The following is a 56,648-nucleotide window of genomic DNA, read 5'->3' on the forward strand; positions in this document are numbered from 1 at the left end:
GCGGAGGCCGAGGTCATGACGGCTTCGGTGCGCAGGGGGTTGATCTCGGAGACGGCGCCGACGAGCGTGGTCTTGCCGACACCGAAGCCGCCCGCCACGACGATCTTCGCCGACGTCGTGGCCCGGGCGGGTCCGTTAGAGCTTGCGAAGTCCACTGAGGACCCTTTCGAGCAGCGTGACATCGGGCGTTCCGCCCGACTCGCCCGCGGCGGCGGGCTGGTGGATGGCGACGAGGCCGGCCTCGGCCAGGTCGGCCACGAGGATGCGGGCCACACCGAGCGGCACGCCGGCCAGTGCGGAGATCTCCGCGATGGACTTGACCTCACGGCAGAGGTTCACGATCCGGGCGTGCTCCGGCAGCAGGCCGCCGGTCCGCTCGGCCGAGCCGGTGGTCGAGATCAGGGCCTCGATGGCGAGCTGGTACCTGGGCCGGGTGCGGCCGCCGGTCATCGCGTACGGGCGGACCAGCGGCTGCTGCTCGTAGCCGTCGGACTGCTGCCCGCCGTAGCCGCTGCCGTACCCGTTGCCGTACGAGCCGGCGGGTGTCGAGGGCGGGGTCATGGGTCCTCCTTGTGCTGCAGCCTTGGGCAGCCGGTTCCAGCTGGGGCGGTGCCAGCTGAGGCGGGATCAGCTGCCTGAGGGTAGCTGAGGGTGAGACGCCGGGACCGGTCGGGTCGGACCCGGCGGCGGGTGGGACGGTGGATGAATCCCGTTCGGAGCCAGGTCAGTGCAGGAGACTGCCCTGGAGTTCCGCGCGGAGTGCGGGGGTGAGGACGGCGCCGGCGCGGTCGACGAGCAGGGCCATTTCGTAGCCGACGAGGCCGATGTCGGAGTCGGGGGAGGCGAGTACGGCGAGGGCGGAGCCGTCGCTGATGGCCATGAGGAAGAGGAAGCCCCGTTCCATCTCGACGACGGTCTGGTTGACCTCGCCGCCCTCGAAGATCCGGCTGGCGCCGGAGGTGAGGGAGGTGAGGCCGGAGGCGACGGCTGCGAGCTGGTCGGCGCGGTCGCGGGGGAAGCCCTCGGACATGCACAGCAGGAGGCCGTCGGCGGAGACCACCACGGTGTGGGACACCCCGGGGGTGTTGTCCACGAAATTGGTGATCAGCCAGTTCAGGTTCTGTGCGGCCTGGCTCATCTGATTCAACTCAACGCTCCTGGTGATCTGCGCCGTTGCCGTCGGTCCGGCCACCGAAACTATCGAATCCGGGCTGCTGGGCACCATGCTGGAAGCCCGGCGGGTTGGACTGTTCGGCCCCGGCCCGGCGGCCCTGCTGGATGCCGCGGCGCAGGTTGGTCAGCCGGCCGCGGACCTCCTCGGGGGCCCGGGAGACCTGCGGACCGGTCAGCGGCGAGGCCTCGGCGGTGCCGGAGACCAGGTTGGCCTGCGGGGTCCGCCGGGGGAGACCGGACATGGTCACACCGCTGGTGGAGGGCTCGCGGATCTGCTCGGCGCGGCGCCAGCGCTCGTCGTTCGCGGACGGGCGCCACGGGGCGTCGCCGGGGCCCGGCTGCTCGGGCTGCTGCTGAGCCTGCGGGGCCTGGGCCTGCGGGGCCTGTGGCTCCGACGGCTGGGCGTCCGGCGCGGAGGTGCCGGGTCGACGCGGCTGGTACGGCCGCGGCCGCGCCTGCTGCTGGCCGGCCTCGGCCGGACGGCCCTCCTGCGGGTGCCACGGCTGGCCGGTCGCGCCCTCGGACGGGCCGGTCGGCAGGGCCATCGGCTCCGGACGGGCCTGCTCCTGGCGCACCGGCTCCGGGCGGGCCTGCTCCTGCCGGACCGGCTCCGGGCGCGCCGGGTTCGACACGCTCGGCAGCACCGGCTCCACCAGGCCGAGGCCCAGCGGGTCACGCGGGTCGATCTGGCTGGCCTCGAAGCGCGGCCTGGCGAACTGCTGGGTGCTCTCCATCGGCGACGACTCGGCCGGCGGCAGCGGCTGGGCCTGCTGCTGCGGGGGCAGCTGCGGCTGACGGTCGCGTTGCGGCGCGTCCGGGCCGGGGCGCTGGGGGCGGCGCGGACCCTGCGGACCCTGGGGACCCTGAGGGCCCTGGGGACCCTGGGGACCCTGAGGGCCCTGCGGACCGGGCTGGCCGGGGCCGCCCTGGCCCTGCGGGGCCGGCCGACGCTGCGGCAGGCCGTCCTGCGGACGGTTGCCGGGGCGGGCACCCTGCTGCTGCGGTCCGCCCGGTCGGCCCGGCCGACCGTGCTGCGGCTGCTCGCCGGTCCGGGGGCCCGGACCGCCGTCGAACTCGCCACCCGGGCGCGGCCGTTCCTGGCCGGGGCGGCCCGGAGCGGGCTGCTGCTGGCCACGGCGGGGCAGGCCGCCGAGGCCGCCCTGGGCCGGGCCGGGCCGGTTCGGGCCGCCGCGCTGCGGCAGGCCGCCCGGCGGGGACTGCTGCGGCTGCTGGCCCGGCTGGCCCGGACCCTGGGGCTGGGGCCGCTGGCCCGGCTGGCCCGGCCGGCCCTGCTGCTTCGGGCCCTGCTGCTTCGGCTGGGTCGGACCCTGCTGGCCCGGCTGGCCCGGCTGGGCCGGTATCTCGCGCAGCGACTGGCCGGCCTGGCGGGTCGGCAGACCGCCGGCCCGGCCGCCGGGCGCGGCCGGCGCACCCGCGCCGGTCGGGGCACCGGGGCCGGTCGGAGCGGCCGGGCCGCCCTGGCCGAGCTGCGGGCGGCCACCCTGCGGGGCGCCGCCGGCCGGGCCCTGACCGAGCGCGGCCGGGCCGCCCTGGCCGGGCGGCACCTGGCGCTGCTGGCGCGGCGTCGGGGTGACCCCGCGCTGCTGCTTGGCCTGCGCCGGACCGGTCCGGGCGGCGCCGCGGCGGTCGGCGGAGTTGGTGACGTCCACCGGGAGCATGACGAGTGCGGTGGTGCCGCCGGAGTCGCTGGGGCGCAGCTGGATGCGGATGCCGTGTCGCAGGGACAGGCGGCCGACCACGAACAGGCCCATGCGGCGGGAGACCGAGACGTCCACCGTCGGCGGGTTGGCGAGGCGCTCGTTGATCTCGGCGAGGTCGTCCGGGCTCAGGCCGATGCCGGTGTCGTGGATCTCGACCAGGACGCGGCCGTCCGGCAGCGCGTGGCCGGTGACCCGGACGCGGGTCTGCGGGCTGGAGAACGAGGTGGCGTTCTCCAGCAGCTCGGCGAGCAGGTGGACGAGGTCGTTGACGACGCGGCCGGCGACCTCGGCCGACGGCACGGCGGCGAGCTCGATGCGCTCGTACTGCTCCACCTCGGAGGCGGCGGCGCGGAGCACGTCGACCAGCGGGACGGGCCTGGTCCAGCGGCGGCCCGGGTCCTCACCGGCGAGGACCAGGAGGTTTTCGCCGTTGCGGCGCATACGGGTCGCGAGGTGGTCCAGCTTGAAGAGGTTGGCCAGCTGGTCCGGGTCGGCCTCGCGGCTCTCCAGCTCGGAGATGAGCGACAGCTGGCGCTGGATGAGGCCCTGGCTGCGGCGCGAGAGGTTGGTGAACATCGCGTTGATGTTGCCGCGCAGGAGGGCCTGCTCGGCGGCGAGGCGGACGGCCTCGCTGTGCACCATGTCGAAGGCGTGCGCCACGTGGCCGATCTCGTCGGTGGAGTCGACGGCCACCGGTTCGACCGTGGTGTCGACGTCGTGCGGGTCGCTCTCGGAGAGGGTCTTGACCAGCTCGGGCAGGCGGCGCTCGGCGACGTCCTCGGCCGCGGCCTGCAGGCGGGTCAGCGAGCGCACCATCGAGCGGGCGATCAGACCGGCGCCACCGAGGGCGACGAGCAGCACCAGGGCGACGGCGGCACCGATGATGATGGCCTCGGTGTCGGTCTGGGACTGCAGGTCCTGGGCCTTGCCGTCGAGGTCCTCGATGAGCTTGGACTCGATCCGGCGCTCGGCGGTGATCTTGGCGCTGGCCTTCTCGTACCAGTCCTTGTAGGTCACCGGGTCGGTCTGGTGGATGCCGCTCTGCTGGAGGATCGAGCGCGCGTAGCGGTCGGCGTCGGCGACCACCGAGTTGTAGCTGAGCTGGCCGCGCAGGTTGTCCAGGTCGTGCGCGGTGTAGATGTTGTTGAAGCTGGTGAGCGCGTTGTCGTAGGAGGCGCGCAGGCGGATGCCGAAGGACTCGTCGCTCGCGCTGAGGTCGGGGCCCTTGGGGTTGGCGAGTGCGGCGCTGATCAGGGCGCGCTGCTGCGAGGTGGCGTCCTTGGCCAGCGAGAACTGCTGGAGCGCGCGGGTCGCGACGACCAGGTCCTTGTTGTTCGAGGCGAGCGCGATGTCCTGGCTGATGGACAGCAGGTCGCGGATGATCACGTCGTAGGCGGTGATCGTCGACTGGATGTTCTGGTTGTTCTGGTACGGCGTGTTGCGCGCGTCCGAGATCGAGTTCAGGTCCTTGCGGATCTGGAAGAGCAGCGCCTTGCCGCCGGAGAGTTCGAGGTTCTCGAACTTGTCCGAGGACGCGGTGAAGGTGCGGCTGAGGTCGTCGGTGTCCTTGCGGGCGGTGACGATGTCGTCGTCGAGCGGGGCGTTGGGGCGCGCGGTGATCGGGCCCGCGCTGATGTCCCGTTCCTTCTGCAGGGCGTCCGCGAGGTTGGTCGCCTTCTTGGCGAGGTCGGACAGGTTGGCCATCTGGGCGAGTTGCTGCGAGGCCTGCATCGAGGTCTGGATCCGCAGGCCACCGAGGACCAGGGAGACCAGGACGGGGAGGGCGAGCAGGGCGATCAGACGGGTGCGGATGCGCCAGTTGCGCATCGCGAGCCGGCTCAGACCGGTGGCCCGCCGCCTGGTCAGGGTCGTCCGGAGCTTGTCCCGGGTGGACTTGCGCTCCTGGCCGTCGTCCTCCGGGAGGCCGGGGCCCTCGGGCGTCACCGGCTCGGCCGGGCCTCCAAGGGCCGCCGCCTGCTGGGGGGCTGCCACAGGCTCAGGCGACTCCGGGTTACCCGCGGCGCCGCTACCCCTTTTGAAACGTCCCTGCACTGGCGTCGCAACCTCTGGACCGGGCGTCCCGCCGCGTCGCCGCGGACCGGACGGTGTCGAGTTTCCTTCCGCTACCCGGCCGGTCCGGGTGAGCGGGTCGCCGGGGTGGACTTCTCCCTACCCACGGTCCGTGGCATTCCAGCACAGCCGGGGAATCCCAACAAGGGCCGCCAGGACACGCCGGGCGGCGCTACCGACCGCGTGCGCGACCTCACGGACTGTGCAGCATTCGGACCGGAATACCGCCTTTTTCGGACACTTGCCGGATACATGCCAACCCGACCCGAGATCGAAAAGAGTCACAGACCTTCCGGAATGCCCGTTATCGGAGATATGCCGGTAAATTCCGTTGCGGCGATATGTCGGATATCTGCGATTCTCTCGTGAATTTGTGAGCAAAATCACAGTCTAATGTGTAGCTTTGGTCACGGCCTCTGTGGAATGAGATCTCGTAACCTGGCTGTCTCCGGAGCACGGCCCCGATCAGCCTGCCCAGAACCCCTCCGAATCATTCGGAATCACACAGGTCGGTGCCGATCCGTTCGCGATCCGCCGGCCGCGACCACGAGGTGCTCTCGATGTCCCAGGCGAAGAAGGCCACCAAGTCCACGCTGCCCAGCCGCTCCACGGCGAACCCGCGCCGGACGACGCTGGCCTCGGTCGCGGACTTCAGCGCGATCCCGGGCGCCCGCAAGTCCGAGGACGTCGTCACCTACGCCACCGAGCTGCCGGCCAGCACCGCCAACCCGCGCCGCACCCAGCTGATGGTCGCCCCGGTGGCCGCCGTCCCGCAGGACTGACCCGACCGCGCTGCGACAGGGCGCCACGGCCGCGCAGCAAGGGCGGCCGCGGCGCCCTGCGGCGTTCCCGGGCCCCGTCCGCGGCGTCCGGCCCAACCGCGCTGAACAGGGGCAAAGCGGTCAGCCGGGGCCCCACGCGATAGCCTGGACGACGATTGACGGGGCCGCGCCCACCGTGGGCGGGGCGCCCACCAGCGCCCGGGCGCGCCCCGGGCGGTCGACGAAGCGAGGGGTAGCCCAGCCGTGCGCATTGCCAGGTTTTCCGTCCGGGAGGGGAGCCCTGCCGCCGGCAGCGTCTCCTTCGGCGTGGTCGAGGGCGACCCGTCCCAGCCCGACTCGCTGGTCGTCCACGCGCTGGCCGGCCACCCGTTCGGCCAGCCCCAGCCCACCGGCGAGAGTTACCGGTTCCAGGACGTCCGGCTGCTCAGCCCGATGCTCCCCAACAAGATCGTGGCGGTCGGCCGCAACTACGCGGCGCACGCGGCCGAGCTGGGCAACGACGTCCCGGACGTCCCGCTCACCTTCTTCAAGCCGTCCACCTCGGTGATCGGCCCGACCGAGAACATCGCGTACCCGCCGTTCTCCTCGGACGTCCAGCACGAGGCCGAACTCGCCGTGGTGATCGGCAGGATGTGCCGCGAGGTGCCGCTGGACCGGGTGCCCGAGGTGATCCTCGGCTACACCTGCGCCAACGACGTCACCGCCCGGGACGTGCAGAAGCGGGAAGGCCAGTGGGCCCGGGCCAAGGGCTTCGACACCTCCTGCCCGCTGGGCCCGTGGATCGAGACCGACCTGGACCCGGCCGACCTCGCCGTCACCTGCACGGTCAACGGCGAGCTCCGGCAGGCGGGCCGCACCTCCCAGCTGGTCCGTTCGGTCGCCGAGCTGGTCGTCCACATCTCCGAGGCCATGACGTTGCTGCCCGGCGACGTCATCCTCACCGGCACGCCCGCAGGGGTGGGCCCGCTCAACGTCGGCGACGAGGTCGCCGTCTCCATCGAAGGCATCGGCACTCTCACCAACAAGGTGATCAAGCGTGGCTAACACTGACCCGGCCGTCCGGGTTCGCTTCTGTCCGTCCCCGACCGGGAACCCCCACGTGGGCCTGGTCCGCACGGCCCTCTTCAACTGGGCCTACGCCCGCCACAACGGCGGCACGCTGGTCTTCCGGATCGAGGACACCGACTCGGCCCGCGACTCCGAGGAGTCGTACGGCCAGCTGCTCGACGCCATGCGCTGGCTCGGCTTCGACTGGGACGAGGGCCCGGAGGTCGGCGGCCCGCACGAGCCGTACCGCCAGTCCCAGCGGATGGACATCTACGCCGACGTCGCCCGCCGCCTGCACGAGGCCGGCCACGCCTACCACTGCTACTGCAGCACCGAGGAGCTGGACGCCCGCCGCGAGGCCGCCCGCGCGGCCGGCAAGCCCTCCGGCTACGACGGCCACTGCCGCGAGCTGACGGACGAGCAGGTCGCCGTCTACAAGCTGGAGAAGCGCGAGCCGATCCTGCGCTTCCGGATGCCCGACCGCACCATCAGCTTCGACGACCTGGTGCGCGGCACGCTCACCTTCGAGCCGGAGAACGTGCCCGACTACGGCATCGTCCGGGCCAACGGCGCCCCGCTGTACACCCTGGTCAACCCGGTGGACGACGCCCTGATGGGCATCACCCACGTGCTGCGCGGCGAGGACCTGCTCTCCTCCACCCCGCGACAGGTCGCGCTGTACGCCGCGCTCGCCGAGATCGGCGTCGGCGACGGCACCACCCCGCGCTTCGGCCACCTGCCGTACGTGATGGGGGAGGGCAACAAGAAGCTCTCCAAGCGCGACCCGCAGGCCTCGCTCAACCTGTACCGCGAGCGCGGCTTCATCCCCGAGGGCCTGCTCAACTACCTGTCCCTGCTGGGCTGGTCGCTCGCCGACGACCGTGACCTCTTCAGCATCGACGAGATGGTCGCCGCCTTCGACATCGCCAAGGTGAACGCCAACCCGGCCCGCTTCGACCTGAAGAAGTGCGAGGCGATCAACGCCGAGCACGTCCGCAAGCTGGCCCCGGAGGACTTCGTCCGCCGCCTGGTGCCGTACCTGCAGGCCCCCGGCCTGCTGCCGGCCGAGCCGACCGCCGAGCAGCTGGACCTGCTCGCCAAGATCGCGCCGCTCACCCAGGAGCGGATGGTCGTGCTGAGCGAGATCGTGAACATGGCCGGCTTCCTGTTCGTCGACCCGGCCGACTTCACCGTCGACCCGGACGACGCCGCCAAGGCCCTGACCGCGGACGCCCGCCCGGTGCTGGAGGCCAGCATCAAGGCGCTGGAGGCGCTCGCGGACTTCAGCCCGGAGCCGATCCAGGCCGCGCTGCGCGAGGCGCTGGTGGACGGGCTGGGCATCAAGCCCAAGTTCGCGTTCACGCCGCTGCGGGTGGCCGTCACCGGCCGCCGGGTCTCGCCGCCGCTGTTCGAGTCGATGGAGCTGCTCGGGCGCCCCGAGACGCTGCGCCGGCTGAACTCCGCCCTGGACGCCCTGCCGGTCGCCTGAGCGGGTCGCCGAGCAGGCCGCGGGCCCGGCCTCGTGCCGGGCCCGCGGCGTACCCGGACGTCACCGGACGGCCGCCCGGCCGCTGCCTGGGGTTATCGATTTTGGAGCCGGGGCAGACGTCGGGTAATGTTCTTTCTGCGCCGCCCGGGAGGGAACGAGCGAGGGAGCGAAACCCCCGCCGGTCCGAACGAGGGGCGCAACGCCTGAGAGGATCCCGACAGGGGTTCAACTCTGGTGGGGTATGGTGTAATTGGCAGCACGAGTGATTCTGGTTCATTTAGTCTAGGTTCGAGTCCTGGTACCCCAGCGCAGTACAAGCAGTACAACAACAGATCAAGCCCCCGTTGTGTAGCGGCCTAGCACGCTGCCCTCTCACGGCAGTAGCGCCGGTTCGAATCCGGTCGGGGGTACTGATCCCGCAAGGGATCACCTGGAAAGCCCCCGTTGTGTAGCGGCCTAGCACGCTGCCCTCTCACGGCAGTAGCGCCGGTTCGAATCCGGTCGGGGGTACTGATCCCGCAAGGGATCGCCAGTAAGCCCCCGTTGTGTAGCGGCCTAGCACGCTGCCCTCTCACGGCAGTAGCGCCGGTTCGAATCCGGTCGGGGGTACTTCAGAGCAGGAAGCCGGTGGGTGACTCCCATCGGCCCTTGCTTTGTGTTGGGGTATGGTGTAATTGGCAGCACGAGTGATTCTGGTTCACTTAGTCTAGGTTCGAGTCCTGGTACCCCAGCCAGAAATTCAAGGCCCCGGTTCCCGGGGTCTTTTTTGCATTTCCCGGTGGAATCGGCGCGGGCCGGCCGGAAATACCCGAGGGGCCCCGTCCGGTCGGACGGGGCCCCTCTCGGTGCTGCGGGATCGATCAGCCGCGGCGCAGGGCCTCGGTGAGCCGGTTCGCGGCCTCGATGATGGCCTGGGCGTGCAGCCGGCCCGGGTGACGGGTCAGGCGCTCGATCGGGCCGGAGACGGAGACGGCGGCCACCACCCGGTTGGAGGGGCCGCGCACGGGCGCGGAGACGGACGCGACGCCCGGCTCCCGCTCGCCGATCGACTGGGCCCAGCCGCGCCGCCGGACGCCACTCAGTGCGGTGGCGGTGAAGCGGGCGCCCTGGAGGCCGCGGTGCAGCCGCTCGGGCTCCTCCCAGGCCAGCAGGACCTGGGCGGCCGAGCCGGCCTTCATCGGCAGGGTGCTGCCGACCGGGACGGTGTCCCGCAGACCGGAGAGCCGCTCGGCGGCGGCGACGCAGATCCGCATCTCGCCCTGACGGCGGTAGAGCTGTGCGCTCTCGCCGGTGACGTCGCGCAGGTGGGTCAGGACCGGGCCCGCGGTGGCGAGCAGCCGGTCCTCGCCCGCCGCGGCGGAGAGTTCGGAGAGCCGGGGGCCGAGGATGAAGCGCCCCTGCATGTCCCTGGTGACGAGACGGTGGTGTTCGAGTGCGACGGCGAGTCGGTGGGCCGTGGGGCGCGCCAGACCGGTGGCGGCGACCAGCCCCGCCAACGTGGCGGGGCCCGACTCCAGTGCGCTGAGCACCAGAGCGGCCTTGTCGAGAACGCCGACGCCGCTAGAGTTGTCCATGCCCTAAGACTGCAGTCTCATTCCGCGAGACGCAAGTTCAATCTTCGGCGAAAAGCGCCACTCTGGAAGCAGCAGCCCGGGAGACATCCAGGATCGGACCTCAACAGAGTGTCCGCATCGTGGACAGCGATCCGGCGTGCAGGTCGTGCGGACGTGCCCGGCACAGGGCGGCGGAAGCTTCGACCTCGACGACACGAGAAGGCCGGCAACGCGGCCGGCTGGAGGGAATCCGATGGGACGGACACTCGCAGAGAAGGTCTGGGACGACCACGTCGTGCGGCGCGCGGAGGGAGAGCCCGATCTGCTCTTCATCGACCTGCACCTGCTCCACGAGGTGACCAGCCCGCAGGCCTTCGACGGGCTGCGGTTGGCGGGGCGCCCGGTGCGCCGCACCGATCTGACGATCGCCACCGAGGACCACAACACGCCCACCCTGGACATCGACAAGCCGATCGCCGACCCGGTGTCCAAGGTGCAGCTGGAGACGCTGCGCCGCAACGCCGCCGAGTTCGGCGTCCGGATCCACTCGCTCGGCGACGTCGAGCAGGGCGTCGTGCACGTGGTCGGCCCGCAGCTGGGCCTGACCCAGCCCGGCATGACCGTGGTCTGCGGCGACTCCCACACCTCGACCCACGGCGCCTTCGGCGCACTGGCGTTCGGCATCGGCACCAGCCAGGTCGAGCACGTGCTGGCGACCCAGACGCTGCCGCTGGCGCCGTTCCGGACCATGGCCGTCACGGTCGAGGGCGAACTGCCGCAGGGCGTCACGGCCAAGGACCTGATCCTCGCCGTCATCACCAAGATCGGCACCGGCGGCGGCCAGGGCTACGTCCTGGAGTACCGCGGTTCGGCGATCCGTGGCCTGTCCATGGAGGCCCGGATGACCATCTGCAACATGTCCATCGAGGCCGGCGCCCGGGCGGGCATGATCGCCCCGGACGAGACCACCTTCGCCTACCTCAAGGACCGTCCGCACGCCCCGCAGGGCGAGGACTGGGACGCCGCCGTCGCGTACTGGCGGACCCTGGGCACCGACGAGGACGCGGTCTTCGACCACGAGATCTTCATCGACGCGGCCGAGCTGACCCCGTTCGTCACCTGGGGCACCAACCCCGGCCAGGGCGCCCCGTTGGGCGCCAACGTGCCGGACCCGGCCTCCTTCGCCGACCCGCAGGAGCGCGCGTCCGCCGAGAACGCCCTCGCCTACATGGGCCTGGAGGCCGGCACCCCGCTGCGCGAGGTCAAGGTCGACGCCGTCTTCGTCGGCTCCTGCACCAACGGCCGGATCGAGGACCTGCGCGCCGCCGCCGCCGTCGTGGAGGGCCGCCGGATCGCTGACGGCGTGCGGATGCTGGTCGTCCCCGGCTCGGTCCGGGTCTCCCTGCAGGCCGTGGAGGAGGGTCTGGACAAGGTGTTCACCGCGGCGGGCGCCGAATGGCGCCACGCGGGCTGCTCGATGTGCCTGGGCATGAACCCCGACCAGCTCGCCCCCGGCGAGCGCTGCGCCTCCACCTCGAACCGCAACTTCGAGGGCCGGCAGGGCAAGGGCGGCCGCACCCACCTGGTCTCCCCGCAGGTCGCCGCCGCGACCGCCGTCCTGGGCCGTCTGGCCGCACCGTCCGACCTGACCAGCACCGTGGCTGTGGAGGCCTGAGAACCATGGAGAAGTTCACCACCCACACCGGCCGGGCCGTTCCGCTGCGGCGCTCGAACGTGGACACCGACCAGATCATCCCGGCCCACTGGCTCAAGAAGGTCACCCGTTCCGGTTTCGAGGGCGGGCTGTTCGAGGCCTGGCGCAAGGACGAGTCGTTCATCCTCAACCGGCCCGAGCGGCAGGGCGCCACGGTCCTGGTGGCCGGCCCCGAGTTCGGCACCGGCTCCTCGCGCGAGCACGCCGTCTGGGCGCTGCAGAACTACGGCTTCCACGCGGTCATCTCGTCCCGCTTCGCCGACATCTTCCGTGGGAATTCCCTGAAGAACGGACTGCTGACGGTCGTCCTGCCGCAGGAGACCGTGGAACGGCTCTGGGCGCTCACCGAGAGTGACCCTTCGGTCGAGATCACCGTTGACCTGGAGGCCCGCGAAGTGCGTGCCGAAGGCATCACGGCCTCCTTCGAACTGGACGACAACGTCCGGTGGCGGCTGCTCAACGGGCTGGACGACATCAGCATCACACTGCGGAACGAGGCCGACATCGCGGCCTTCGAAGCGACCCGCCCGGCCTTCAAGCCCCGTACTCTGCCGGTTGCCTGAGATCCCTTCAGAACAAGCATTCTGACGATCCGCCGGATGGCCCGGCTCCCCTTCGGGGGGGCCGGGCCATCCGGCGTTCCGGAGCACGAGTTAGCGGCGCGGCCCACCCCGGATTGCCCATTTGGCTTTGCCCGAGAGGGCCCCGCGCAAGTACAACTGCGGGTAGATGGCACAATCAGTACATGCACCGGCACCATGAACCTCCGTACGCGGGCGGCGAACCCGCGGCTCCGGAGTCCGTGGGCCGGGGAGCCGAACGCCGAATTGACGATCGGCCGGACGTCACCTCCGCACCAGCTGAGGGGCCGGACGACCAGGAAGTCGCAGCGCTCTACGCGCTTGTGGCCGAGCGGTTGAAGCAAGCTCACGCCCGCGTGCATGCGCTGAACGTGTCTGCCGATGCAAAGACCGCTCTCTCCCGTCAACTCCTCATCGTCACCGAGACCGCCAAGCGCGATCTTCCGGAGGCGGCAAGGCGGTTGAGTCGCTTTGTACATGACCTCGACGAGGGGCGCCCGCCCGTCGACTGAGGTCGCCGACGCGCAAATCCATTGCGACACTAGGGTGATTCGCGCGTTTGGTAATTGAAAGTCCGCAGATACATACCTAACGTGCGAAAAGAACGGATGGAATCATCCGGCGCCCGTTTCCGAAGGGGAAGACGTGAACAAGGCTCAGCTTGTCGAAGCGGTGGCCGAGCAGCTGGGCGGTCGCAAGGCTGCCGCAGAGGCCGTCGACGCAGTGCTCGACACCATGGTCCGTGCCGTTGTGGCCGGTGACCGGGTTTCGGTCACCGGTTTCGGCACCTTCGAGAAGGTGGAGCGCTCCGCGCGCTTCGCCCGCAACCCGCAGACCGGCGAGAAGGTCAAGGTCAAGAAGACCTCGGTGCCCCGCTTCCGTCCCGGCCAGGGCTTCAAGGACCTGGTCAGCGGCAGCAAGAAGCTGCCGAAGGAAGGCCCCTCGGTGAAGAAGGCCCCCAAGGGCTCCCTCACCCCGGGCAAGAGCGGCGTCGCCGCCACCCCGGCCGCCAAGCGTGCCGCCACCAAGCGTGCCGCCACGGCCGCCGCCGCCGCTCCGGCCGCCAAGAAGGCCGCCGCCAAGAAGGCGACCACCACGGCTGCCGCCAAGAAGACCACGGCCACCGCCGCGAAGAAGGCGACCGCCACCAAGACGGCCGCCGCCGCCAAGAAGGCGACCACCACCGCCGCCGCGAAGAAGACCACCGCGACCGCGACCAAGAAGACGGCCGCCGCCGCCAAGAAGGCGACCACCACCGCCGCCGCGAAGAAGACCACCGCGACCGCCAAGAAGGCGACCGCCACGGCCAAGAAGACGGCTCCGGCGAAGAAGACCGCCACCCGCAAGACCACCGCGCGCAAGACCTCTGCCAAGTAGTCCCGCGCAGCGGTCCTCGGACGGCCTTCGGCAAAGAGCCGCGGCACCCCCCTCCGTGAATTGCGGAGACCGGGTCGCCGCGGCTCTTTCGATTTCCGGGCGCTTAGTCAACATTCGACGGCGGACGGCGGCCACGGCGCGGGTACGCGGAGGCGGGCGTGCGGAAGGCGGGCAGGACCGACGGGCAGGACCAGCGGGGGAGGGTCAGCCCTCGGCCGGGTCGGGGAAGGTCTGCAGCGTCACGAAGACCACCCGGCGGGCCTCGCCGGAGCCCTCGGTGCGGATCCGCACCCGCTGGCCGGGCCGCAGCAGCCGCAGACCGCCGGCGTCGAAGGCGGCCGCGTCGAACGGCACCGGGGTCCCGTCGTCGAGCAGCACGGAGCCGGCCCGGGTGGCGGGGTCGAAGGTGAACGCGGTGGCCTGCATGCCAGCAGCATAGCGAGCGGTCCGTAGCGGCCGGGCGCCGTTCCGCGGGGTGCCGGTCAGCCCCGTCCCAGGCGGGCGAACAGGGTGCTGGTGTACGGGCCGAGGCCGAGCACCGCGGCCTCGCCGAGGTCCGCGCCGGTGTCGACGTCCCGGCGCACCGACTCCACGTCCGCCAGGCGCAGTTCGAGCGCCCCGCCGGCCGCGTGCCGGGCCCGCGAGCCGTCCCCGAAGGCGGGGGCGAGCGGGCGGCCGGGGGTGCAGGCGAGCAGTGTGGTGCCTAGGCCGGGGGAGTCCGGCAGGAAGGCCCGGCCGGCCGGCGGTACCGCGCCCAGCACCCGGGCCAGTTCGACCGGGCGCAGGGCCGGCAGATCCGCCGAGAGGGCGGCCAGCGGCGAGTGCGGGGCGAGCGACCGGGCGGCCGAGGCGCCGTGTGCCAGCGCCTCGTTGAGGCCCCCGCCGGGTTCGTCGGCGACCACGACCGCGCCCAGCGCCGCCAGCCGGTCGCCGGCCGACGCGTCCCGGGTGACCACCAGGACGCGGGCGACGCCCGGGGTGGCCAGCGCGGCGGTGACGGTGTCCAGCGCGAAGGACAGCGCGAGGTCCGCCCGGTGCGGCCCGGCGTACGGGGCCAGTCGGCTCTTCGCGAGGGCGAGCGGCTTGAGCGGCAGCACCAGCGACCAGTCGGCGGTGGGTGCGGGGGGCGCGACGGGCCCGCTGGGGCGTACGGTGTCCTGGGTCATCGGCGTCATTGTGTCGCCGGTCCCGGAGCCCTCGCCAGGCCGTCCGAACTGTGCGGACGTGCGTTTGATCACGCCTGCCGGGCGGGTTGGCGCGGTCGCTCGACAGCCGGTGAGCAGCCGGGCGACACTGTTCCGCGCCCGTGACCCGGGCACCGGTCGGGTACCGGTGCGCGGCGCCGGGAGGCTATGACGCGGCACCCCACGTGCCGCATGGGATGAGGAGGACCTGGGGTGGCCCGCCGCTCGTACGCCAAGTTCGGCAACGCCGACTACGGCATCTGGTACCGCTTCGCGGCCGTGCTGGTGAAGCCGGTGACGACCGCCCTGGTGAAGCCCGACTGGCGGGGCTGGGAGCACCTTCCGACGGAAGGCGGCTTCATCGCCGCGGTGAATCACAATTCGATCATCGACCCGGTGATCTACGCGCACTGGCAGTACAACAGTGGCCGTCCGCCGCGGATTCTCGGCAAGTCCTCGCTGTTCTCGATTCCCTTCATCGGATTCATGCTGCGTAAGACCGGTCAGATTCCGGTCTTCCGCGAGTCCACCGACGCCGCGCAGGCGTTCCGGGCCGCGATCGACGCGATCAACGACGGCCAGTGCGTGCAGTTCTACCCGGAGGGCACGCTCACCCGGGACCCGGACCTGTGGCCGATGACCGGCAAGAGCGGGGTCGCCCGGGTCGCGCTGATGACCGGCGCGCCGGTCGTCCCGGTCGCGCACTGGGGAGCGCACGAGATCATCCCGCCGTACGGCCGGCCCGGTTACGGCCGGGGCAAGTTCAACCTCTTCCCGCGCCACAAGGTCACGGTGGCCGCCGGGCCCCCGGTGGACCTGAGCCGCTACCAGGGCCAGGAGCTCACCGCCCAGGTGCTCAACGACGCGACCGAGGACATCATGAAGGCGATCACCGCGGTGCTGGCCGGCATCCGCGGCGAGGAGCCGCCCGCCGAGCGCTACGACATGCGCAAGGCGGCCCGGAGCCGGGCCGCCGCGGCCGCCGCCGAACGCCGGCGCGCCAAGGGCGGCAACGACGAGGAGGTCGGCCGGTGACCCGCTGCGCCGTGATGGGGACCGGTTCCTGGGGCACCGCCTTCGCGATGGTGCTGGCCGACGCCGGCAGCGAGGTGGTCCTGTGGGCCCGCCGCCAGGAACTCGTCGACGCCATCAACACCACGCACGAGAACCCGGACTACCTGCCGGGCGTACGGCTGCCGGGCTCCGTCCGGGCCACCACCGACGCCGCCGAGGCGCTGGCCGGCGCCGACTTCGCGGTCCTGGTGGTGCCCTCGCAGACGCTGCGCGACAACCTGGCCGCCTGGACGCCGCTGATCGAGCCGCAGACCGTGCTGGTGAGCCTGATGAAGGGCATCGAACTCGGCACCGCCAAGCGGATGAGCGAGGTGATCGACGAGGTCACCAAGGTCGGCCCGGAGCGCGTCGCGGTGGTCAGCGGGCCCAACCTGGCCCGGGAGATCGCCAACCGGCAGCCCGCCGCCAGCGTGGTCGCCTGCGCGGACGAGGCGGTCGCCAAGCGGCTCCAGGCGGCCTGCCACACGCCGTACTTCCGCCCGTACACCAACACCGACGTGGTGGGCTGCGAGCTCGGCGGCGCGGTCAAGAACGTGATCGGCCTGGCGGTCGGCATGGCGGCCGGCATGGGCCTCGGCGACAACACCAAGGCGACCCTGATCACCCGTGGGCTGGCCGAGACCACCCGGCTCGGCGAGGTGCTCGGCGCCGACCCGCACACCTTCGCCGGGCTCGCCGGGATGGGCGACCTGGTCGCCACCTGCTCCTCGCCGCTGTCGCGCAACAACACCTTCGGCATGAACCTGGGCCGGGGCATGTCGCTCGCGGAGACCATCGCGGCCACCCGGCAGACCGCGGAGGGCGTCAAGTCCTGCGAGTCGGTGCTCGACCTGGCCCGGCGCAACGGGGTCGACATGCCGATCGTCGAGGCGGTGGTGGACGTCGTGCACAACGGCCGGCCGACGCAGGAGGCGCTGCAGGCCCTGATGTCCCGTTCGGCCAAGGCCGAACGGCGCTGAGGCGGTGCGTCCGGGGCGGCTGACACCCCGGAAACACGTCGCACGGTAGTCTCAAACCCGATATGAGCATCGAACAGTCCTCCCCGAACCCGTCCGCTGCGAAGCCGCGCGTCGCGCTGGTCTTCGGCGGACGCAGCTCCGAACACGGCGTCTCGGTGGTCACCGCCGGCAGTGTGCTCAAGGCGATCGACCGCGAGAAGTACGAGGTGCTCCCGATCGGGATCACCCCCGAGGGCCGCTGGGCGCTGGTCAGCGACGAGCCGGCCCGGATGGCCATCACCGACGGCCGGATGCCGGACGTCCCGGGTGTCGCCGAGTCCGTGGACGGGCAGGTCGCGCTGCCGGTCGCCCCGGGCGACCGGGAAGTGGTCCTGAGCGAGCCGGGAAGCGCCCCCAAGGCCCTCGGCGAGGTCGACGTGGTGTTCCCGCTGCTGCACGGCCCCTGGGGCGAGGACGGCACCCTGCAGGGCCTGCTGGAGCTGTCCGGCGTGCCGTACGTCGGCAACGGCGTGCTCTCCAGCGCGGTCGGCATGGACAAGGAGTTCACCAAGCGGATCCTGGCCTCGCACGGCCTGGGCGTCGGCCGGTACACCATCGTGCGGCCGCGCGACTGGGAGACCGAGGACGGCCGCGCCGCGGTGCGCGAGCGGGCCGCCGAACTCGGCCTGCCGCTGTTCGTGAAGCCCTGCCGGGCCGGCTCCAGCATGGGCATCACCAAGGTCAAGGACCTGGCCGACCTCGACACCGCGATCGAGGAGGCCCGCCGGCACGACCCCAAGCTGATCATCGAGGCCGGCGTGACCGGCCGCGAGATCGAGTGCGGCGTGCTGGAGTTCGAGGACGGCCCGCGGGCCAGCCTCCCGGCCGAGGTGCTGGTCGGCGACGGCTTCGACTTCTACGACTTCGAGGCCAAGTACATCGACTCCTCCGAGGTGCAGATCCCGGCGAAGCTCGACGACGAGCAGACCGCCGAGATCCGCCGCCAGGCGGTGGCCGCGTTCGAGGCGCTCGGCTGCGAGGGCCTGGCCCGGGTGGACTTCTTCCTGCTGGAGGACGGCACCTGGATGGTCAACGAGATCAACACGATGCCCGGCTTCACCCCGATCTCGGCCTACCCGAAGATGTGGGAGGCCACCGGGCTGTCCTACCCGGAGCTGATCGACCGGCTGCTCCGGACGGCGCTGAGCCGCTCGACCGGCCTGCGGTAGCGGGTCCGGCGCCGGCTGTCTTCGACGGCAGCGGTCCCGACGGCAGGGGCTTCGACGACGGAGGGCGGGCCGGGGGCTACCCGGCCCGCCCTCGCGGCGTCTCCCGGCCGTCAGCCCGGGATGGTGGCCTTCACCGCGCCGGTGAGGGCGGCGGCCGGGTCGAACGGGTTGGCCGCGGCCCCGGCCGGGACGGTCACCTCGACGTAGGCGGCGCGCATGGTCGTCACGAAGCGGTAGCCGCCGTCGCTGAGCTTCTGCGACCACCAGGTGACGTCGTCCACGGTCGGCGACCAGTCCTTGGCGTGCTCGCCGTCCAGCGCCTCCGGGCGGTCGACGCCGCAGCGCAGCACCGTGCGGGGCGTGCTGTCCCACGCGGCGACGTACGGCGAGGCGGGCGACGGGTCCTTGCGGGCGTGCCCGAGCAGCTCCTGCGGCAGGGCCGCCGCCAGCGCCCGGCAGTACCCGGCCGCCTTGCCGCCCGGCTGCGGGGCCGCGACCCGGTCGTCGGCGGAGCCCCAACTGCCGAGCAGCACCACGACCGTGCAGGTCAGCGCGAGCGGCAGGGCCAGCCAGCGGATCGGGGCCGGCAGGGCCGCCAGGGCCCTGGGGACGCGGAGTTCGATAGCCACCCACCGATGGTATGCGGGCCCTACAGGTGGACCACCGGACAGGTGAGGGTACGGGTGATGCCCTCGACCTGCTGGACCCTGGCCACCACCAGGCGGCCCAGGTCGTCCACGGTGTCGGCCTCGGCCCGGACGATCACGTCGTACGGGCCGGTGACGTCCTCGGCCCGGAGGACGCCGGGAATCTCGGAGATCGACTGGGCCACTGCGGTGGCCTTGCCGACCTCGGTCTGGATCAGGATGTATGCCTGTACCACGGGGACCTCCGGCGGCCGGTTACGGGGATCGCCGCCGTGATCGCCCGGTCAGGCGTCGGGGTGGGAACGGGCTCACCGGCAGTCTGATCACCACGCTACCCCGGGGTGGGCCGGGGAGGGGAGACCCCGGGCCCTCCGAAGGGCGTACGCTGCGCGCGGGGGCGCGACGGGGACGAGTTCAGATGGAAACGCGAGAGGACGGCAGATGCAGGGGACCGTGGGCGAGCTCGGCGAGTTCGGTCTCATCAGGGAGCTGACCGCCCGGGTGCCGCTCACCGACGCGGTGGACCTCGGCCCGGGTGACGACGCCGCGGTGGTGAAGGCGCCGGACGGCCGGGTGGTGGCCACCACGGACGTCCTGATCGAGAACCGGCACTTCCGTCGGGACTGGTCCACCGCCTACGACGTGGGCCGCAAGGCCGCCGCCCAGAACCTCGCCGACGTGGCCGCGATGGGTGCGGTGCCGACCGCGATACTGCTCGGCCTGGTCGCCCCCGCCGACCTGCCCACCACCTGGGCCACCGAGCTGATGGACGGGCTGCGCGACGAGTGCCAGGTGGCCGGGGCGACGGTGGTCGGCGGCGACGTGGTGCGCGGCGACACCGTCACGCTGGCCATCACGGCGCTCGGGGACCTCCAGGGGCGCGCGCCGGTGACGCGCTCCGGCGCGCAGGTCGGCGACGTGATCGCGGTGACCGGCTGGCTCGGCTGGTCGGCCGCCGGACTGACCGTGCTGCAGCGCGGCTTCCGCTCCCCGCGCGCCTTCGTCGAGGCGCACCGCCGGCCCGAGCCGCCGTACCACGCGGGCCCGGCCGGCGCGGAGTTGGGCGCGACCTCGATGATCGACGTGAGTGACGGGCTGGTCGCCGACCTCGGCCACGTGGCCCGGGCCAGCGAGGTGGACATCGACCTGAAGGCCGCCGACTTCGACGTCCCGGCGCAGATGGCCGACATCGGGCAGGCGGTCGGGGTGGACCCGCTGGTGTGGGTGCTGTCCGGCGGCGAGGACCACGCGATCGTGGCGACCTTCCCGCGCGGGGTCCAACTCCCGGCCCGCTGGCGGGTGGTGGGCGAGGTGACCGGCCGCCCCCGGGGCAGCCGCAGCGGCCGGGTGACGGTGGACGGCGCGCCCTGGGACCGGGTCGGCGGCTGGGACCACTTCGCCGAGTGAGGGCCGGCCCCGCCGATTGTCGTACGGCGCACGGCGGATGACGCCCGGACGACGGTGCGGCGCGTGACGCTCCCGACGTGCGGCGCACGGCTTCGCGGGCCCGTTGTGCGTAGGCTGGCGACGACCGAGCCCGCCCGCCGTCCGGTGCGGGTGGTCTGAACCACTGCGAGCGGGAGCGCACCAGCCATGCGTATCGGTGTACTGACCAGCGGCGGCGACTGCCCCGGCCTCAACGCGGTGATCCGCTCCGTGGTGCACCGGGGAACGGACGTGCACGGCGACGAGATCGTCGGGATCCTGGACGGCTTCCTCGGCCTGATCGAGGGCCGCACCCGGCCGGTCTCGCACGACGACGTCACCGGCCTGCTCACCCTCGGCGGTACCGTCCTGGGCTCCGCCCGGGTGCAGCGCGAGCGGATCGCCTGGGCGGTGGAGAACGCCAAGACGCTGGCCCGGGACATCGGCATCGACGCGCTGATCGCGATCGGCGGCGAGGGGACGCTGACCGCCGCCAGGCTGTTCAGCGACGCCGGGCTTCCGGTGGTCGGGGTGCCCAAGACCATCGACAACGACATCGACGCCACCGACGTCACCTTCGGCTTCGACACCGCGGTGCACGTCGCGACCGAGGCGATCGACCGGCTCAAGACCACCGCCGAGTCCCACCAGCGCGTCATGGTGGTCGAGTTGATGGGCCGTCACACCGGCTGGATCACCCTCACCGCGGGCATGGCCGGCGGCGCGCACGGCATCCTCATCCCGGAGAAGCCCTTCGACATCGAGGCGGTGGCCCGGATGGTCGAGGACCGCTTCGACCGCGGCAAGAAGTTCGCCATCATCGCCGTCGCCGAGGGCGCCGCCCCGCTGCCGGGCACCATGCGCTTCGACCACGGCGACGTCGACCAGTACGGCCACCGGACCTTCGGCGGGATCGGCAACCGGCTCGCCCACGAGCTGGAGAACCTGCTCGGCAAGGAGGCCCGCCCGGTCATCCTCGGCCACACCCAGCGCGGCGGCACCCCGACCGCCCGGGACCGCGTGCTCGCCACCCGCTTCGGCTGGCACGCCGTCGAGGCCGTCCACCAGGGCGCGTTCGGCCACTTCACCGCGCTGCGCCGGACCGAGATCGAACTGGTGCCGATCGCCGACGCGGTGACCAGGCTGAAGACGGTGCCGGAGGACCGCTGGGTGGAGTCCGAGGCCGTGCTCTGAACCACCGCAGGTAGGTTGACCCCATGGTCCACCCGTCTCCCACCCCCGCCCCCGGCCGGCCCGTCCCGCCCGGCCCCTCGTCCGCCCCGCCGCGGGTGCTCACGATCGCCGGCTCCGACTCCGGCGGCGGCGCCGGCATCCAGGCCGACCTCAAGGCGATGCTCGCCCTCGGCGTCCACGGCATGAGCGTGATCACCGCCGTCACCGCGCAGAACTCGCTAGGTGTCCAGGGCTACTGGGAACTGCCCGCCGAGGCCGTCCGGGCGCAGTTCCGCAGTGTGGTCGACGACATCGGGGTGCAGGCCGTGAAGACCGGCATGCTCGCGTCGATCGAACTGGTCGAGACCGTCTCCGACCTGCTCGCCGGAGTGTCCGCCCCGGTGGTCGTCGACCCGGTCGGCGTCTCCAAGCACGGGGACGCCCTGCTGGCCGCCGAGGCCGTCGTTACCGTCCGCGAGCGGCTGCTGCCGGTCGCCACCCTGGCCACCCCCAACCTGCACGAGGTGACGCAACTCACCGGCCGGACGGTCGAGAACGAGGGGCAGATGCTGGACGCCGCCAAGGCGCTGCTCGACCTCGGGCCGCGCTGGGCGCTGGTCAAGGGCGGCCACCTGGAGGGCGAGGCCGCCGACCTGCTCTACGGCGGGCCCGGCGAGGTGCACTGGTACCGGGCGCCGCGCTACGACAACCGGCACACCCACGGCACCGGTTGCACCCTGGCCAGCGCGATCGCGGCCGGGCTGGCCAAGGGCGAGTCGCTGCCGGAGGCGGTCGGCTCGGCCAAGGAGTACGTCACCGGCGCGATCGCCGGGGGCTTCGCGCTCGGTGCCGGGATCGGCCCGGTCGACCACGCCTGGCGCTGGCGCTGACCCGGACGGTGGGCGGGTCAGCGGGCCCGCCCACCCGCGGGAACTCCCGGGAGCGGAGGGAACGCCCCGGCCGGAGAACGAGAACAGTGAAGCCGGTTCATCCGAGGATGAACCGGCTTCACTGGAGGACCGGCATGCCGGTCTGCGCGTCAGCGCGAGACCTTACCGGCCTTGATGCACGAGGTGCAGACGTTGAGCCGCTTCGGCGTCCGCCCAATCACAGCGCGCACCGTCTGAATGTTGGGGTTCCAACGACGGGGGGTACGGCGGTGCGAGTGGGAGATGCTGTTGCCGAAGCCCGGCCCCTTGCCGCAGACGTCGCAGTTGGCAGCCACAGGAGTCACTCCAAGACTTCAGATCATTTACGTTCGACAACCCCGCTGGACCAGCGGAGCACTCGCGTGAACCGGACCGGGCCGAAGGGTGAGCCCGGATTGTTCCAGGCAACCGGAAGAGCATACAACGCTTGCTCCGGTTCAACGAAACTACCATGACCGGCCGGGTGATCGCTCCGGTCGCCGGTCCCGGTGACCCTCCCCGGCCCCCGATAACCTGCCGGTATCACCCCTCGCCGTTCATTCTCAGGCCATCGCGGCGTCCCATCCGGAGGAGACCTGGTGCTGCACACGCTCGACGCCCCGGCCGTGCGCACCTGGTGCCAGCTCGCCCTGCGCGCGCTCGGCCAGGCCCGCGAGGAGATCGACGCGCTCAACGTCTATCCCGTCCCGGACGGCGACACCGGCACCAACCTCTACCTGACCGTCGAGTCCGCCGCCGCCGAGGTGGAGAGCCGCTTCGCCGACCCCGCCGCCGAGCCGGCCCCCGGCCTGGCCGACACGATCCGGGCGATGGCCCGCGGCGCGCTGGTCGGCGCCCGCGGCAACTCCGGCGTGATCCTCGCCCAGTGGCTGCGCGGCACCGCCGAGATGCTCGCCGAGGGCGGCGGCGCCGACCAGCTGCGGGCCGCCCTGCAGCGGGCCGCCGACTCCGCCTACCAGGCCGTCGCGGAGCCCGTCGAGGGCACCCTGCTGACCGTCGCCAGGGTCGCCGCCCGGGAGGCCGTCCGGGCCGGGGACGGGCTCGCGCAGGTCGCCGACACCGCCTACCGGGCCGCCCGGGACGCGCTGCGGCACACCCCCGAACAACTCGCCGTGCTGGCCGAGAACGGGGTGGTGGACGCCGGCGGGCGCGGGCTGGTCGCCGTCCTCGGCGCGCTCGCCGACGCCGTCGCCGGCCAGCAGCCGATGGGCCCGGTCGCGCTGCGCGGCGACCTCCGGGCCGTCGAGAGCTGCGAGGTGCACGTCCGGCCGCCCGGCCCCGGCCACCCCGCCTTCGAGGTCATCTACCTGCTCGACGCACCCGACGAGGCCCTGCCCGCGCTGCGCGGGCGGCTCGGCGCGCTCGGCGACTCGCTGGTGATCGGCGGCGGCGACGGCCTGTGGAACGTGCACGTCCACGTGGACGACGCGGGCGCCGCCGTGGAGGCCGGGGTCGAGGCCGGGCGCCCGCACCAGATCCGGATCACGCACTTCGCCGAGGCCGCCGCCCGGGCCGGCCGCGCCGCCGAGCGCGGCGAACGCGAGGAGCGGGCCCGCGCGGTGCTCTCCGTGGTGTCCGGCGGGGGCCTGGCCGAACTGTGCGAGCAGGCCGGCGCCGTCGCCCTGCACGCCGACCCGGACCGCCCGCCGGCCAGCGCCGAACTCGCCGCGGCCGTCCGCCGCTCGGCCGCCCGCGAGGTCGTCCTGCTGCTCAACGACCCCGAGCTGCGCGCCGCCGCCGGGGCCGCCGCCGACCAGCTGCGCGAGGAGGGCGTACGGATCGCCGTGCTGCCCACCCGCTCGCCGGTGCAGGGACTGGCGGCGCTCGCGGTGCACGAGGGCGGCCGCCGCTTCGACGAGGACGTGGTCGCCATGACCTCCGCGGCCGGTGCCACCCGGTACGCCGAACTCGCCGTGGCCGAGGGGGAGTCCTGGACGATGGCCGGGGTCTGCCAGGCCGGCGACGTGCTCGGCCTGATCGACGGCGACGTCGCGGTGATCGGCGCCGGACTGGCCGAGGTCGGGGCGAGCGTGCTGGACCGGATGCTCGGCGCGGGCGGCGAGCTCGTCACCCTGGTCCTCGGCGAGGGCGCCGACGAGGCGCTCGCCGACCGCCTGGTGGCGCACGCCCGGCACCGGCGGCCCGAGGTCGACGCGGTGGTCTTCCACGGCGGCCAGGAGTCCGCGCCGCTGCTCATCGGGGTGGAGTGAGCCGACCGGCGCGAGGCCCGGATTGTCGGTCCCGTGGTGTAAACAGGGGGCTGATGGGCGCTCTCGACGAACCACTGACCAAGCTCGTCGGCGACCGCACCGCCAAGGTGCTCGCCGACAGCCTCAAGCTGCGCACGGTCGGGGACCTGCTGCACCACTACCCGCGCCGCTACGTCGAACGCGGCCAGCTCACCAGCCTGGACGAGCTGGAGATCGACGAGCACGTCACCGTGCTGGCGCGGATCGAGAAGGTCACCCTGATCCCGTTCCGCGGCCGCAAGGGCGACCGGCTGGAGGTCGTCGTCACCGACGGCCGCAGCCGGCTCTCACTGGTGTTCTTCAACCAGGGCTGGCGGCAGAAGGAGCTCAGGGCCGGCGCCCAGGGTCTGTTCGCGGGCAAGGTCGGGGTCTTCAACCGCAGCCGCCAACTGGTCTCGCCGGACTACCAACTGCTCGACGAGGAGGCCGGGTCGGACGCCGCCCGGCAGTTCGCCGGCCGGCTCATCCCGGTCTACGGCGCCAGCGCGCAGATGCCCAGCTGGAAGCTGTCGATCTGCATCGAGACGGCCCTCACCAAGCACCTGGGCGACGTCGGCGAACCGCTGCCCGCCGAGCTGCGCGAGCGGCACGAGCTGATCCCGCTGCCCGAGGCGCTGGAGCTGATCCACCGCCCGCGCAGCCAGGCCGACCGCGAGCGCGCCCAGAGCCGGCTGCGCTGGGACGAGGCCTTCGTCCTCCAGGTCGCCCTGGCCCAGCGCCGGGCCGCCGAGTCCGCGCTGCCCGCCGTCCCGCGCCGGGCCCGCGAGGGCGGCCTGCTGGACGCCTTCGACGCCCGGCTGCCGTTCACCCTCACCGAGGGCCAGCAGAAGGTGTCCGCCGAGATCGCGGCCGACCTGGCGAGCGAGCACCCGATGCACCGGCTGCTCCAGGGCGAGGTCGGCTCCGGCAAGACGCTCGTCGCGCTGCGCGCCATGCTCGCCGTGGTCGACGCGGGGGGGCAGGCCGTGCTGCTCGCACCCACCGAGGTGCTGGCCCAGCAGCACCACCGCTCGATCGTCGAGATGATGGGCGACCTGGCGGAGGGCGGTCTGCTCGGCGGCTCCGAGCTCGGCACCCGGGTGGTGCTGCTGACCGGCTCGATGGGTGTCCCGGCGCGCCGCCAGGCGCTGCTCGACATGGCCTGCGGCGACGCGGGCATCGCGATCGGCACCCACGCGCTGATCGAGGACAAGGTCCAGTTCCAGGACCTCGGCTTGGTGGTGGTCGACGAGCAGCACCGCTTCGGCGTCGAACAGCGGGACGCGCTGCGCGCCAAGGGCGAGCAGCCGCCGCACCTGCTGGTGATGACCGCCACCCCGATCCCGCGCACCGTCGCGATGACCGTCTTCGGGGACCTGGAGACCTCCGTCCTCGACCAGCTGCCGGCCGGCCGCTCGCCGATCTCCACCCACGTCGTCCCCGCGCTGGAGAAGCCCAACTTCCTCACCCGGGCCTGGGAACGCGTCCGCGAGGAGGTCACCAAGGGCCACCAGGCGTACGTGGTCTGCCCCCGGATCGGGGACGAGGAGCCCGCCGCCGAGCCGAGGAAGAAGCGCCGGGCGGGCGAGGAGGACCTGGAGGACGTCGCTCCCGACGCCGGCGCCGGGAGCGACGAACGGCGGCCCCCGCTCTCGGTGGTGGAGACGGCCGAGAAGCTGGTCACGGGCCCGCTGAGCGGCCTGCGGGTGGAGATCCTGCACGGCCGGCTGGCCCCGGAGGCCAAGGACGAGGTGATGCGCCGGTTCACGGCCGGCGAGGTCGACGTCCTGGTCGCCACCACCGTCATCGAGGTCGGCGTCAACGTCCCCAACTCCACCGCGATGGTCATCATGGACGCCGACCGTTTCGGCGTCTCCCAGCTCCACCAGCTGCGCGGCCGGGTCGGCCGCGGCAGCGCCGCGGGCCTGTGCCTGCTGGTCAGCGACATGCCCGCGGGCAGCGCGGCCCGGGCTCGGCTGGACGCGGTGGCCGGCACCCTGGACGGCTTCGAGCTGTCCCGGATCGACCTCGAACAGCGCCGCGAGGGCGACGTGCTGGGCCAGGCGCAGTCCGGGGTGAAGTCCTCGCTCAAGGTGCTCTCGGTGCTGGAGGACGAGGAGGTCATCCTCACCGCCCGGACGGAGGCCACCCGGCTGGTCGCCGAGGACCGGGAGCTGGCCGCCCACCCGGAGCTGCGCACCGCGCTGGAGAGCCTGCTCGACGAGGACCGCGCGGCCTACATGGAGAAGGGCTGAGCGGGCCGCCGCGGCCCCGGAATTGTCAGACCCCCGCGAGAGAATGAAGGTGTTCAGGGCGCACCCCCAAGGTGCGTACCTGGCACGACACTTGGGGGTCCTGCCATGGCATTCCGTCATCTCAACGAGCTCCCGCTGGGCGACAAGGTCTTCCGGATCGAACTCGCCAGCGACGACGACCGCGAGGTCACCCTCACCCTGACCGGCTGGCGCGAGGGGGCGGCCGCCCAGCCGCTCGCCTCGGGCAAGCTCCGCCTGCCGGTCGAGGACGTCGCCTCGCTGCGGATCGCGCTCAACCGCGCGCTGCGGGCGCTGGCGATCGTCGCCGATGTCTCCGAGCCCATCCCCGACCGCGACGTGCTGCGCGAGCTGTACCCCGGCCACGGTGCCCCCTGGGTGCCGCAGCACGAGGAGGAGCTGGTCCGGCGCTTCCACGACGGCGAGACCGTCGCCCGGATCGCCGCCCGCTTCGGCCGTACGCCCGACTCCGTCCGCACCAAGCTGCGCGAGCTCGGGCACGACCCGCGCCGCCCCGAGTTCTGCCCGCCCGACGGCTGCCTGTCCTGGTCCCGCTACGCCTCGCCCGCGCTGCTCGGCGCGGCCGTCCCGGCCCAGTCGGCGGGCTCCGAGGCCAGCTGAGCGGGTAGCGGCCGTGGCCCCGCCGACCGGCTCGGCGGGGCCACGGCCGCTGCTCCTCCGCCCGCCTCCGGGGCGCCCCCGGACCTCGGGGCGGGATAGCGTGGTGCGGCAGCGACGAAAGGACCTTCCACCACCATGACCCGCGTGATCGCCGGGCTGGCCGGCGGCCGCCGGCTGGCCGTACCGCCAGGCCGGGGCACCCGTCCGACCTCCGACAAGGCCCGCGAGGCGATGTTCTCCACCCTGGAGGCGCTGCGCGGCACCCTGCACGGGGCCCGGATGCTCGACCTGTTCGGCGGATCGGGCGCGGTCGGTCTGGAGGCGCTGTCGCGCGGTGCCGGACACGTCCTGCTGGTCGAGGCGGACGGCCAGGCGGCGCGGGTGATCCGGGAGAACGTCCGCACGATCGGCCTGCCGGGCGTGGAGGTGCGGGCCGCTAAGGCGGAGAAGGTGATCGCGGGCCCGCCCCCGCAGACCCCGTACGACCTGGTCTTCCTCGATCCGCCGTACGCCGTGACGGACGAGGAGCTGCGCGAGATGCTGATCACACTCCTGGCCGGGGGCTGGCTCGCGGCGGACGCACTCGTCACCGTGGAGCGCAGCACCCGTGGCGGCGAGTTCGGCTGGCCCGAGGGCTTCGAGGTGCTGCGCTCGCGCCGCTACGGCGAGGGCACGCTCTGGTACGGTCGCGCCGCCGCCGAGGCCAGCCAGCACGAGTAGCGGGCCGAGGCCCGCAGCAGCCATCACCCCACGAGGGAGCACACACGCCATGCGCCGCGCCGTCTGTCCCGGTTCGTTCGACCCGATCACCAACGGTCACCTCGACATCATCGGGCGGGCCTCGAAGCTGTACGACGTGGTCCATGTCGCGATCCTGATCAACCGGAACAAGCAGGGCATGTTCACCGTCGAGGAGCGGATCGGCCTGATCGAGGAGGTCACCGCGGACTTCGGAAACGTGGTGGTCGAGTCGTACCACGGCCTGCTGGTGGACTTCTGCCGGGAGCGCGGGATCCCCGCGATCATCAAGGGCCTGCGCGCGGTCAGCGACTTCGACTACGAGCTGCAGATGGCCCAGATGAACCACGGCCTGACCGGCGTGGAGACGCTGTTCGTGCCGACCTCCCCGACCTACAGCTTCCTCTCCTCGACGCTGGTCAAGGAGGTCGCCTCGTACGGCGGGGACGTCTCCCACCTGCTGCCGGAGACAGTGCACCGGCGGCTGGTCGAGCGGATCGCGGAGCGCAGGGCCCAGCAGTAACCGGAGCGCGAGGGGCGCCGGCCGGCGCCGGGCAGCCGTCCGTTTCTGCCGGTTCGTCATGGCTTGTCCGGTGTCCGGTCAGCCGGTCGGGCTCTGGCGTTGTGACCTCGCCGCGCGGTGGCCGTACAGTCTGTATTCCTGCCCTGCGGTGAGGTTCGCCGCGTCGGGCCTGCCTCCGCCGGACCGTCGGCGGCACACGGAAAGACGAAGCCCCGTGGACGTGCAGAACAAGGTCGACGAGATCGTCGCGGCGGTCGAGAACGCCCGTTCGATGCCGATGTCGGCCTCCTGCGTGGTGAACCGGGCCGAGCTCATCGGCCTGCTCAACGACCTCAAGGCGGCGCTGCCCGCCGAACTCGCCCAGGCGCAGTCGGTGATGGCCGACCACGAGCAGGTGGTGGCCGGCGCCCAGGCCGAGGCGGACCGGATCATCCAGGGCGCGCACGCCGAGCGGGGCTCGCTGATCTCCGACACCGAGGTGGTCCGCCGGGCCCAGGCCGAGGCCGACCGGATCCTCGCCGAGGCCCGCGCCGAGGTCGAGACCAAGCGCGCCGAGGCCGACGACTACGTGGACAGCAAGCTCGCCAACTTCGAGGTCGTGCTGACCAAGACGCTGGGCTCGGTCGGCCGCGGCCGGACTAAGTTGCGCGGCGACTCCAGCGTCTTCGAGACCGAGCACGAGGGCGAGCCGGACGGCGAGGAGTTCCAGCCGCAGCGGATCAGCCCCAGCCCCGAGGTCGACGAGTACGTCGATGTGAAGCTCGCCACGCTGGAGAACGTCCTCGGCGCCACCCTGGAAGCGGTCGGCAAGGGCCGGGACAAGCTGCTCGGCAAGCGGTCGATCGACGAGCTGGGCGCCTACCTGGCCGCCGCCGACGAGGCGCAGCAGGCCAAGGAGCGGGCCGAGGCGGTGGCCGCGGGCTTCGCCCACGACGCCGACGGCGACGACATCGCCTGGTACCGCGAGGACGTCCCGCAGCAGCAGACCTGGCCGGAGCAGACCCCGGCCGCGGCGGGCTGGCAGGCCCCCGGCACCGACCAGTACGCGGCGGCCCAGCAGCAGGGCGGGCAGTACGCCGAGGTGTACGGCGGCGGCTACGACCCGGCCGGCCAGGGCGACCCGTACGGGACCCAGTGGGGGTACCAGCAGCAGGGTGCCGCGGACGGCTACCCGCAGCAGCCGGACTACGCGGGCCAGCAGCACGGGGGCTACGACTACCAGCAGCAGCAGCAACAGCAGCAGCAACCGGGCTACGGCGCGCAGCAGTACGACGCCTACACCTACCCGCAGCAGCCCGCGGCCCAGCCGGCCGTGGCGCAGCAGCAGGGCCTGGACGAGACCAGCTTCTTCGACACCAGCATGATCGACATGACCAAGCTCCGGGAGCTGGGCGGCCGCTGAGCCGGGCCCGCGCGGCCCCGTCGGGCGTCCCTGACGGGGCCGAAGTTGGGCCTGGGGGGAGACTCCGGTAGGCTGACCACTCCGGCCTTTTCGTGTCGGACTGTCGGCTTGCCCGCGCGCCACCGGCGTGAAGGCGCCGCACATCGATGTTTCCCATGGAAGTCAGGACACCTTGAACCGCCTCGACCACCGCGACCCCCTCGTGTTCGACACGCACGAGCTGGGACGTCGCCCGGGCTCGCTGCGCAAGGTGTCCCGCACTCTGGAGGCCCCCGAGGGCCTGGGGATCATCGACGTGATCGGTGTGCCGGAGAAGAGCGAACTCCATCTGGAGCTCCGCCTGGAGTCCGTGGTCGAGGGCGTGCTGGTGACCGGCACCGCCGAGGCCCGGATCGAGGGCGAGTGCGCCCGGTGCCTGGAGCCCGTCGAGGACGACATCGACGTCGACTTCCAGGAGCTGTACTACTACCCGGAGTCCGACGAGCGTCACCGCGCCCGGACCACCGGGACCGAGGACCTCGACGAGGACTCGGAAGAAGAGACTTACCGCCTGGAGGGCGACTTCTTCGACCTCCAGCCGGTGCTGCGTGACGCGGTGGTGCTCGCACTGCCGCTGCAGCCGGTGTGCCAGGAAGACTGCCTGGGCCTGTGCTCCGAGTGCGGAGCGCGCCTGAGCGACGACCCGACGCACCACCACGACGCCGCCGACCCCAGGTGGGCGGCTCTGCAGGGACTCTCCGCCGCCCCCGGCGACGAGGGTGACGGGATCAAGAACAGCGACACCCGTGAGGGTCTCGCCGAGAACCAGGAGAAGTAGCCGTGGCTGTTCCGAAGCGGAAGATGTCGCGCAGCAACACGCGCCACCGCCGTTCCAACTGGAAGGCCGTCGTTCCGGCCCTCGTGGCGTGCGACCGCTGCCACGAGCCGAAGCTGGGCCACATCGCGTGCCCGAGCTGCGGCACGTACAACCGTCGCCAGGTCCTCTCGGTCTGATCGGCGGGGTGCACGGATCGATGTCGGACGGTAGCTCCACCCGCAAGGCGTCCGCCGCCCCGAAGGGTTCCTCTTCGGGCGGTGGCAGGGCCGGTGGGCCGGCTTCGACCGAATACGACGTCCTGGAAGGGCGCCTCGGGTACACGCTCGAGCGCGCCCTTCTGGTGCGTGCCCTGACCCACCGCTCGTACGCGTACGAGAACGGGGGTCTGCCCACCAACGAGCGCCTGGAGTTCCTCGGCGACTCGGTGCTGGGCCTGGTGGTGACCGACACCCTCTACCGCGTCCACCCGGACGTCCCGGAGGGCACGCTCGCCAAGCTGCGCGCCGCAGTGGTCAACTCCCGCGCGCTCGCGGACGTCGGCCGGGGCCTGGACCTCGGCGAGTTCATCCGGCTCGGCAAGGGCGAGGAGGGCACCGGCGGCCGCGACAAGTCGTCGATCCTCGCCGACACCGTCGAGGCCGTGATCGGGGCCGTCTACCTGGACCAGGGTCTGGACGCGGCCACCGAGTTCGTCCACCGGCTGTTCGACCCGCTGATCGAGGAGTCCTCTCAGCTGGGCGCCGGCCTGGACTGGAAGACCAGCCTGCAGGAGCTCACCGCCTCGGTGGGCATCGGGGTGCCCGAGTACGTGGTCATGGAGTCCGGTCCGGACCACGAGAAGACCTTCACCGCGGCGGCCCGGGTGGCCGGCGAGGACTTCGGCAGCGGCGTCGGCCGCTCGAAGAAGGAGGCCGAGCAGAAGGCCGCCGAGAGCGCTTGGCGGGCGATCAAGGAGAAGTACGCCGACCGGCTGCCCGCCGGGGCGCAGTAGTCTTCCTCCTGCCGATCACTTTCGCAGGAGGCCTGTTCCCGTGCCCGAACTTCCCGAGGTCGAGGTCGTCCGCCGTGGTCTGGCGGACTGGGTCGCCGGGCGGACCGTCGCCGACGTCCAGGTGCTGCACCCGCGTGCGGTGCGCCGCCAGCCCGCCGGCGCGGCCGACTTCACCGCCCGGCTGACCGGCACCACCCTGGGCACCGCGCAGCGGCGCGGCAAGTACCTGTGGGTGCCGCTGGCGGGGACCGGCACAGGCTTCTCGCTGATCGGCCACCTCGGGATGAGCGGCCAACTCCTCGTCCAGGACCCGTCGGTTCCCGACGAGACGCACCTGCGGGTACGGCTGCGGTTCGCCGACGGCGGGCGCGAGCTGCGCTTCGTCGACCAGCGGACCTTCGGCGGCCTCGCGGTCGAGGAGGCCGAGGACGGCGACCCGGAGGGTACCCCGCTCTCCATCGCGCACATCGCCCGCGACCCGCTCGACCCGCGTTTCGACGACGCCGCCTTCACGGTCGCGCTGCGGGCCAAGCGCACCACCGTGAAGCGGGCGCTGCTCGACCAGACGCTGATCAGCGGGGTCGGCAACATCTACGCCGACGAGGCGCTCTGGCGCTCCCGGCTGCACTACGACCGCCCGACCGCGACGCTCACCCGCCCGCAGAGCGCCGAACTGCTGGCCAACGCCCGCGAGGTGATGACGGCCGCGCTCGCCGTCGGCGGCACCAGCTTCGACAGCCTGTACGTCAACGTGAACGGCGAGAGCGGGTACTTCTCCCGGGACCTCGACGCGTACGGCCGCGAGCACGAGCCCTGCCGCCGCTGCGGGACCCCGATCCGGCGGGCCGCCTGGATGAACCGTTCCAGCTACTTCTGCCCCCGCTGCCAGCGCGTGCCACGGGCCCGCAGCGGGGGCTAAGACCGACCGGCACATGGTGGGCGGCGTCGCGACGCCCAGGCTGTCGCCTGGACGGCTTCTCCTCAGTCGCCGCAGCTCCGCTGCTACTCCCTCGTCGGCACCGCCCAGACTCGGCCCGGACGCCGCTCCTTCATCCACCCACCATGTGCCGGTCGGTCTGAGCCGGCTCAGTGCTTGGCGAGTTCCGGTTGGTCGGCGGCCGCCTCGCCGGGGGCGCCGTGGGTGTCCTGGCCGAAGTAGGCGACCCCGACCGCGGACACCACCGCGAGCAGGAAGCCGACCACGCCGAGCCAGCCCAGGCCGGACTTGGAGGAGTCGCCGAGCCAGAGCACGCCGATCGCGCCGGGCAGCACCGTCTCGCCGACCACCAGCGCGGCCGTCGCGCCGTTCACCGAGCCGATCTGCAGCGCCACCGTGTGCACGTACATGCCGCCGAGGCCGCCGACCAGGATCGCGTACAGGGCCGGGTCGGAGAGCAGCTTGGCGAGGTCGAACGGGTCGATGCCGTTCAGGATGCGCACGCCGACGCCCAGCGCGCCGAAGCCGAGGCCGGAGAGCAGACCGGCGACGATCGCGCCCTTGGAACCCATCCGCCGCACCAGCAGGCTGCCGCCGACCAGCAGCACGGTGGTGACCACCAGCAGCCACCAGTGGAAGGCCATCTCGGCGTGGTGGCCGCCCTCGGGCCCGGCCGAGACGGCCAGCAGCACCAGCGCCGAGCAGAGCACGCCGATCGAGGCCCACTCCAACTGCTTGAGCCGGATGCCGAGCAGCTTGATGCTCAGCACCGCGGTGATCACCAGGTTGGCGCTGATGATGGTCTGGGAGAGGAACAGCGGCAGCAGTCGCGCGGCCAGCGCGCCCAGCCCGAAACCGATCAGGTCGAGCACCGTACCGAGGATGAACTCCCAGGTGACGGCGGCCTTCGCGGTCGAGGACAGGCTCGGCCCGCCGTGCTCGGTGGTGCCGGTGGTGGCGCCCTTGGCGGCCTCCTCACGTGCGGAGCGGCGGGATCCGACGGCCTGGAGGACTGAGCCGGTGCCGTAGCAGGCGGATGCCGCTACGGCGGTGACGAGGCCGATGATCACCGGGTGCTCCGATCGGGAGGTAGGTCAGGAACGGGCTTGGTCAAGAAAAGGCAATGGGACCAGTGGTCCGGGACCACTATGCCCGCCCGCGCGATACGGTCGGGACGCCGCCCGGAACGCCCTGGGCCCGCCGGGACGTACGACCGGGCGCCTGCCGCAGTTCCCGCACGCCGCCCGCATCGGGGACGACTGGGGGAAACATCATCCCGGAGGAGGGGCGAAGCCCCGGCGGACGGCGGGGAATCCTGTCATTACCAGTATGCGAAGGGTATGCCGTGCTCCGACGCCAGTCGCGGTAGCGTCGTGGGCATGAGAACCCTTGCACGACGTTCCCGGGGCGCCGGGCCGCTTGCCCTGGTGGCGACGCTGCTCGGGCTGCTGCTCCTGCTGGCGCCGGCGGCCTCGGCCGCCGGCGGGCTGGACGACGCGGCCTCCACCCTGAAGCAGGGCCGGGTCTACGTCGACCCGGCGATGACGAGTCGATTCAGCCAGAGCCAGGCCGACGCCCTGACCGAGAAGATCAACAAGGCCGACAAGCCGATCTTCGTCGCGATCGTCCCGGCCGACTCCGCCTACGGCGCCCAGACCGTCTTCAACGACCTGCGCACCAAGGTCGGCATCGACGGTGCCTACGCGATCTGGCGCGGCGACCAGTTCGCGGCCAAGGCCGACCGCGGCGCGATGTCGCAGGGCAGCGCCGAGCGCATCGCCGGCGCCGCCTTCCGCTCCCACAACGGCGACATCGCCGCCACCGTGAACGACTTCGTCGACAGCGCCGCCCCGCAGACCAAGGGCACCGGGGTGAACCACACCACCTCGATCGCCTGGGTGGTCATCCCGGTCGTGCTGATCGCGCTGGCCGGTGCCGGCGTCTTCCTCCTCTTCCGCCGCGCCAAGAAGCGTAAGGAGGAGCAGGCCCGGGCCGAGCTGGAGCAGCTGCGCCGCGTGGTCGACGAGGACATCACCGCCTTCGGCGAGGAGCTGGACCGGCTCGACTTCAACCCGGCGGCGGCCGACGCCGACGACACCCAGCGCACCGACTACACCCACGCCCTGGACTCCTACGAGAAGGCCAAGCGGCTGATGGACGAGGCCAAGCGGCCGGACGACGTCAAGCCGGTCACCGAGGCGCTGGAGGACGGCCGGTTCGCGCTGGCCACCCTGGCGGCCCGGCGGGAGAAGCGCCCGGTGCCCGAGCGCCGTCCCCCGTGCTTCTTCGACCCGCGCCACGGCCCGTCCGTCAAGGACGCCGACTGGGCCCCGGCCGGCGGCGCCGCCCGTACCGTCCCGGTCTGCCAGTCCGACGCGGACCGGCTGGCCACCGGCCTCGACCCGGCCATCCGCACCGTCGAGACCGAGCACGGCCCGCAGCCGTACTGGAACGCCGGACCGGCCTACGCCCCCTGGGCGGGCGGCTACTTCGGCGGGTTCGGCGGCGGCGGCCTGCTGCCGGGCCTGCTGGTCGGCACCATGCTCGGCTCGATGATCAGCAGCCCGGCCTACGCCGCGGCGCCGATGATGGACCACGGCTACCAGGACCAGTACGAGGGCGGCGACTTCACCGGCGCCGACTTCAACTCCTCCGACTTCAGCGGCGGCTTCAGCGACGGTGGCGGCTTCGGTGGCGGCGACTTCGGCGGTGGCGGGGACTTCGGCGGCGGCGGCGGCGACTGGTGACCCGCTGACCCGATCGCCCGCCTCCGCGGCCCCGCCGGTTCGTCCGGCGGGGCCGCGTCGCGTTCGCGGGCCGGTCGTTGTGCGCGGGCGCATCGGGTTTGAGAAGGCAACCCGGTGTGGCAGGCTGGCGCTGTGACCCCCGACACCGAGTCCGTCCGCGCTCCGGGCACCGTCCCCGGCCGACCGTGCTCGATGGCGGCCGCGTTGCAGGTGGTCGGCGAGAAGTGGGCGCTGCTGGCCGTCCGCGAGCTGTTCTACGGCAACCACCGCTTCGACCGGATCGCCCGCAACACCGGCGCGCCCCGGGACCGGCTGACCGCGCGGCTGCGGGCGCTGGAGGAGGCGGGGGTGGTCGAGCGGCGCCCGTACAGCGAGCGGCCGCCCCGCTACGAGTACCACCTCACCGAGGCCGGGCGGGACCTCGCGCCGCTCGCCCACGCGCTGCGCACCTGGGGTGACCGCTGGGTGCTGCCGGAGTCGCCGGTGACCTTCGACCACGCGCCCGAGGGGCACGAGCCGCACCCCTTCGACCCGGCCTGGGTCTGCCGCTGCTGCGGCCGGGAGGCCCGCCGGGGCGAACTGCACGCGCGGGTCCACACCCCGGGCTGGACGGTCGACGGCCCCGTGGAGCTGTGACCGGGCGGTACGGCGGCTAGGGTCGGGGCATGCACGGTCGCGACGCCCACAGTGAGGAACCGGTCCGGGTGACCGCCTGGGTCCGGGGGAAGGTCCAGCAGGTCGGGTTCCGCTGGTGGACCAGGGCGCGGGCGCTGGAGATCGGCCTGACCGGCTACGCGAGCAACCTCGGCGACGGCCGGGTGCAGGTGGTCGCCGAGGGCCTGGCCGCCGACTGCGAACAGCTGCTGGAGCTGCTGCGCGGCCCGGACACGCCAGGCGGCGTCAGTGGCGTCACCGAGATCTGGACGGCCGTCGGCCCCGGCTACGAGGGCTTCGAGATCCGCTGAGCCCGGCCCGTACCCGGCGCGGGCCGGAACTGCTCCGCAACTGCCGGTGTCATGCGGTTGCCATCCGGGCAGACTCGTGGTTGACTCCGCATCGAACGATGATCCACGAGCACGTGGCCGGACCCGGCCCGAGACCCCCAGGCGTGACGACACCGCCAGGCAGGTGACAGGGGCGCGGTAGCGTGCGGTGATCGTGTTGACCCGTACCGTCTTTGGTGAGACGCTGGAAACCCGCGCACACGACCGCGTTTTCCCGGTAGGTGCATGCCCTCGTGAGCCCAGCTCACGGTGGTTGTGCCGTCAGTGCCCAGCCAGCACTGCCGGTGACGCGCCGCGCGTGCGTGCCCCTTCCCCCTAGACCTGTACCGTTCCGGTTCGGTCACTCAGCGTGGAGGACCATTCATCATGGCAAAGGCGCTTCTCGGGTACGTCGGCGGCCCCGACCCGCGAATGCTCTCCGAGATGCGACGGCTTCAGCAGCGCGTCCAGGACCTTGAATCCGAGCTCCTTCGGATGCAGGCTGAGAACGACGCGCTCACCGCTGTCGCTGACGAGCACTCGCTGCTCAACAGCATCGATCTGGATCAGCGGGAGCCGGCTCTCACCTGAGTCCCGCCCGGTCCTCGCAGATCGACGCCGCTGTGCACTGAGCCGCCCCGAAAGGGACGCAGCTTTGCAAGGGACGCCCGGTTGTGGCGTCCCTTCGTCGTGTCCGGGTCGTGTCCGGGACGCGCGGCCCGCCGGGGATACAGTCGCCGTTGAGCCCTGGGCCCCTGGCGAGCGATGAGGAGACCGGCCGCGTGCACCTGAAGAGTCTGACGCTGCGCGGGTTCAAGTCCTTCGCCTCCAGCACCACCCTGCGTTTCGAGCCCGGCATCACCTGCGTGGTCGGCCCGAACGGCTCCGGCAAGTCGAACGTCGTCGACGCGCTGTCCTGGGTGATGGGGGAGCAGGGCGCCAAGTCGCTGCGCGGCGGAAAGATGGAGGACGTCATCTTCGCCGGGACCAGCGGGCGCCCCCCGCTCGGCCGCGCGGAGGTCAGCCTCACCATCGACAACGCCGACGGCGCCCTGCCGATCGACTACGCCGAGGTGACCATCACCCGGACCATGTTCCGCAACGGCGGCAGCGATTACGCGCTCAACGGCGAGACCTGCCGCCTGCTGGACATTCAGGAACTCCTCTCCGACTCCGGCATCGGCCGCGAGATGCACGTCATCGTCGGCCAGGGCCAGCTGGATTCCGTCCTGCATGCCGACCCGATGGGCCGCCGCGCCTTCATCGAGGAGGCGGCCGGCGTCCTCAAGCACCGCAAGCGCAAGGAGAAGGCGCTGCGGAAACTGGACGCGATGCAGGCCAACCTCAACCGCGTCCAGGACCTGGTGGCCGAACTGCGCCGCCAACTCGGACCGCTCGGCCGGCAGGCCAGGATCGCCCGCCGCGCCGCCGGCATCCAGGCCGCGCTGCGCGACGCCAGGCTGCGGCTGCTCGCCGACGACCTGCTCGCCCTCCGCCGGGCCGTCGAGGCCGAGATCGCCGACGAACTGGCACTGCGGCTGCGCCGGACCACCGTCGAACAGGAGCTGGCCCACGCGGTGCAGCGCGAGGCGGTGCTGGAGGCGCAGGTCCAGCAGCTCGGCCCCAGCCTGGAGGCCGCCCGGCAGACCTGGTACCGGCTCTCCGCACTCGCCGAGCGCAGCCGCGGCACCATCGGGCTGGCCGAGGCCCGTGCCCGACACGCCGCCGCCGGGGGACAGGCCGAGGAGCGGCGCGGCCGTGACCCCGAGGAACTGGAGGAGGAGGCCGCGCGGGTCCGGGAGGAGGAGGCCGCGCTCACCGAGGCGCTGGAGGAGGCCCAGTACGCGCTGGCCGAGGCGGTCGAACGCAAGGGCGGGCTGGAGCGTGAGCTGGCCGCCGAGGAACGCCGCCTCCGGGACGCCGCCCGGGCCATCGCGGACCGCCGGGAGGGCCTGGCCCGGTTGCAGGGGCAGGCGGCCGCCGCCCGCTCCAGGGCGGCCTCCGCTGAGGCCGAGACCGGCCGGCTCGCCGAGGCCAGGGACGACGCGCTGCTCCGGGCCGGGGCCGCGCAGGACGAGTACGACGAACTCCAGCGGCAGGTCGACGGCCTGGCCGGGGACGACGGGCAGGCCGAGGCCGCGCACCAGGAGGCCCGGGAGCGGCTCGCCGCCGTCGAACGCGACCTCGCCGTCGCCCGGGAGGTGGCCGGCGCCGCCGAGCGCGAGCGGGCCGGGCTCACCGCGCGGCACGAGGCGCTGTCCCTCGGGCTGCGCCGCAAGGACGGCACCGGAGCCCTGCTCGCCGCGGGGGAGCGGCTGAGCGGGCTGCTCGGTCCGGCGGCCGCCCTGCTGCGGATCGTCCCCGGGTACGAGGCGCCGGTGGCGGCGGCGCTCGGTGCGGCGGCCGACGCGGTGGCCGTCGACTCGCCCGGCACCGCCGCCGAGGCGCTGCGGCTGCTGCGCGCCCAGGACGCCGGCCGGGCCGCGCTGCTGATCGCGGGTGCGGGTGAACCGGCCGCCGACGCGGGGGAGCTGCCCGCCGGTGCCCGCTGGGCCACCGAACTCCTCGACGGGCCGCCGGGGTTGGCCGATGCCGCACGGGGCCTGCTGGCTCGGGTGGCGGTCGTCGGCACCCTCGACGAGGCACTGCGGCTGATCGCGGACCGCCCCGGGCTGACCGCCGTCACCGCCGACGGGGACCGGCTCGGCGCCGGCTTCGCGCACGGCGGCTCCGACGGCGCACCGAGCCTGCTGGAGACCCAGGCGGCGGTCGACGAGACCGCCCGGGCGATCGGTGAACTCACCGCCCGCTGCGCCGAGTCGGCCGAGTGCCTGGCCGAACTCGCCGAGCGGCGGCGGGAGTCGGCCGACGCGGTGGATCAACTCGCCGACCGGCGGCGGCAGGCGGAGCGGGAACGGGCCCAGGTGGCGGGCGCGCTCGGCCGCCTCGGCGGGCAGGCCAGGGCCGCCGCCGGCGAGGCCGAACGGCTGTCCGCCGCCACCGCGCGGGCCGACCAAGGCCTGGTCGAACTGCGCACCGCCGCCGAGGAGTTGGCCGAGCGGCTGGCCGCGGTCGAGGAGTCGGCGGATGCCGGGGAGGACGAGCCGGACACCGCCGAGCAGCAGCGGCTGGCCGAGGCCGCCACCGGCTCCCGGCAGGCCGAGCTGGAGGCCAGGCTCGCGGTGCGCACCCACGAGGAGCGGGTCCGCGCGCTCGCCGGACGGGCGGACCAGCTGGACCGGGCGGCCCGCGCCGAGCGCGAGGCGCGCGCCCGGGCCGCCGAGCGCCGTCGCCGCGCCGCGCACGACGCCCGGGTCGCGAACGCCGTCGCGGCGGGCGCCCGGCAGCTGCTGGCCTGCCTGGAGGTGTCGCTGGCCCGCGCGGACTCCGGGCGGGCGGCGGTCGAGCAGGCGCGCGCCGAGCGCGAGACCGAACTGCGGGCGCACCGCGAGCAGGGCCGCGGCCTCAAGGAGGAACTGGACAAGCTGGTCGACGCCGGCCACCGGGACGAGGTGCTGCGGGCCGAGAAGCGGCTGCGGATCGAGCAGTTGGAGGCCCGCGCGCTGGAGGAGTTCGGCATCGACGGCGGTGAACTGCTCGCCTCGTACGGGCCGGACCAGCTCGTCCCGCCGTCCCCCGAGGAGCCGGCCGCCGACGGCGCCGCAGCGGAGGGGCGGCAGTCCGGTGAGCCGCGCCCGTACGACCGGGCCGAGCAGGAGAAGCGCCTCAGGGCGGCGGAGCGGGCGTACCAGCAGCTGGGCAAGGTCAACCCGCTGGCGCTGGAGGAGTTCGCGGCGCTGGAGGAGCGCCACCGGTTCCTCGGCGAGCAGCTGGACGACCTCAAGCGCAGCCGGCGCGACCTGCTGGACATCGTCCGGGAGGTGGACGAGCGGGTCGAGCAGCTGTTCACCGCGGCATACCACGACACCGCCGCCCAGTTCGAGGGCGTCTTCGCCCGGCTGTTCCCGGGCGGGGAGGGGCGGCTGGTGCTGACCGACCCGGCCAACATGCTCACCACCGGCGTCGAGGTGGAGGCCCGTCCGCCGGGCAAGAAGGTCAAGCGGCTGTCGCTGCTGTCCGGTGGCGAGCGCTCGCTGACCGCGGTGGCGCTGCTGGTGTCGATCTTCAAGGCCAGACCCAGCCCGTTCTACGTGATGGACGAGGTGGAGGCGGCGCTCGACGAGACCAACCTGCGCCGACTGGTCGGGATCATGGAGGAGCTGCGGGAGAGCTCCCAGCTGATCGTGATCACCCACCAGAAGCTGACCATGGAGTCCGCGGACGCCCTCTACGGCGTGACCATGAAGGGGGACGGCATCTCGCAGGTGATCAGCCAGCGGCTGCGCGAGTCGGTACCTCCCGGTCGGCAGGCCGGGGGAGGGCGTCGGGAGCGGTCCGGGGCCGCCCGCAGCGCATCCGTGTAGGGCGGCTGCGGTCCATCCGGGCTCCGGTCACGGATACTGGAGCCGTTATGGAATACGTGATCCTTGCCGTAGTCATCGCCGTGGTCGCCGTCGGCGCGATCGCCGGCCTCGTCGTTTCCGGCAGACGACGCCAGCAACTGCCCCCGAAGTCGCAGGCGCCGGTCATCACGGCGCCGCCGACCACCCCGCAGGAGCCCCAGGTCGGCGAGGAGGCCGCGCCGCCGACCGAGGAGCCCCGCCGCACCGTCGAGGAGGTGCAGCTCCCTGAGGCCGAGGTCGAGGCCCCGGCCGAGGTCGAGGTCTCCGAGGCCGAGGCGGCCCCCGCCGTCGAGGTCCCCGAGCCCACCGCGGGCCGGCTGGTCCGGCTGCGCTCCCGGCTCTCCCGCTCGCAGAACTCGATCGGCAAGGGCCTGCTCTCGCTGCTCTCCCGCGAGCACCTGGACGAGGACACCTGGGAGGAGATCGAGGAGACCCTGCTGATCGCCGACGTCGGCGTGGCCCCCACCCAGGAGCTGGTCGAGCGGCTGCGCACCCGGGTGAAGGTGCTCGGCACCCGGACGCCCGACGAGCTGCGCGCGCTGCTGCGCGAGGAGCTGGTCGAGCTGGTCGGCAAGGACGCCGACCGCACCGTCCGCTCCACCAAGCACGCGGAGGGCCCGGCCGTGGTCCTGGTGGTCGGCGTCAACGGCGTCGGCAAGACCACCACGACCGGCAAGCTCGCCCGCGTCCTGGTCGCCGACGGCCGGACGGTGGTGCTCGGCGCGGCCGACACCTTCCGTGCCGCCGCCGCCGACCAGCTGCAGACCTGGGGCGAGCGGGTCGGTGCGCGCACCGTGCGCGGCCCGGAGGGCGGCGACCCGGCGTCGATCGCCTTCGACGCGGTCAAGGAGGGCATCGCCGAGGGCGTCGACACCGTGCTGGTGGACACCGCCGGCCGGCTGCACACCAAGACCGGCCTGATGGACGAGCTGGGCAAGGTCAAGCGGGTCGTCGAGAAGCACGGCCCGGTGGACGAGGTGCTGCTGGTGCTGGACGCCACCACCGGCCAGAACGGCCTGATCCAGGCCCGGGTGTTCGCCGAGGTGGTCGACATCACCGGCATCGTGCTGACCAAGCTGGACGGCACCGCCAAGGGCGGCATCGTGGTCGCGGTCCAGCGCGAGCTGGGCGTGCCGGTCAAGCTGATCGGTCTGGGCGAGGGCGCGGACGACCTGGCGCCGTTCGAGCCGGGCGCGTTCGTGGACGCGCTGATCGGGGACTGAGGCCCCTCCCGCCCGTAGGGTCCGCTCCGCGAGGGGCGGGCCCTTTCGCGTACCCGGGCCCTGTTGCCCTACCCGGGTCCCGCTTCCGCACCCGGGCCCCTTCGGGTGTCCGGGGCCGTGGCGGCGGGCGGGTTACGGCGGCGGGCGGGTTACGACGCGAGCCAGGCGGGTTCGGCGGTGCGCTCGCGGCCGCGGTGGCAGGCGTAGGCGAGGGTGCCGAGCAGCAGCCGGGCCTCGGGCGGGCAGCCGGCGTTGTCGCGGGTGGGGCGGCGCAGCCAGCGGACCGGGCCGAGCGCGCCGAGCACGGTGGGCGGGGCGGCCACGTAGCTGCCCTCGCCGTGGCAGGCGAGGTCGAGCGCGGCGTCGTCCCAGCCCATCCGGTAGAGCAGGTCGGGCAGGCGGCGGGCAGCGCCGGCGGCGACCAGGAACTGCAGCCGGCCGGTGGGTGCGGTGAGCACCGGGCCGACCTGGGTGCCCATCCGCTCCAGCCGGACCAGCGCCTGCAGGCCGGCCTGCTCGGGGACGTCCAGGACGTCGAAGGCGCGACCGGTCGGGAACAGGACCGAGCCCTCGGCGTCCGCGGCCCGGGCCCGGCGCTCGCCGCCCGGTACGGGGTGCAGACCGGGCGCGGCGCAGCGGGCGGTGCCGCAGGGACAGCGGGTCGGGGCGGCGGCGGAGGCGGCCGGGCCGCCGGTGGCGACCGTCCAGCCCCAGCGGCCGGTGTACTCCGCGGCGGCCTGGGACGCGGTGACCTTGGTGCGGCGGCGCGCGCCCAGCGGTGTCAACCGCAGGTGCCCCAGTCGAAGTTCGCCGAACAGGTTGTCCATGCCTCCCCCAACAGGTTCTCGTTGCCGATGGTTACGGGACGGTGACTGTGTGTTGCCGGTCCGTTGCGTGGTGCGTCGTGCGGTGGCGGCGTGCGGCGCTCGGTGTGCGCCTGTTGCGGTGGTGCGCCTCGGGCGCCGCCTTGTGACGGGCGGCACCGATGCCGGATCGTCGGGTACGCGAGGTGGCCGCCGATCAGGTGGGCGGCAAACTCGCTTGTGGCTGCGGCGGGTTGCCGGGACTCGCCGGGTTTCGCCGGAGGACTTGGCGGCCCGCATATGCCGGACCGTCGGACTACCTAGTGAAGCGTGCGGGCCGTTGCTTCGGTTCACTCCTGGGGGTGGCGAAGGGTGGCGTTTCGCCAGGGCCGCTCCCGCGGGTGCCGCGCGGGGCATTACGTTCAGCACACGGACGTCGTCATGGAGTCGACTCCAGCCCCTCGGGGCACGGGAGTTGGGAATCTGACGCGCCGTCCGTAACGATGGCACACCAGTGCGACAGTACGGTACGGCAACACCTCAGGCACGGCACGTCTGGCAAGGGCCCGCAACCGTCGGGCGTCACGATCGGGGCCCCGCAGGGGCCGGGCGGGATGGGGACGTTCCCATGGCAGAGAAGCAACCCAACGAGAAGCTGACCACGTGGTTCGTCCGCAGTGGCTGGTCCAAGGGCGAGCTGGCCCGTCAGGTCAACCGCCGGGCCCGCCAGATCGGCGCCCACCACGTGTCCACCGACACCTCGCGGGTGCGTCGCTGGCTCGACGGCGAGCAGCCCCGTGAACCGATTCCCAAGATCATGTCGGAGCTCTTCTCCGAGCGCTTCGGCTCGGTGGTCTCGATCGAGGACCTCGGCCTGCGCGCCGCGATCCCGGTCTCCACCGTGGGCGGCGGCGTCGACCTGCCGTGGAGCGCGCCGCAGACCGTCCAGCTGATCAGCGACTACTCCCGCAGTGACCTGATGCTCAACCGTCGGGGCTTCCTCGGTACCTCGCTCGCGCTGACCGCCGGCGCCGCGCTGATCGAGCCGATGCAGCGCTGGCTCACCCCCGGCCCGGGTGGCACGCCCACCCCGATCCTCGCCGCGGCCAACGGCGGCGACCCGTTCACCGGCCGGCTGTCCGAACCCGAGCTCGAACTGCTGGAGCAGACCACGGTCATGTTCCGCCAGTGGGACGCGCAGAACGGCGGCGGGCTGCGCCGCAAGGCCGTCGTCGGCCAGCTCCACGAGGTCACCGACCTGCTCCAGGAGACGTACAACGAGCACACCACCCGGCGGCTGTTCCGGCTCACCGCCGAACTCGCCCACCTGGCCGGATGGATGTCGTACGACGTCGGGATGCACCCGAGCGCGCAGAAGTACTACGTGCTGGCCCTGCACGCGGCCAAGGAGGCGGGCGACCGCCCGTTCGGCGCACTGATCCTCACCGACATGAGCCGCCAGATGATCCACCTCAACCGGGGCGAGGACGCCCTGGAGCTGATCCACCTCGCGCAGTACGGCAGCCGCGACACCGCCACCGCGCGCCAGCAGTCCCTGCTGTACGCGATGGAGGCGCGCGCCTACGCCACCATCGGCGAGGTGAACCGCTGCGCCCGGGCCGTGCGGCTGTCCGAGGACACCTTCACCGACATCCGCGAGGGGGACGAGGAGCCGGACTGGCTGAAGTTCTTCTCGCCGGCCGAGCTGAACGCCGAGAACGCGCACTCCTTCCGGGACCTCGCCTACCACTCCGACAACGGCGAGCTGTACGCCTCGATGTCCGCGCCGGTGATGGAGCGCGCGGTGGACCTGTTCCGCCAGGACGGCGACCACGTGCGCTCGTACGCCTTCAACCTGATCGGCATGGCCAGCGTCCATCTGCTGCAGAAGGAGGCCGAGCAGGCCGCGGTGATGGCCGAGCAGGCGGTGGACATCGCCACCAAGGTGCGCTCGGAGCGGCTGAACTCCCGGGTCCGCAAGACCACGGAGGCCGCGGCCGCCCGGTTCAAGGGCGTGGACGCGGTCAGCCGGCTCAAGGAGCGCGTGGTTCAGGACATTCCGGAGTACGTCTCGGTGGTCTGAGGACCCCGATCCGGCGGTCCGCCGACCCGCCCCGAGGACCCCGCCGACCGTGACGGCCGCCGCCGCCACGGTCGGCGGTCCGTGCGCCACCGGCGGTGCCGTGCGGCGGCACGGTAACCCGTTCGGCCCTGCGGCAGGGCCGTGGTTCACGTGGCCGTAACCCGCGCGTCGCACGCGTCACGGCCGCGAAACAACCGGCCGCACTGGCCGAAACCAGCCTTCGACACTCTCCTCTTCATCGCCGACACCCCGGGTGGCACGGGACAGGTAACCCGGGTGTGGATCGGCTTTCACGCAGAGGAGACGCCGATGCCGGACGGCTTCAGCGCGGGCGACACCGCTTTCGTGCTCATCAGTGCGGCCCTGGTCATGGTGATGACCCCGGGCCTGGCCTTCTTCTACGGGGGCATGGTCAGGGCCAAGAGCACGCTGAACATGCTGGCGATGAGCTTCCTCTCGCTCGGCATCGTCAGCGTGCTCTGGGTCCTCTACGGGTACTCGCTCAGCTTCGGGCCCGACTCCTTCGCCGGCCTGATCGGCAACCTGGACTTCCTCGGGATGCGCGGCATCGGCCTGAACGACCTCACCGGGACCATCCCGGTCACCGCGTTCGCCACCTTCCAGCTGATGTTCGCGATCATCACTCCCGCGCTGATCAGCGGTGCCGTCGCGGACCGGGCCAAGTTCTCCGCCTGGGGCCTGTTCATCGCGCTCTGGGTGAGCGTCGTGTACTTCCCGGTCGCGCACTGGGTGTTCTTCTTCGACGGTGGCAACGGCGGCTGGCTGGGCGACCGCAACGGCGTGATCGACTTCGCCGGCGGCACCGCCGTGCACATCAACGCGGGCGTCGCGGGCCTCGCGCTCTGCCTGGTGCTGGGCAAGCGGGTCGGCTTCAAGAAGGACCCGATGCGCCCGCACAGCCTGCCGCTGGTGATGCTCGGCTCCGGGCTGCTGTGGTTCGGCTGGTTCGGCTTCAACGCGGGCTCGGCGCTGGCCGCCAACGGCGTCGCCGCGATGGCGATGGTCAACACCCAGGTCGCCACCGGCGCGGCGCTGGTCGGCTGGCTGGTCTACGAGAAGCTCAGGCACGGCGCGTTCACCACGCTGGGCGCCGCCTCCGGAGCGGTGGCCGGTCTGGTCGCCATCACCCCGGCCTGCGGCTCGGTCAGCCCGTTGGGCGCGGTGGCGATCGGCCTGATCGCCGGCGCGGTCTGCTCCGCCGCGGTCAGCCTCAAGTACCGCCTCGGCTTCGACGACTCGCTCGACGTGGTGGGCGTGCACGCGGTGGGTGGCGCGATCGGCTCGCTGCTGATCGGCCTGTTCGCCACCGGCGGGGTCGGCCAGACCGCCAAGGGCCTGTTCTACGGCGGCGGGCCGGCGCAGCTCGGCAAGCAGGCGATGGGCGTGGCCGTGGTCGCGGCGTACTCCTTCGCCGTCTCCTGGCTGCTGGCGAAGGCGATCGATCGGACGGTCGGCTTCCGGGTCACCGAGGAGGTCGAGGTGGCCGGTATCGACCAGGCCGAACACGCCGAGTCCGCCTACGATTTCAGCGCGGTGGGTGCGGGTCTGGCCCGGGCCCTGCCGGTCCTGGGCGGCGCCGCCGCGACCGCTCCGTCGGTGACGAAGGCCGCGGACGGGCCCGCTGGGAAGGCCAGCGACAAGGCCAGCGACAAGGCCGGGGCGAAGCCCGCCGAGAAGACCGCCACCACGCCCGCCGAGAAGACCGAGGTCGACGCCCGATGAAGCTCATCACCGCCGTGATCAAGCCGTACCGCCTGGACGAGGTGAAGGCCGCCCTGCAGGCCTTCGGGGTGCACGGCCTGACCGTCACCGAGGCCAGCGGCTACGGCCGCCAGCGCGGCCACACCGAGGTCTACCGGGGCGCCGAGTACACCGTGGACCTGGTCCCCAAGGTCAGGATCGAGGTGCTGGTCGAGGACGAGGACGCCGACGCCCTGATCGAGGTCCTGGTGAAGGCCGCCCGGACCGGCAAGATCGGCGACGGCAAGGTGTGGAGCATCCCGGTCGACACCGCCGTCCGGGTCCGCACCGGCGAGCGCGGCCCGGACGCCCTCTGAGGGCGTCCGGCACCGCCCCCCCGCACGCCACAGGCGGGCCCGCGATCCCCGGTGGGGGGTCGCCGGCCCGCCGACGGCGTATCGGCGTCAGGCCGCCCGCAGGTCGATCGGCGCCGCCCGCTCAACCGCACGACGGACGGGACCACGCATGACCACCGACACCAGTCCTTCCGACTACGGCGCCGCCCGGGCCGCGCTGCTCGCCGAGCCCGGCCCGGCCGGACGCCCCCGCCGCACCGCGCTCGCCCGGCTCACCGACGACTGGCTGGCGGGCCTGCTCGCGGCCTCCGGCGACCCGCCCGGCGTCGCGCTGGTCGCGGTCGGCGGCTACGGGCGCGGCGAACTGTCCCCGCGCAGCGACCTCGACGTCCTGCTGCTGCACGACGGCCGCCTCGCCCGTGACCTGCCCGAGCGGATCTGGTACCCGATCTGGGACACGGGCATCGCGCTCGACCACTCGGTGCGCACCGTCGCCGAGGCCCGGGCCGTCGCCGCCGCCGACCTCAAGGCCCAGCTCGGCCTGCTGGACGTCCGTCACCTCGCCGGGGACCGGGCGCTCGCCGCGACCCTGCGCTCCGCCGTGCTCACCGACTGGCGCGCCGGCGCCCCCGCGCGTCTGCCGGAGCTGCGCGAACTCGGCCGGGAGCGGGCCGAGCGGCACGGCGAGCTGTCCTTCCTGCTGGAGCCCGACCTCAAGGAGGCCCGCGGCGGCCTGCGCGACGTCGTCGCGCTCGACGCCGTCGCCGCCACCTGGCTCGCCGACGCCCCGCGGGACGGCCTGGCCGCCGCCGCGCTGCGGCTCGCCGACGTCCGGGACGCGCTGCACCTGGTCACCGGCCGGGCCACCGAGCGGCTCAGCCTCCAGGACCAGGACCAGGTCGCCGACCGGCTCGGCGTGCTGGACGCCGACACCCTGCTGCGCCAGGTCTACGAGGCCGCCCGCACCATCGCCTACGCGAGCGACGTCACCTGGCGGGCGGTGGACCGGGTGCTCGCCGCCCGGGCCGGCCGGGGCCGCCGGAGCCCCCGGCTGGCCTTCCCGTTCACCGGCGCCGGGCGCGGCGCGGGCGCGGTGGCCCGGGGCGCGGTCCAGCGCCGCCCGCTCGCCGAGGGCGTGGTCGAGCAGGACGGCGAGGCGGTGCTCGCGCAGGGCGCCCGCCCGGCCGCCGACCCGGTGCTGCCACTGCGCGCCGCGGCCGCCGCCGCGCAGAACGGGCTGGCCGTCTCGTACGCGACGGTGCGCCGGCTGGCCGCCGAGTGCCGCCCGCTGCCGGTGCCCTGGCCGGACGAGGCGCGCGAACAGCTGGTCACCCTGCTGGGCGCGGGCGAGGCGGCCGTCCCGGTGTGGGAGGCGCTGGAGGCGGAGGGCCTGGTCACCCGGCTGCTGCCGGACTGGGAGCGGGTGCGCTGCCGTCCGCAGCGCAACGCCGTGCACCGTTGGACGGTGGACCGCCACCTGGTGGAGACGGCGGTGCGGGCCGCGGCGATGACCCGCCGGGTGGCCCGGCCGGACCTCCTGCTGGTCGCCGCGCTGCTGCACGACATCGGCAAGGGCTGGCCCGGCGACCACAGCGAGGCCGGCGAGGTGATCGTCCGCGACGTCGCCGCCCGGATGGGCTTCGGCCCCGAGGACACCGAGACCCTGGCGGTGCTGGTGCGCCACCACCTGACGCTGGTCGACACCGCGACCCGGCGGGACCCGGACGACCCGGCCACCGTCGAGGCGATCACCAAGGCGGTCGGCACCGCGACCCAGCTGGAGCTGCTGCACGCGCTCACCGAGGCGGACGCGCTGGCCACCGGCCCGGCCGCGTGGAGCGCCTGGCGGGCCTCGCTGGTGGACGGCCTGGCGGCCCGGGTCGCCGCCCGGCTGGCCGGCGTCGGCACCGGGCCCGCGGAGGCCGCGCCGACCGCCGAGCAGGAGCGGCTCGCGGTGGAGGCCGCCCGGACCGGCGGGCCCGCGCTGTCGCTGCTGGCGCAGTCCGACGGGGCGGAACCGGGCGCCGAACCGATGGGCGTCGAGCTGACCCTGGCCGTCCCGGACCGGCCCGGGCTGCTCGGCACCGTCGCCGGGGTGCTCGCGCTGCACCGGCTGACCGTCCGCTCGGCCGGCCTGCGCGAGCTGGACCCGATCGGCGCCGGCGCGGTGCTGCTGCTGTCCTGGCGGGTGGCCGCCGAGTTCGGCGAGCTGCCGGAGGCCGCCCGGCTTCGGGCCGACCTGCGCCGGGCGCTGGACGGCTCGCTGGACGTCTCGCGCCGGCTGGCCGAACGGGACGCCGCCGCCCCGCGCCGCCGGGGCATCCCCACCCCGCCTCCGCTGGTCGTGGTGGCGCCCGCGGTGGCCTCGGCGACCGCGACCGTCCTGGAGGTCCGCGCGCACGACGCCCCCGGGCTGCTGCACCGGATCGGCCGGGCCCTGGACGGGGCGGGCGTCCGGGTGCGGACCGCGCACGTCTCCACGCTGGGCGCGGAGGCCGTCGACTCCTTCTACCTGACCGACGAGGCGGGCCGACCGCTCGCCGCCCGGCGGGCCGGGGAGGTAGTGGAGGCGGTGCGCGCGGCACTGGTCTGAGGTCGTGGCAACCCAGGTGGAGACTGTACCCGGGGCGGCCGGATACCCTGGGGGGCGACGACCGTACTGATACCGATGCCGCAGAGGACCCGCGACGACGTGTTCGACACCCTTTCCGATCGCCTCGCAGCGACGTTCAAGAACCTCCGGGGCAAGGGCCGCCTGAGCGAGGCGGACATCGACGCCACCGCCCGCGAGATCCGCATCGCGCTGCTGGAGGCGGACGTCGCGCTGCCGGTCGTGCGGGCCTTCATCAAGCAGGTCAAGGAGCGGGCGCTCGGCGTCGAGGTCTCGGGCGCGCTCAACCCGGCGCAGCAGATCATCAAGATCGTCAACGAGGAGCTCATCGCGATCCTCGGTGGCGAGACCCGCCGGGTGCGGTTCGCCAAGAACGGCCCGACGGTGATCATGCTCGCCGGCTTGCAGGGCGCCGGTAAGACCACCCTCGCGGGCAAGCTCGGCTTCTGGCTGAAGAGCCAGAAGCACACCCCGCTGCTGGTCGCCTGCGACCTCCAGCGCCCCAACGCGGTCAACCAGCTCCAGGTGGTCGCCGACCGCGCCGGCGTGGCCTTCTACGGCCCGCAGCCGGGCAACGGCGTCGGCGACCCGGTGCAGGTGGCCAAGGACTCGATCGAGTACGCCAAGCAGAAGCAGTACGACGTCGTCATCGTCGACACCGCCGGACGCCTGGGCATCGACGCCGAGCTGATGCAGCAGGCCGCGGACATCCGCGCCGCGGTCGACCCGGACGAGGTCCTGTTCGTCGTCGACGCGATGATCGGCCAGGACGCGGTCACCACCGCGCAGGCCTTCCTCGACGGCGTCGACTTCACCGGTGTCGTGCTCTCCAAGCTCGACGGCGACGCCCGTGGCGGTGCCGCCCTGTCGGTCGCGCACGTCACCGGTCGGCAGATCATGTTCGCCTCCAACGGCGAGAAGGTCGACGACTTCGACGCCTTCCACCCGGACCGGATGGCCTCGCGCATCCTCGGCATGGGTGACGTCCTCTCGCTGATCGAGAAGGCCGAGCAGACCTTCTCGCAGGAGGAGGCCGAGAAGATCGCGGCCAAGCTGCGCGGCGGCCCGAAGGCGTTCACCCTGGACGACTTCCTGTCGCAGCTGGAGCAGGTCCAGAAGATGGGCTCGATCTCCAAGCTGCTGGGGATGCTGCCCGGGATGGGCCAGATCCGCGAGCAGATCAACAACATCGACGACAAGGACGTCAACCGGGTCGGCGCGATCATCAAGTCGATGACCCCGACCGAGCGCGCCGAGCCGGAGCTGATCAACGGCTCCCGCCGGGCCCGTATCGCCAAGGGCTCGGGCGTCCAGGTCGGCGAGGTGAAGAACCTGGTCGAGCGGTTCTTCGACGCCCGCAAGATGATGTCCGCGATGGCCTCCGGCAAGGGCGTGCCCGGCATGCCGGGGATCCCGGGCATGGGCGGCGGCGCCAAGAAGTCCGCCAAGAAGGCCCCGCAGGCCAAGGGCAAGCGCAAGAGCGGCAACCCGCTGAAGCGCGCGCAGGAGGAGGCCGCGGCCGCCGAGCGCCGCGCGCTCGGCCCGGGCGCCGGCCAGGCCCCGGCCGACGGCGGCGCGTTCGGCCTCGGCGCGGGCAAGGGCCCGGCCGACTTCGAGCTGCCCAAGGAGTTCAAGGACCTGCTGTAGAGCTCGTCCGGTGCTTCAGCGGCCCGCCGTCCGGTCCCCTCCGGGCGGCGGGCCGCTCGTATGTCCGATGATGGTGGCGTGCGAGTGACGATCAGGGCCCCGCGGGCCGAGGACAAGGCCATGTACGCCGAGGCGGTCAAGCGCTCCGCCGAGCACATCGGGCGGTGGAACCCGGTCGAGCCGGACGGGCTGGCCGACCTGCTGGAGCGGCAGGGACCGGGCCTGTGCACCTTCCTCATCCTCGACGGGGAGAGCGGCGGGCTGGTCGGCAAGGTCAACGTCGCCAACATCGTGATGGGCCGGTTCTGCAACGGCGCGCTGGGCTACGACTCGTACGTGCCGTACGCCGGCACCGGGCGGATGACCGAGGGCATGCGGCTCGTCCTGGACCACTGCTTCGCCGCGCAGTCGGCCGGCGGGCTGGGCCTGCACCGGCTGGAGATCAACGTGCAGCCGGGCAACACGCGTTCGATCGCGCTGGCCAAGCGGCTGGGCTTCCGGCACGAGGGCTTCACCCCGCGGATGCTGTTCCTGCAGGGTGACTGGCGGGACCACGAGCGCTTCGCGCTGACCGCCGAGGAGTGGCCGGGCTCCGCGGCGTAGCCGCTGGTCCGGGGGGTCATCGCGGCCGGTCGGGGGCGTCTGCGGCGCGGCGTTGCGGGTGGCTCGCCCGAGCCCGCGTCCGTATTGTCCGATGGGTGACCGAACCCGTGCCGCCGCGCCAGACCCCTGACCAGCCCTGGCGGTCCGAGGGCGCCCCGCCCCCGCCGCCGCCCCGCCGCCGGATGCCCGGCGGCTGGATGGGCCTCGCCCTCACCGCGCTCGTGGTGTTCCTGATCTCCGACCTGCTGCTGTCCTTCTTCGGCAACGCCGGCGCCACCACGATCTCCTACACCGAGTTCAACAACCAGCTCAACAAGGGCAACATCACCAAGATCTACGCCAAGGCCGACGCGATCGAGGGCACCCTCAAGAGCGCCCAGCCCAAACCGGACGGCGGCAAGGGCGACTACACCGACTTCGCCACCCAGCGGCCGTCCTTCGCCAACGACAACCTGTGGACCACCCTGCAGCAGCAGGGCGTCGAGGTCACCGCCACGTCCCCGGTGGTCCAGCAGCGCAGCTTCCTCGCCAACCTGTTGCTCTCGCTGGCCCCGATGGTGCTGCTGATCTTCATCTGGGTGCTGCTCGCCCGCCGGATGGCCGGCGGCATGGGCGCCGGCGCGCTCGGCCGCAAGGCCCCGCCCAAGCCGGTCACCGCCGAGCAGGGCAAGCGGACCACCTTCGCCGACGTGGCGGGCATCGACGAGGTCGAGGCCGAACTCACCGAGGTGGTCGACTTCCTGAAGAACCCGCAGCAGTACCGCAGGCTCGGCGCCAAGATGCCGCGCGGCGTCCTGCTGAGCGGCCCGCCCGGGACGGGTAAGACACTGCTCGCCCGGGCCGTGGCCGGCGAGGCGGACGTGCCGTTCTTCTCCGCCTCCGCCTCCGAGTTCATCGAGATGATCGTCGGCGTCGGCGCCAGCCGGGTCCGCGAACTGTTCGCCGAGGCCCGCAAGGTCGCCCCGGCGATCATCTTCATCGACGAGATCGACACCATCGGCCGCCAGCGCGGCGCCGGCGGCGGCATGGGCGGGCACGACGAGCGCGAGCAGACGCTCAACCAGATCCTCACCGAGATGGACGGCTTCACCGGCTCCGAGGGTGTCATCGTGATCGCCGCGACCAACCGCGCGGACGTCCTCGACCCGGCCCTGCTGCGCCCGGGCCGGTTCGACCGGCGGATCACCGTCAGCCCGCCGGACCGGGACGGTCGCGCCGCCATCCTGCGCATCCACACCCGGACCGTCCCGCTGGCCGGCGACGCCGACCTGACCCAGCTGGCCAAGGTCACCCCCGGGATGACCGGCGCCGAGCTCGCCAACCTGGTCAACGAGGCCGCCCTGCTGGCCGTCAAGCGCAAGCAGGACGCGGTGAACGAGCGGGACCTCTCGGACGCCCTGGAGAAGGTCCAGCTCGGTGCCGTCCGGCCGCTGGTGATGCCGCCGGAGGAGCGCGAGCGGACGGCCTACCACGAGAGCGGGCACGCGCTGCTGGGCATGCTGCAGCCCGGCGCCGACCCCGTCCGCAAGATCACCATCGTGCCGCGCGGCCGGGCGCTCGGCGTCACCCTCTCCACTCCGGAGAACGACCGCTACTCCTACACCGAGCCCTACCTGCGCGGCCGGATCATCGGCGCGCTCGGCGGGATGGCGGCCGAGCAGGTGGTCTACGGGGTGATCACCACCGGTGCGGAGAGCGACCTGGAGCAGGTCACCAACATCGCCCGGGGGATGGCCGGCCGCTGGGGGATGAGTGAGCGGGTCGGCCGGCTGACCGCCGTGCCCGCCGACACGCAGGGCGCCTACGGGCTCTCCGCCGCGCCGACCACCCTGGACGCGGTGGACGAGGAGGCCCGGCGCATCGTCGCCGAGTGCTACGACGACGCGGTGCGGCTGCTGACCGAGCAGCGGGCCCGGCTGGACGCGTTGGCGGCGGCGCTGCTGGAGGCGGAGACGCTGGACGAGGAGCAGGCGTACCGCGCGGCCGGGGTGCCGAGGAAGTCGCTCGACCAGGCGTGAACCGGTAGGCCGGGGGCGCTCGCCGTGATGGCGGGCGCCCCCGGTTTCCGGTGCCGCCGACCGGTGCGGGTGACCGCTGTCGGGACAGCGGTGCGTGGGACCGTCGGCGGCGCCGTGCGACCGGCAGCAGGGCCGTGCGACCGTCAGCGGGGCCGTTCGGCGACCAGGTAGCGGAAGACGTTCTCCATCCGGACCGAGCCGTCCGCGCGCAGGTGCGGCTGCAGTGCCTCCTCCAGCTCCTTGGCCACCAGCGAGGCGCCGGAGAACTCCTCGGCCGCCTCGAACAGGCCGGTGGAGAGCAGGCCGCGCACCGCGCTGTCCAGGTCCGCGTAGGCGAACGGGCAGCTCACCCGCCCGCTGCCGGCCGGACGCAGGCCGGCCGGGGCGAGCAGATCCTCCAAGGTGCCGGGCGTGCTCAGCTCGAACGGGTCGCGCGCGGTGGTCCGGCCCGCCCTGCGGCGCGCCACGTCCAGCACCGGGGCGCTCTTGCAGCGCTCCGGCGGGCCCCAGGCGGCGAGCACCACGTGCCCGCCCGGGAGGGTCAGCCGGGCGGCCTCGGCGACCACCGGGCCCGGCTCGGCACAGCCGGGCAACTGCTCGAAGACCGTCACCAGCGAATGGGCCGAGCGGGGGACGGCGGCGGGCGGCCGGGCCCCCGCGCACACCCGCAGCCGGCGGCTGCGGGCCAGCTCGCGCAGCTCGGCCCGCGGCTCCTGGCCGGCGACCTGGGCACCCCGTCCGGCGGCGAGCAGCAGCGCCAGTCCGGACCGGCAGCCCAGGCCCAGCACGCTGCTCGCCGGGCCGACCTCCAGCCGGTCGTAGACCGCCTCGTAGAGCGGCACCAGCATGCGCTCCTGGATCTCCGCCCAGTCGCGCGCCCGCGCGGGCCACGCCGATCCGGGCTGCGGGTGGTGCGGTCGTGCGCCTGTTGGTCGTACGGTCGTGCCGGTCGTCCGAGCTGAAGCCATCGCGGCCTCCCATCCGGTCCTTCGGTGTGCTGCTACGGCTCCCCCAAAGTCCCGCCCCACTCCAGCGAACAGCGGGTCGGGCCCGGCGTCCAGAGGGGTGCAGGGTGGTGCGCCCGTGTCGCGGTCGTGCGCCCCCTGCTGACGGCGGGTGCCGTCCCCCGGGCGCGGGCGGGCCGTTCGGCCACCGGCCGGTGGTGTGATACCGATTCGAAGTCAGGGGGCCGCTCCCCGTACCATTCGGGCCATGGCTAAGGCACCCGTTCTCACCCCTCAGGCGGAAGACTTCCCGCGCTGGTACCAGGACCTCATCAACAAGGCCGAGCTGGCCGACAACGGTCCGGTGCGCGGCACCATGGTCATCCGACCGTACGGCTACGGCCTGTGGGAGCGGATGCAGCAGGAGATGGACGCGCGGATCAAGAAGGCCGGCGCGCAGAACGCCTACTTCCCGATGTTCATCCCGCAGTCCTACCTGACCAAGGAGGCCGAGCACGTCGAGGGCTTCGCCCCCGAGCTCGCGGTGGTCACCCACGGCGGCGGCAAGCAGCTCGACGAGCCGGTCGTCGTCCGGCCCACCTCCGAGACGATCATCAACGAGTACTTCTCGAAGTGGGTGCAGAGCCACCGCGACCTGCCCCTGCTGATCAACCAGTGGGCCAACGTGGTCCGTTGGGAGCTGCGCCCGCGCGTCTTCCTGCGCACCACCGAGTTCCTCTGGCAGGAGGGCCACACCGCCCACGCCACCTACGAGGACGCCCGCGCGTACGCGTCGATGATCCACACCCAGGTCTACGGCGACTTCATGACCAACGTGCTCGGCATCGACGTCGTGCTCGGCCGCAAGACCGCCAAGGAGCGGTTCGCCGGCGCCATCAACACCCTCACCCTGGAGGGCATGATGGGCGACGGCAAGGCGCTGCAGATGGGCACCAGCCACGAGCTGGGCCAGAACTTCGCCAAGGCGTTCAACACGACCTACCAGCTCCAGGGCGCCGAGCGCGAGTACGTCTGGCAGACCTCCTGGGGCGTCTCGACCCGCATGGTCGGCGGCCTGATCATGTCCCACGGCGACGACAACGGCCTGCGGGTGCCCCCGCGACTGGCCGCCGTCCAGGCCGTCGTGCTCGCCATCAAGGGCGACGACGCGGTGATCGCCAAGGTGCGCGAGATCGGCGCGACGCTGGAGGCCGCCGGCGTCCGGGTGGTCGTCGACGACCGCACCGACACCCCGTTCGGCCGCCGCGCGGTGGACTGGGAGCTCAAGGGCGTGCCGCTGCGCATCGAGGTCGGCCCGCGCGACCTGGAGAACGGCACCGCGATGCTGGCCCGCCGGATCCCCGGCGGCAAGGAGCCGGTCTCCATCGACAGCCTGGCCGCGCTGGTCCCGGGCATCCTGGAGGAGGACCAGGCGCTGCTGCTGCGGCTGTCCCGCGAGCGCCGCGAGGCCCGCACCGTCGACGTCAAGACCATCGACGAGGCCGTCGAGGCCGCCGCGACCGGCTGGGGTCGGATCTCCTGGGCCGACCTCGGCCCGGAGGGCGAGGCCAAGCTGGCCGAGCAGGGCGTTTCGGTACGCTGCATCGTCGCGGCCGACGGCTCGGTGCCGTTGGCGGACGACCAGGACGGCAATATCGCGATCGTCGCCCGCGCGTACTGACACCTGTTACCAGCAGGTAATGACCGTTACCGGCGACATTTGCCCGGAATGCGGGTGGGTAAGAATCCGGTAACTGTCCGAGGAGCACCCCGACCGCGGACATCCCTACTGGCCGGTCAACTGCCGGTATTAACGGAATAGCGGTACGG

General features: G+C 73.0%; 49 protein-coding genes, 5 tRNA genes and 1 pseudogene. 42 read left to right on the plus strand and 13 right to left on the minus strand.

Annotation, left to right across the window (positions count from 1 at the left end):
• The 4 genes and pseudogenes from ACIOJE_RS30765 to ACIOJE_RS30780 all read right to left on the minus strand — a co-directional run.
• Positions 1-182: pseudogene (locus ACIOJE_RS30765) on the minus strand (hypothetical protein); the annotation flags it as partial.
• Positions 136-561: a DUF742 domain-containing protein gene (locus tag ACIOJE_RS30770; RefSeq protein ID WP_400676724.1), complete on the minus strand. Its 426-nt coding sequence runs from the start codon at positions 559-561 to the stop codon at positions 136-138. The pseudogene ACIOJE_RS30765 and the gene ACIOJE_RS30770, both read right to left, overlap by 47 nt.
• A gap of 163 nt (positions 562-724) precedes the next feature.
• Complete coding sequence (locus ACIOJE_RS30775) at positions 725-1,138, minus strand: roadblock/LC7 domain-containing protein (protein ID WP_097236138.1); 414 nt, start codon at positions 1,136-1,138, stop codon at positions 725-727.
• A gap of 10 nt (positions 1,139-1,148) precedes the next feature.
• Positions 1,149-4,886: a nitrate- and nitrite sensing domain-containing protein gene (locus ACIOJE_RS30780; protein WP_400780692.1), complete on the minus strand. Its 3,738-nt coding sequence runs from the start codon at positions 4,884-4,886 to the stop codon at positions 1,149-1,151.
• 638 nt (positions 4,887-5,524) lie between these two features.
• On the opposite strand from ACIOJE_RS30780, the gene ACIOJE_RS30785 reads away from it, so the two are divergent.
• From ACIOJE_RS30785 to ACIOJE_RS30820, 8 genes are all read left to right on the plus strand, one after another.
• On the plus strand, positions 5,525-5,746 hold the full coding sequence (locus tag ACIOJE_RS30785) for a hypothetical protein (RefSeq protein WP_280686251.1): 222 nt from the start codon (positions 5,525-5,527) through the stop codon (positions 5,744-5,746).
• 243 nt (positions 5,747-5,989) lie between these two features.
• On the plus strand, positions 5,990-6,790 hold the full coding sequence (locus ACIOJE_RS30790; RefSeq protein ID WP_280686252.1) for a fumarylacetoacetate hydrolase family protein: 801 nt from the start codon (positions 5,990-5,992) through the stop codon (positions 6,788-6,790).
• The gene (gene gltX / locus ACIOJE_RS30795; protein WP_400780695.1) at positions 6,783-8,282 is read left to right on the plus strand and encodes a glutamate--tRNA ligase; all 1,500 of its coding nucleotides are present in this window, start codon (positions 6,783-6,785) and stop codon (positions 8,280-8,282) included. The genes ACIOJE_RS30790 and gltX overlap by 8 nt, the downstream gene beginning before the upstream one ends.
• 235 nt (positions 8,283-8,517) lie before the next feature.
• Positions 8,518-8,589, plus strand: a tRNA-Gln gene (locus ACIOJE_RS30800).
• A gap of 30 nt (positions 8,590-8,619) precedes the next feature.
• A tRNA-Glu gene (locus ACIOJE_RS30805) sits at positions 8,620-8,692 on the plus strand.
• A 27-nt stretch (positions 8,693-8,719) separates the two neighbouring features.
• A tRNA-Glu gene (locus tag ACIOJE_RS30810) sits at positions 8,720-8,792 on the plus strand.
• A 26-nt stretch (positions 8,793-8,818) separates the two neighbouring features.
• A tRNA-Glu gene (locus tag ACIOJE_RS30815) sits at positions 8,819-8,891 on the plus strand.
• A 50-nt stretch (positions 8,892-8,941) separates the two neighbouring features.
• Positions 8,942-9,016: transfer RNA gene (locus ACIOJE_RS30820), tRNA-Gln, on the plus strand.
• A gap of 126 nt (positions 9,017-9,142) precedes the next feature.
• On the opposite strand, the gene ndgR is transcribed toward ACIOJE_RS30820, so the two are convergent.
• Positions 9,143-9,856 carry an IclR family transcriptional regulator NdgR gene (ndgR, locus tag ACIOJE_RS30825; RefSeq protein ID WP_148642806.1) on the minus strand — a complete coding sequence of 238 codons (714 nt, stop codon included), beginning with the start codon at positions 9,854-9,856 and terminating at the stop codon, positions 9,143-9,145.
• Between the two features lie 232 nt (positions 9,857-10,088).
• Here ndgR and leuC point away from each other — a divergent pair, with 232 nt between their 5' ends.
• The 4 genes from leuC to ACIOJE_RS30845 all read left to right on the plus strand — a co-directional run bounded on the left by leuC (position 10,089) and on the right by ACIOJE_RS30845 (position 13,507).
• Positions 10,089-11,510 carry a 3-isopropylmalate dehydratase large subunit gene (gene leuC / locus ACIOJE_RS30830; RefSeq protein ID WP_400780697.1) on the plus strand — a complete coding sequence of 474 codons (1,422 nt, stop codon included), beginning with the start codon at positions 10,089-10,091 and terminating at the stop codon, positions 11,508-11,510.
• 5 nt (positions 11,511-11,515) lie between these two features.
• A complete protein-coding gene (gene leuD / locus ACIOJE_RS30835; protein ID WP_280686255.1) occupies positions 11,516-12,112 on the plus strand; it encodes a 3-isopropylmalate dehydratase small subunit in 597 nt (198 codons plus the stop codon).
• A gap of 182 nt (positions 12,113-12,294) precedes the next feature.
• Positions 12,295-12,642, plus strand: coding sequence for a hypothetical protein (locus tag ACIOJE_RS30840; RefSeq protein ID WP_400780700.1), 348 nt, complete (start codon positions 12,295-12,297; stop codon positions 12,640-12,642).
• 133 nt (positions 12,643-12,775) lie between these two features.
• Complete coding sequence (locus ACIOJE_RS30845) at positions 12,776-13,507, plus strand: HU family DNA-binding protein (protein WP_280686256.1); 732 nt, start codon at positions 12,776-12,778, stop codon at positions 13,505-13,507.
• Positions 13,508-13,711: 204 nt separating this feature from the next.
• Here the strand turns inward: ACIOJE_RS30845 and ACIOJE_RS30850 are convergent, their stop codons facing one another.
• Both ACIOJE_RS30850 and cofC read right to left on the minus strand, forming a co-directional pair.
• Positions 13,712-13,933 carry a hypothetical protein gene (locus ACIOJE_RS30850; RefSeq protein ID WP_280686257.1) on the minus strand — a complete coding sequence of 74 codons (222 nt, stop codon included), beginning with the start codon at positions 13,931-13,933 and terminating at the stop codon, positions 13,712-13,714.
• A 56-nt stretch (positions 13,934-13,989) separates the two neighbouring features.
• Complete coding sequence (gene cofC / locus ACIOJE_RS30855; RefSeq protein ID WP_400780704.1) at positions 13,990-14,673, minus strand: 2-phospho-L-lactate guanylyltransferase; 684 nt, start codon at positions 14,671-14,673, stop codon at positions 13,990-13,992.
• A 231-nt stretch (positions 14,674-14,904) separates the two neighbouring features.
• Between cofC and ACIOJE_RS30860 the strand changes: the two genes are divergently transcribed.
• The 3 genes from ACIOJE_RS30860 (at position 14,905) to ACIOJE_RS30870 (ending at position 17,932) form a co-directional block, all read left to right on the plus strand.
• A complete protein-coding gene (locus ACIOJE_RS30860) occupies positions 14,905-15,726 on the plus strand; it encodes a lysophospholipid acyltransferase family protein (RefSeq protein ID WP_400780706.1) in 822 nt (273 codons plus the stop codon).
• Positions 15,727-15,740: 14 nt separating this feature from the next.
• Complete coding sequence (locus ACIOJE_RS30865; RefSeq protein WP_280686270.1) at positions 15,741-16,724, plus strand: NAD(P)H-dependent glycerol-3-phosphate dehydrogenase; 984 nt, start codon at positions 15,741-15,743, stop codon at positions 16,722-16,724.
• Positions 16,725-16,786: 62 nt separating this feature from the next.
• Positions 16,787-17,932: a D-alanine--D-alanine ligase family protein gene (locus ACIOJE_RS30870; RefSeq protein ID WP_280686260.1), complete on the plus strand. Its 1,146-nt coding sequence runs from the start codon at positions 16,787-16,789 to the stop codon at positions 17,930-17,932.
• A 110-nt stretch (positions 17,933-18,042) separates the two neighbouring features.
• Here ACIOJE_RS30870 and ACIOJE_RS30875 read toward each other — a convergent pair whose 3' ends face one another.
• The gene (locus ACIOJE_RS30875) at positions 18,043-18,561 is read right to left on the minus strand and encodes a DUF3515 domain-containing protein (RefSeq protein WP_280686261.1); all 519 of its coding nucleotides are present in this window, start codon (positions 18,559-18,561) and stop codon (positions 18,043-18,045) included.
• Positions 18,562-18,581: 20 nt separating this feature from the next.
• Positions 18,582-18,815: an Lrp/AsnC ligand binding domain-containing protein gene (locus ACIOJE_RS30880; RefSeq protein WP_280686262.1), complete on the minus strand. Its 234-nt coding sequence runs from the start codon at positions 18,813-18,815 to the stop codon at positions 18,582-18,584.
• 205 nt (positions 18,816-19,020) lie between these two features.
• On the opposite strand from ACIOJE_RS30880, the gene ACIOJE_RS30885 reads away from it, so the two are divergent.
• The 3 genes from ACIOJE_RS30885 to thiD all read left to right on the plus strand — a co-directional run bounded on the left by ACIOJE_RS30885 (position 19,021) and on the right by thiD (position 22,067).
• On the plus strand, positions 19,021-19,986 hold the full coding sequence (locus ACIOJE_RS30885; protein ID WP_280686263.1) for a thiamine-phosphate kinase: 966 nt from the start codon (positions 19,021-19,023) through the stop codon (positions 19,984-19,986).
• 186 nt (positions 19,987-20,172) lie between these two features.
• Positions 20,173-21,198, plus strand: coding sequence for a 6-phosphofructokinase (locus ACIOJE_RS30890; protein WP_400780711.1), 1,026 nt, complete (start codon positions 20,173-20,175; stop codon positions 21,196-21,198).
• Between the two features lie 23 nt (positions 21,199-21,221).
• Complete coding sequence (gene thiD, locus ACIOJE_RS30895; protein WP_400780713.1) at positions 21,222-22,067, plus strand: bifunctional hydroxymethylpyrimidine kinase/phosphomethylpyrimidine kinase; 846 nt, start codon at positions 21,222-21,224, stop codon at positions 22,065-22,067.
• A 149-nt stretch (positions 22,068-22,216) separates the two neighbouring features.
• Here thiD and rpmB read toward each other — a convergent pair whose 3' ends face one another.
• The gene (rpmB, locus tag ACIOJE_RS30900) at positions 22,217-22,402 is read right to left on the minus strand and encodes a 50S ribosomal protein L28 (RefSeq protein ID WP_014138233.1); all 186 of its coding nucleotides are present in this window, start codon (positions 22,400-22,402) and stop codon (positions 22,217-22,219) included.
• Between the two features lie 282 nt (positions 22,403-22,684).
• Here rpmB and ACIOJE_RS30905 point away from each other — a divergent pair, with 282 nt between their 5' ends.
• The 10 genes from ACIOJE_RS30905 to mutM all read left to right on the plus strand — a co-directional run bounded on the left by ACIOJE_RS30905 (position 22,685) and on the right by mutM (position 32,618).
• Complete coding sequence (locus tag ACIOJE_RS30905) at positions 22,685-24,316, plus strand: DAK2 domain-containing protein (RefSeq protein ID WP_280686266.1); 1,632 nt, start codon at positions 22,685-22,687, stop codon at positions 24,314-24,316.
• Positions 24,317-24,369: 53 nt separating this feature from the next.
• Complete coding sequence (gene recG, locus ACIOJE_RS30910; protein WP_400780716.1) at positions 24,370-26,589, plus strand: ATP-dependent DNA helicase RecG; 2,220 nt, start codon at positions 24,370-24,372, stop codon at positions 26,587-26,589.
• A 105-nt stretch (positions 26,590-26,694) separates the two neighbouring features.
• Positions 26,695-27,228 carry a hypothetical protein gene (locus tag ACIOJE_RS30915; protein WP_280686268.1) on the plus strand — a complete coding sequence of 178 codons (534 nt, stop codon included), beginning with the start codon at positions 26,695-26,697 and terminating at the stop codon, positions 27,226-27,228.
• A gap of 135 nt (positions 27,229-27,363) precedes the next feature.
• Positions 27,364-27,948 carry a 16S rRNA (guanine(966)-N(2))-methyltransferase RsmD gene (rsmD, locus tag ACIOJE_RS30920; RefSeq protein WP_280685310.1) on the plus strand — a complete coding sequence of 195 codons (585 nt, stop codon included), beginning with the start codon at positions 27,364-27,366 and terminating at the stop codon, positions 27,946-27,948.
• A 49-nt stretch (positions 27,949-27,997) separates the two neighbouring features.
• Positions 27,998-28,489, plus strand: a complete 492-nt coding sequence (gene coaD / locus ACIOJE_RS30925; RefSeq protein WP_280685311.1) for a pantetheine-phosphate adenylyltransferase — start codon at positions 27,998-28,000, stop codon at positions 28,487-28,489.
• Positions 28,490-28,703: 214 nt separating this feature from the next.
• The gene (locus ACIOJE_RS30930; protein WP_400780720.1) at positions 28,704-29,891 is read left to right on the plus strand and encodes a cell division initiation protein; all 1,188 of its coding nucleotides are present in this window, start codon (positions 28,704-28,706) and stop codon (positions 29,889-29,891) included.
• Positions 29,892-30,063: 172 nt separating this feature from the next.
• A complete protein-coding gene (locus tag ACIOJE_RS30935) occupies positions 30,064-30,708 on the plus strand; it encodes a YceD family protein (protein WP_400780722.1) in 645 nt (214 codons plus the stop codon).
• A gap of 2 nt (positions 30,709-30,710) precedes the next feature.
• The gene (gene rpmF, locus ACIOJE_RS30940; RefSeq protein WP_030056747.1) at positions 30,711-30,884 is read left to right on the plus strand and encodes a 50S ribosomal protein L32; all 174 of its coding nucleotides are present in this window, start codon (positions 30,711-30,713) and stop codon (positions 30,882-30,884) included.
• A gap of 20 nt (positions 30,885-30,904) precedes the next feature.
• A complete protein-coding gene (gene rnc, locus ACIOJE_RS30945) occupies positions 30,905-31,699 on the plus strand; it encodes a ribonuclease III (protein WP_280685314.1) in 795 nt (264 codons plus the stop codon).
• A 40-nt stretch (positions 31,700-31,739) separates the two neighbouring features.
• Positions 31,740-32,618 carry a bifunctional DNA-formamidopyrimidine glycosylase/DNA-(apurinic or apyrimidinic site) lyase gene (gene mutM, locus ACIOJE_RS30950; protein WP_400780725.1) on the plus strand — a complete coding sequence of 293 codons (879 nt, stop codon included), beginning with the start codon at positions 31,740-31,742 and terminating at the stop codon, positions 32,616-32,618.
• A 167-nt stretch (positions 32,619-32,785) separates the two neighbouring features.
• On the opposite strand, the gene ACIOJE_RS30955 is transcribed toward mutM, so the two are convergent.
• Positions 32,786-33,706 carry a hypothetical protein gene (locus ACIOJE_RS30955; protein WP_280685316.1) on the minus strand — a complete coding sequence of 307 codons (921 nt, stop codon included), beginning with the start codon at positions 33,704-33,706 and terminating at the stop codon, positions 32,786-32,788.
• Between the two features lie 309 nt (positions 33,707-34,015).
• On the opposite strand from ACIOJE_RS30955, the gene ACIOJE_RS30960 reads away from it, so the two are divergent.
• The 6 genes from ACIOJE_RS30960 (at position 34,016) to ftsY (ending at position 42,052) form a co-directional block, all read left to right on the plus strand.
• Complete coding sequence (locus tag ACIOJE_RS30960) at positions 34,016-35,383, plus strand: hypothetical protein (RefSeq protein WP_400780727.1); 1,368 nt, start codon at positions 34,016-34,018, stop codon at positions 35,381-35,383.
• A 132-nt stretch (positions 35,384-35,515) separates the two neighbouring features.
• Positions 35,516-36,019: a winged helix-turn-helix transcriptional regulator gene (locus ACIOJE_RS30965; RefSeq protein WP_400780730.1), complete on the plus strand. Its 504-nt coding sequence runs from the start codon at positions 35,516-35,518 to the stop codon at positions 36,017-36,019.
• Positions 36,020-36,048: 29 nt separating this feature from the next.
• A complete protein-coding gene (locus ACIOJE_RS30970; RefSeq protein WP_280685318.1) occupies positions 36,049-36,348 on the plus strand; it encodes an acylphosphatase in 300 nt (99 codons plus the stop codon).
• A 405-nt stretch (positions 36,349-36,753) separates the two neighbouring features.
• Complete coding sequence (locus ACIOJE_RS30975) at positions 36,754-36,957, plus strand: hypothetical protein (RefSeq protein ID WP_030243474.1); 204 nt, start codon at positions 36,754-36,756, stop codon at positions 36,955-36,957.
• Positions 36,958-37,148: 191 nt separating this feature from the next.
• Entirely contained in the window at positions 37,149-40,790 is a 3,642-nt protein-coding gene (gene smc / locus ACIOJE_RS30980) for a chromosome segregation protein SMC (RefSeq protein WP_400780733.1), read from the plus strand.
• Positions 40,791-40,837: 47 nt separating this feature from the next.
• The gene (gene ftsY, locus ACIOJE_RS30985) at positions 40,838-42,052 is read left to right on the plus strand and encodes a signal recognition particle-docking protein FtsY (RefSeq protein ID WP_280685320.1); all 1,215 of its coding nucleotides are present in this window, start codon (positions 40,838-40,840) and stop codon (positions 42,050-42,052) included.
• Between the two features lie 149 nt (positions 42,053-42,201).
• Here the strand turns inward: ftsY and ACIOJE_RS30990 are convergent, their stop codons facing one another.
• Positions 42,202-42,879 carry a bifunctional DNA primase/polymerase gene (locus tag ACIOJE_RS30990; protein WP_400780735.1) on the minus strand — a complete coding sequence of 226 codons (678 nt, stop codon included), beginning with the start codon at positions 42,877-42,879 and terminating at the stop codon, positions 42,202-42,204.
• Between the two features lie 604 nt (positions 42,880-43,483).
• Here ACIOJE_RS30990 and ACIOJE_RS30995 point away from each other — a divergent pair.
• The 7 genes from ACIOJE_RS30995 (at position 43,484) to ftsH (ending at position 53,874) form a co-directional block, all read left to right on the plus strand.
• A complete protein-coding gene (locus ACIOJE_RS30995) occupies positions 43,484-44,938 on the plus strand; it encodes a hypothetical protein (RefSeq protein WP_280685322.1) in 1,455 nt (484 codons plus the stop codon).
• Positions 44,939-45,247: 309 nt separating this feature from the next.
• Entirely contained in the window at positions 45,248-46,681 is a 1,434-nt protein-coding gene (locus ACIOJE_RS31000) for an ammonium transporter (protein ID WP_400780738.1), read from the plus strand.
• Positions 46,678-47,016 carry a P-II family nitrogen regulator gene (locus ACIOJE_RS31005; protein ID WP_280685324.1) on the plus strand — a complete coding sequence of 113 codons (339 nt, stop codon included), beginning with the start codon at positions 46,678-46,680 and terminating at the stop codon, positions 47,014-47,016. Before ACIOJE_RS31000 ends, ACIOJE_RS31005 begins: the two co-directional genes overlap by 4 nt.
• A gap of 148 nt (positions 47,017-47,164) precedes the next feature.
• Positions 47,165-49,588 carry a [protein-PII] uridylyltransferase gene (locus tag ACIOJE_RS31010; protein ID WP_400780741.1) on the plus strand — a complete coding sequence of 808 codons (2,424 nt, stop codon included), beginning with the start codon at positions 47,165-47,167 and terminating at the stop codon, positions 49,586-49,588.
• A gap of 99 nt (positions 49,589-49,687) precedes the next feature.
• Positions 49,688-51,253 (plus strand): signal recognition particle protein, encoded by a 1,566-nt coding sequence (gene ffh, locus ACIOJE_RS31015; protein WP_280685360.1) that lies wholly within the window; start codon positions 49,688-49,690, stop codon positions 51,251-51,253.
• A 60-nt stretch (positions 51,254-51,313) separates the two neighbouring features.
• Positions 51,314-51,856 (plus strand): GNAT family protein, encoded by a 543-nt coding sequence (locus ACIOJE_RS31020; protein WP_280685326.1) that lies wholly within the window; start codon positions 51,314-51,316, stop codon positions 51,854-51,856.
• 95 nt (positions 51,857-51,951) lie between these two features.
• Entirely contained in the window at positions 51,952-53,874 is a 1,923-nt protein-coding gene (gene ftsH, locus ACIOJE_RS31025; RefSeq protein WP_280685327.1) for an ATP-dependent zinc metalloprotease FtsH, read from the plus strand.
• A gap of 143 nt (positions 53,875-54,017) precedes the next feature.
• Here ftsH and ACIOJE_RS31030 read toward each other — a convergent pair whose 3' ends face one another.
• The gene (locus ACIOJE_RS31030) at positions 54,018-54,722 is read right to left on the minus strand and encodes a methyltransferase domain-containing protein (protein ID WP_280685328.1); all 705 of its coding nucleotides are present in this window, start codon (positions 54,720-54,722) and stop codon (positions 54,018-54,020) included.
• A 364-nt stretch (positions 54,723-55,086) separates the two neighbouring features.
• On the opposite strand from ACIOJE_RS31030, the gene proS reads away from it, so the two are divergent.
• On the plus strand, positions 55,087-56,499 hold the full coding sequence (gene proS / locus ACIOJE_RS31035; protein ID WP_280685329.1) for a proline--tRNA ligase: 1,413 nt from the start codon (positions 55,087-55,089) through the stop codon (positions 56,497-56,499).
• Positions 56,500-56,648 lie beyond the last annotated feature (149 nt).

The sequence above is a fragment of the Kitasatospora sp. NPDC087861 genome (assembly GCF_044742585.1).
Classification (GTDB): Bacteria; Actinomycetota; Actinomycetes; order Streptomycetales; family Streptomycetaceae; genus Kitasatospora.

Excerpts from the sequence above, each read along its gene's own strand:
- ACIOJE_RS30770 (WP_400676724.1), bottom strand. The coding sequence starts at position 561 with ATGACCCCGCCCTCGACACCCGCCGGCTCGTACGGCAACGGGTACGGC.
- ACIOJE_RS30775 (WP_097236138.1), bottom strand. The coding sequence starts at position 1,138 with ATGAGCCAGGCCGCACAGAACCTGAACTGGCTGATCACCAATTTCGTG.
- ACIOJE_RS30785 (WP_280686251.1), top strand. The coding sequence starts at position 5,525 with ATGTCCCAGGCGAAGAAGGCCACCAAGTCCACGCTGCCCAGCCGCTCC.
- ndgR (WP_148642806.1), bottom strand. The coding sequence starts at position 9,856 with ATGGACAACTCTAGCGGCGTCGGCGTTCTCGACAAGGCCGCTCTGGTG.
- leuC (WP_400780697.1), top strand. The coding sequence starts at position 10,089 with ATGGGACGGACACTCGCAGAGAAGGTCTGGGACGACCACGTCGTGCGG.
- leuD (WP_280686255.1), top strand. The coding sequence starts at position 11,516 with ATGGAGAAGTTCACCACCCACACCGGCCGGGCCGTTCCGCTGCGGCGC.
- ACIOJE_RS30840 (WP_400780700.1), top strand. The coding sequence starts at position 12,295 with ATGCACCGGCACCATGAACCTCCGTACGCGGGCGGCGAACCCGCGGCT.
- ACIOJE_RS30850 (WP_280686257.1), bottom strand. The coding sequence starts at position 13,933 with ATGCAGGCCACCGCGTTCACCTTCGACCCCGCCACCCGGGCCGGCTCC.
- cofC (WP_400780704.1), bottom strand. The coding sequence starts at position 14,673 with ATGACCCAGGACACCGTACGCCCCAGCGGGCCCGTCGCGCCCCCCGCA.
- ACIOJE_RS30865 (WP_280686270.1), top strand. The coding sequence starts at position 15,741 with ATGGGGACCGGTTCCTGGGGCACCGCCTTCGCGATGGTGCTGGCCGAC.
- ACIOJE_RS30870 (WP_280686260.1), top strand. The coding sequence starts at position 16,787 with ATGAGCATCGAACAGTCCTCCCCGAACCCGTCCGCTGCGAAGCCGCGC.
- ACIOJE_RS30885 (WP_280686263.1), top strand. The coding sequence starts at position 19,021 with ATGCAGGGGACCGTGGGCGAGCTCGGCGAGTTCGGTCTCATCAGGGAG.
- ACIOJE_RS30890 (WP_400780711.1), top strand. The coding sequence starts at position 20,173 with ATGCGTATCGGTGTACTGACCAGCGGCGGCGACTGCCCCGGCCTCAAC.
- thiD (WP_400780713.1), top strand. The coding sequence starts at position 21,222 with ATGGTCCACCCGTCTCCCACCCCCGCCCCCGGCCGGCCCGTCCCGCCC.
- recG (WP_400780716.1), top strand. The coding sequence starts at position 24,370 with ATGGGCGCTCTCGACGAACCACTGACCAAGCTCGTCGGCGACCGCACC.
- ACIOJE_RS30915 (WP_280686268.1), top strand. The coding sequence starts at position 26,695 with ATGGCATTCCGTCATCTCAACGAGCTCCCGCTGGGCGACAAGGTCTTC.
- rsmD (WP_280685310.1), top strand. The coding sequence starts at position 27,364 with ATGACCCGCGTGATCGCCGGGCTGGCCGGCGGCCGCCGGCTGGCCGTA.
- coaD (WP_280685311.1), top strand. The coding sequence starts at position 27,998 with ATGCGCCGCGCCGTCTGTCCCGGTTCGTTCGACCCGATCACCAACGGT.
- rnc (WP_280685314.1), top strand. The coding sequence starts at position 30,905 with ATGTCGGACGGTAGCTCCACCCGCAAGGCGTCCGCCGCCCCGAAGGGT.
- ACIOJE_RS30960 (WP_400780727.1), top strand. The coding sequence starts at position 34,016 with ATGAGAACCCTTGCACGACGTTCCCGGGGCGCCGGGCCGCTTGCCCTG.
- ACIOJE_RS30970 (WP_280685318.1), top strand. The coding sequence starts at position 36,049 with ATGCACGGTCGCGACGCCCACAGTGAGGAACCGGTCCGGGTGACCGCC.
- ACIOJE_RS30975 (WP_030243474.1), top strand. The coding sequence starts at position 36,754 with ATGGCAAAGGCGCTTCTCGGGTACGTCGGCGGCCCCGACCCGCGAATG.
- ftsY (WP_280685320.1), top strand. The coding sequence starts at position 40,838 with ATGGAATACGTGATCCTTGCCGTAGTCATCGCCGTGGTCGCCGTCGGC.
- ACIOJE_RS30990 (WP_400780735.1), bottom strand. The coding sequence starts at position 42,879 with ATGGACAACCTGTTCGGCGAACTTCGACTGGGGCACCTGCGGTTGACA.
- ACIOJE_RS30995 (WP_280685322.1), top strand. The coding sequence starts at position 43,484 with ATGGCAGAGAAGCAACCCAACGAGAAGCTGACCACGTGGTTCGTCCGC.
- ACIOJE_RS31000 (WP_400780738.1), top strand. The coding sequence starts at position 45,248 with ATGCCGGACGGCTTCAGCGCGGGCGACACCGCTTTCGTGCTCATCAGT.
- ACIOJE_RS31005 (WP_280685324.1), top strand. The coding sequence starts at position 46,678 with ATGAAGCTCATCACCGCCGTGATCAAGCCGTACCGCCTGGACGAGGTG.
- ACIOJE_RS31010 (WP_400780741.1), top strand. The coding sequence starts at position 47,165 with ATGACCACCGACACCAGTCCTTCCGACTACGGCGCCGCCCGGGCCGCG.
- ACIOJE_RS31020 (WP_280685326.1), top strand. The coding sequence starts at position 51,314 with ATGTCCGATGATGGTGGCGTGCGAGTGACGATCAGGGCCCCGCGGGCC.
- ACIOJE_RS31030 (WP_280685328.1), bottom strand. The coding sequence starts at position 54,722 with ATGCTGGTGCCGCTCTACGAGGCGGTCTACGACCGGCTGGAGGTCGGC.
- proS (WP_280685329.1), top strand. The coding sequence starts at position 55,087 with ATGGCTAAGGCACCCGTTCTCACCCCTCAGGCGGAAGACTTCCCGCGC.